We start from the raw sequence: 47,211 nt of genomic DNA, 5'->3' as shown, positions 1-47,211 counted from the left end.
ATGGACTCCTTTTCGGGCAAAGAACAGGCGTATTTTCCTGCCGCCTGTTTCTTGTCTGCTCTTTCCAGCCTTCTCCTTCCCGCGATCGTTTACGCTTTTCCTTTTCGGTTATCCGGCGCGCACTTTTCATTTCTTCCCTGCCCTTTTCCGTCCTCGCTTTCCCTTAGCAAGATTATTGACACTCCCCCTGCCGTTTAGCCCGTTACAGCATCCCGGACTGTTAGCCTCTCTTATGCCCTTTTCCGCCCCCGCCTTCCCCTTACCGTGATTATTGACACTTCCCCTGCCGTTTGCACCCTGACCCGGCTGTTAGCCTCTCTCATACGCTTTCGGCATCCTTTTTCTCCTTACCGTGATTATTTACACTTTTCCCCGCCTTTTAACGTCTTTTCGCGCCCTGACCGCATTTTTCAGCAGGCCTGATGCTGCGCTTTGAGATATCATTTGCTTAACAATGAACCCTCTGATTCATAACAATGACGCTATCGACTTCTGTGCAACCTGTTTTTGACGGCCATAACGATCTTCTGCTGCGTCTGTGGATGCAGGAAACAGGCGATCCCGTGGCGGACTGCCTGCAGGGGAGCCTGAACGGCCATTTGGATCTGCCGCGGATGCGCCAGGGGGGCTTTGCTGGCGGCCTGTTTGCGGTATTCGTCCCGCCTGCGCAGTATATAAAGCAAAGTAAAACCAACTGGCAGGAAGCGGATCACGATCCGCTGGCGATTACTGAAGCCCAGATCGCCCTGCTGCATCAGATTGCCGACCGTTCTGAAGGCAAAGCCCGTGTCTGTCGCAGCGCGAGCGACATTGAGCGCTGTATTGAGCAGGGTGTGCTGGCGCTGGTGCTGCACATTGAAGGCGCAGAGGCGCTGGATGACGAGTGCAGCCAGCTTGACCGCTGGATGGAGGCAGGCCTGCGCAGCGTCGGCCCGCTGTGGAATCTGCAAAACCGCTTCGGCACTGGCGTCACCGGCGGCTTTCCCGGCTCGCCGGACAGCGGCGACGGGTTGACGCCGGTCGGGATCAATCTGCTTCGCGTTCTTAACCAGAAAAAACTGCTGATTGACCTGTCCCATATGAATGAGAAATCTTTCTGGCAGGTGGCCGACGTCAGCAATGCGCCGCTGGTGGCTACCCACTCCAACGTTCATGCGCTCTGCCCGCAGCCGCGTAATTTAACCGACGATCAGCTGGCCGCCATCGCACAGAGCGACGGCTTTGTCGGCGTTAACTTCGGCAATGCCTTTTTGCGCGCCGACGGCAAGCGCGATAGCAACACGCCGCTGCTGCAGATCGTGCGGCATCTTGATGCGCTGCTGGAAAAATTGGGTGAAGATCGCGTCGGCTTCGGCTCTGACTTTGACGGCATCAGCGTGCCGGACGAACTGGGCGACGCGGCCGGGCTGCCGAAACTGATCGCTTTACTGGCGCAGTCGGGCTATTCATCGACACTCATTGATAAGATTTGCCGGCGTAACTGGTTACGCGTACTGAAGAAAACCTGGGGAGAATAACGCTTCCCTGTTAATCCCTGCGGCTTACAGGGTTGATATCACTCTGACACAGGTGCACCATTTGCGCCGCCCAAGGGCGATATTTGACAATAAGCTGTTTACCTGCCGAACTTAACGGGCAGATTTTTCCCTTTACACCATGAGGAGCTCCGCTATGTGGACTAAACCCACTTTTGTTGATTTACGCTTAGGTCTGGAAGTCACGCTGTACATCTCCAACCGCTAAGCCCTTATGCCCACTCAGGTGGGCATTTCCTCTCTTTTTTTCTGGTCTACACATGCAAATTAACGTTCTTGGCTCTGCGGCCGGCGGCGGCTTTCCTCAATGGAACTGCAACTGTCGAAACTGTCAGGGCGTGCGTAACGGCACGCTGAAAACCTCGGCGCGCACGCAATCCTCCATCGCCATCAGCGACGACGGCGTCGATTTTGTGCTGTGCAATGCCTCGCCAGACATTGCTCACCAGATTGCCGCCACGCCCGAGCTAAATAAAAAAGATGTCCTGCGCGGGACCGCTATCGGTTCGATTATCCTGACTGACAGTCAGATTGACCATACCACCGGTCTGCTGAGCCTGAGAGAAGGCTGTCCGCACCAGGTTTGGTGTACGCCGGAAGTGCACGACGATCTCACTACCGGTTTCCCCGTATTTACCATGCTTTCGCACTGGAACGGCGGCCTGGTGCATCACGCCATCCAGCCCGGCGAGCCTTTCTCTGTGGCAGTCTGCCCGTCGCTGAGGTTTACGGCGATCCCGCTGCTCAGCAATGCGCCACCCTATTCGCAGTATCGCGGCAGACCGCTGCCCGGCCACAATGTCGCGCTGTTTATTGAAGATACCCGCAGCGGTAAAACGCTGATGTACGCGCCTGGTCTGGGCGAGCCGGACAGCGAGCTATTGGGCTGGTTGCAAAAGGCCGACTGCCTGCTGATTGACGGCACGCTGTGGCAGGACAACGAGCTGGCGACGACCGGCGTGGGCCGCAATACCGGTAAGGATATGGGACATCTGGCGCTGGCCGAAGAACAGGGGCTGATCGCCCTGCTGGCTTCGTTGCCCGCCGAGCGCAAAATCCTTATTCATATTAATAATACCAACCCGATCCTGGATGAAGAGTCGGCTGAACGTCAGGCGTTGACGCAGCACGGCATTGAAGTCAGCTGGGATGGCATGCGTATCGACCTGTGAGAAAACCATGCAACAGACTCCCATGACGCGCGAAGCGTTCGAGCAGGCGCTGCGCGCCAAAGGCGCTTATTACCATATTCATCATCCTTACCATATCGCCATGCATAATGGACAGGCGACGCGCGAACAAATCCAGGGTTGGGTGGCTAACCGCTTTTACTACCAGACCAGTATTCCCCTGAAAGACGCGGCGATTATGGCGAACTGCCCGGATCCACAAACGCGCCGTAAGTGGGTGCAGCGCATTCTCGATCACGACGGCCATCAGGGAAGCGAAGGCGGCATTGAAGCCTGGCTGCGCCTGGGCGAAGCGGTCGGCCTGAAGCGCGAGACGCTGCTGTCGGAGGAAAGGGTGCTGCCCGGCGTGCGTTTCGCGGTAGATGCTTACGTCAACTTCGCCCGCCGCGCGCGGTGGCAGGAGGCGGCCTGTAGCTCACTGACCGAGCTGTTCGCCCCGGAAATCCATCAGTCGCGCCTGGACAGCTGGCCACAGCACTATAAGTGGATCGAAGCCGAAGGTTATGGCTACTTCCGTGGCCGCCTGAGTCAGGCTAACCGTGATGTTGAGCACGGGCTGGCGCTGGCGCTGGACTATTTCACCACCGCTGAACAGCAGCAGCGTATGTTGTCTATTTTGCAGTTCAAGCTGGATATTCTCTGGAGTATGCTGGACGCCATGACGCTGGCCTATGCGCTGCATCGTCCGCCTTACCATACCGTGACCGACCAGCCCGTCTGGCATAAAGAGAGATTGCTGTAATGACCCTTAACGACCAGCAGATACCTGCGTTTCGCCGCGGCTACCGCCTGCAGTGGGAACCGACCCAAGATTGCCACGTGATCCTCTACCCGGAAGGGATGGCGAAGCTGAACGAAAGCGCCACCGCGATTTTGCAGCTGGTGGACGGCAAACGTCCGCTCGCGGCCGTCATTGCTGAACTGAATGCCCGTTTTCCCGATGCGGGCGGCGTGGATGAAGACGTCAAAGCGTTTTTTATGCAGGCCGTTGAACAGAAGTGGATAATTTTCCGTGAACTCGCTTAAGCCTAATCCGCCGCTCTGGCTGCTGGCCGAGCTGACCTATCGCTGTCCGTTGCAGTGTCCCTACTGCTCTAACCCGCTGGATTTTGCCCGGCAGGAGCAGGAGTTGACTACGGCGCAATGGATAGAAGTGTTCAAACAGGCACGCCAGATGGGCGCCGTCCAGCTGGGTTTTTCCGGTGGCGAGCCGCTGGTGCGCAAGGATCTGCCCGAGCTGATCCGTGCCGCGCGGGATCTGGGTTTTTATACCAACCTGATCACCTCCGGCATCGGGCTGACAGAGAAAAAGATCGACGCTTTTGCCGAAGCGGGCCTCGATCATATTCAGATCAGCTTTCAGGCGAGCGACGAGACGCTGAATGCCGCGCTGGCAGGATCGCAAAAAGCCTTCCAGCAAAAGCTGGCGATGGCGAAAGCGGTTAAGGCGCACGGCTACCCGATGGTGCTGAATTTTGTGCTGCACCGCCATAATATCGATCAGATCGATCGCATCATCGAACTGGCGATCGAGCTGGAGGCCGATGACGTCGAGCTGGCGACCTGTCAGTTTTACGGCTGGGCGCAGCTGAACCGTGAAGGGCTGTTGCCCACGCGCGAGCAGATCGCCAGCGCCGAAGCCGTGGTGCAGCACTATCGCGAAAAGATGAAGGATGACAGTAATTTCGCCAACCTGCTGTTTGTGACGCCCGACTACTATGAAGAGCGGCCGAAGGGCTGTATGGGCGGCTGGGGCGCGATTTTCCTGAGCGTGACGCCGGAAGGCATGGCGCTGCCTTGCCACAGCGCGCGCCAGCTGCCGATCGCCTTTCCGTCGGTGCTGGAACATACGCTGCAGGAGATCTGGTACGACTCGTTCGGCTTTAACAAATATCGCGGCTTCGACTGGATGCCCGAACCGTGCCGCTCCTGCTCCGAAAAAGAGAAGGATTTCGGCGGCTGCCGCTGTCAGGCCTTCATGCTGACCGGCAATGCGGACAATGCCGATCCCGTCTGCGCCAAGTCCCCGCATCACGGTCAGATCCTTGAGGCACGCGAGCAGGCCAACTGCAGCAATATCCAAATCAGCCAGCTGCAGTTCCGCAACCGCACTAACTCACAGCTGATCTTTAAAACCGAAGCGTGAACGGATCCTCCTCCCGCGTAGTGAACGGCCTGCGGATCACCTTGATCCACGAGCCGTCTGCCGATCGGGCGGCGGCGCTGTTCAGGCTGTCTGCCGGCAGTCTTGACGAACCGGCGCGCTGGCCAGGCCTGGTGCATCTGCTGGAACACGTGCTGTTTGCCGGTAGCGCCGGTTTTCAGCATGAGCAGCGACTGATGGCCTGGGCACCTGCGCATGGCGCAAAACTGAATGCCAGTACCCAGGCGCATTTCACCACCTGGTTTGTGGAGATCGCCCCTGAGAGGCTGGCGCAGGCGTTATGCAGGCTGACAGATATGTTGTCGCGCCCGCTGCTGTCCGGCAAGGCGATCGCGGCAGAAGCGGCGGCGATCGAGGCGGAATATCGCATGCTGCAAAGCCACGGCCCGACACTGTGCGAGGCAGCGCTGAGCCAGGCCTTTGCCGCGCCTCATCCTGTGCATGCGTTTCACGTGGGTAGCCAGCACCATTTCGGTGACGATACGGTCGCGCTACAGCAGGCGCTGCGTAACTGGCATCACCGCTTTTTCCATACCGGCAACCTTGAGCTCTGGCTGAGCGGCCCGCAGCCGCTGGCGGAGCTGGAAGCCATGGCGGCAGAGGCAGCCGCCGTTTTTCCCCGGGCCGACACCGCGCCTGACGCACCGACGAGGTTACAGCTTAACGAACAATCCGCTTTCGCGTTGCAAAGTGCTGCTGACCAGCATTTTCAACTGAGCTTTCTTGTTAACGATCGGCCCCCTGCCAGCCTGACGCTGCTGCGCGAGCTGCTGACCGATAAAGCATCGGGTAGCCTGCTGGCAACGCTGCGTGAACAGGGATTGTGTGATGAGATCTCATTGCTGGAGCCTTACCGCAGCGCGCGGCAGTCGGTAGCGAGCGTCCGTTTTCAGCTAAGCGGGCTTCAGCTGGCGCAGTGCGTCCGTATTGAAGCGCTGTTCCGTCGCTGGCTGGCACAGCTATCCGGGCTGACGATAACGCAGCGCGCGCACTATGCCAGCCTCACGCAGCGGCATTTCAGTCAGCTTTCTCCGCTCGATCGACTCCGCGAGCTGGCCTCAGGCTTCCCCCCGGCACAAGCGACCACGCCGCTGCCGCTGCCGCACAGCTTCAGTCGCCTGTGGGTATCGCCTACAGTCAGCGCGCCGGAAGTGCAGGCACAGGGTTTTACGCTAAAGCTGGCCGCTATTGACTGGCCGAAGGCGGCACCCGACACCTCGCTGGCTATGCATTTTTATTCGCCCGCAGCCCTGCCCGAAAGCCCTAAGCTCCCTGCAGCGCAAAGCGCGTTGGCAGTAGTGGATGCACCGGGCGATCCCACGTTGTTGCTTAGCGTTCAGCCAGGCCTGTTGCTTTGTCGGCGTACTGCCGCGCTGATTGAGGCCGCGTTGCAGCCTGTCATGGGTGATGCCTTGCATGGCGGTGGCGAACTGGTCTTTTCCCGGCAGCACGGGCTGTGGCAGCTACGGCTCAGCGGCCACAACGCACTACTCGCCGCCACGCTGAATCGAGCAGGGGTGGCTCTGGCGGATCCGTCGGCCGCCACCCAAGCCTTTGCCGGACGCCTTTTTCACAAGGCGCTGCAGGCTGATGATATCGCTATCCGCTGTTTACTGGCTCGCCTGCCCGATTTATTGAGCAGCACGTCAGCGGATTCGCTGACGACGATACGCTGGCAGGCTACGCTTTACGGCGGCGCGGACGATAGCGCAGACACCGTGTCACGGCTGCTGACCAGGCTGCCGGGCGTGATTGAGCCAGGCCGGTCGTCACCGCCGGTGTTTCCCACGCAGCCGCACTATGGTTGCCCGACGCCAGGAGAGGACGCAGCGGTGCTGGTGTTCTGTCCGCTGGCCGGGCCAGGTGCCATCGGCTTAACCCGCTGGCGCCTGCTCGCCGCAGTGTTTGAACCACGCTTTTTTCAGCAGCTGCGGGTCGAGGCCAACGTTGGCTACGTGGTCAGCTGCCGTTTTCATCAGGTCGCCGGACAGGCCGGCCTGCTGTTTGCGCTGCAATCGCCTGCTTTAAGCACGGAGGCACTTTTCCGACATATCGATCGGTTTATCGTCCGCATGGCGGAAACGGTAAAGGGTTTAACAGCCGAAACGCTTAATGACAGCTGGCTTTCACTGGTGACTGCCCTGCCCACCAGCACGCCACAGCACCGTGATCACATTACCGCCCACTGGTTACATCAGCAGCTTAACCTGCCGTTCGACGTTGCACAGCCCACGCCTGAGCAGCTGCGCCTTGCTTATCAACAGCTGACCGACAGCCGCGCACGCTGGTGGCGGCTGAGTAATAGCGCCTGACAAATTTTACCACCCGCCAAATTTAATCGATTCAGCTTATCTTTTATTCATTGCCTGAGCCCCGTACGGCATAAAGTTTCTCTTCGTGACTACCGATAAGCTTTATATCTTCTCCCCTTTTTCAGAGTACGCAACATGATAAAAAATATTAAAGTTGTGACCAGCATCGTTATCATGCTGGTGATTTTCAGTGGGTTGTTGCTGGTTTCCAGCGCGCTCTCTTTTAATGCCATCAGCCAGGACAAAAACAACTTCACCCGTGCCAGCGTGCTGACACAGCAACAGGGCCAGCTCAGCGATACCTGGCAGTCGCTGCTGAAAACGCGCATCGCCATTAACCGCGCGGCTATCCGCATCCTGAAAAAACAAACTGACCCGGATACGCTGGCGGCTATCAATAAGCTGCTGACCAGCGCCACTGCCCAGCTTGAACAGGCGCAGGCGCATTTTGACCGCTATCAGCATGCCCCCGTGCAGTCCGGACAAAGCAGAGAGATTGCCGCCAACCTGGCGGCCAGCTATCAGCAGATGGCCGATACGATGAAGCAGTCGGTCCAGTTTCTCGGCGCAAATAATTACGAGGCCTACGGCAATCTGGAAGCGCAAAAAGCCCAGGACAGTTTGGATACCAGCTATAACCAGTGGCGTGCCCAGAACAAGCAGCTGCTGGCGGCCGGCATTGAGGTTAACCAACAGGGCTTTACGCATATGATCTGGACGCTGGCAGCGGTGCTCGTGCTGCTGCTGGTGGTGGTGCTGGTCATCTGGAAAGTGATCAAGGAAGTCCTGCTGCATCCGCTAAAGCAGGTAGAAGAACATATCCAGCACATCGCCGAAGGCGAGCTGACCCGCACGCTGACGGTGGAAGGCCGTAGCGAAATAGCTACGCTGGCCACGCACCTCTCTGCCATGCAGCAGTCGCTGACCACTACCGTCAGCCACGTACGGGAAAGCTCCGACGCCATCTATAGCGGCGCGAGCGAAATTTCTATGGGCAATAATGACCTGTCGGCCCGTACCGAAGAGCAGGCCGCCTCGCTGGAGCAGACTGCAGCCAGTATGGAAGAGCTGACCGCCACGGTGAAACAGAACGCCGAAAATGCGCGTCAGGCCTCGCAGCTTGCGTCGAGCGCGTCGCAGACCGCGCTTAAAGGTGGTCAGGTGGTGGATGGCGTGGTACGCACTATGAGCGATATTGCCGGCAGCTCGAAGAAAATCGCCGACATTATCACCGTGATTGACGGTATCGCCTTCCAGACCAACATCCTGGCGCTTAATGCCGCTGTGGAAGCTGCCCGCGCGGGCGAACAGGGGCGCGGCTTTGCCGTGGTCGCAGGCGAAGTACGTAACCTTGCGCAGCGCAGCGCCCAGGCGGCGAAAGAGATCAAGACGCTGATTGAAGCCTCCGTCAGCCGCGTCGACGCCGGTTCGCTCCAGGTCGCTACCGCCGGAGAAACGATGCACGATATCGTTGACGCTGTAGGGCGCGTCACCGCCATTATGGCAGAGATCGCTTCCGCTTCTGACGAACAGAGTCGCGGTATCGATCAGATTGGCCAGGCGGTCACGGAGATGGATCGGGTAACGCAGCAGAACGCCTCGCTGGTACAGGAGTCCGCCGCCGCCGCCGCCTCGCTGGAGGAACAGGCTACCCGCCTGGCTCAGGCCGTTGCCGTGTTCCGGACCGGCCATTCGCGCGCGCCAGCCTTAAAGTCGGTCGCCGCCTCAGCGGCAAAGGCTCCGAAAAAAATGCAGCCAGCGACCGGTGAAGGAAACTGGGAAACGTTTTAAACAGGCGGCGCTGAGTCTCACCGCCCGTTCTGATGATGATACTTATGTGGCCGACCCGGATGTCGATAGCGCGTCGGCCATATTTTCTCAGGCGCAATGTCCAGCGCTTCAGCAATCAGCCGCTCGCCTTTTGGCCAGGGACGGCGCAATGCATTAGCCAGCGTCGAGGACGCCAGTCCCGCCTGCCGGGAAAGTGCCGATAAATTCGTCCCTCTCTTTTTTAACGCAGCGATAATGTCTGCGGTATGCCAGTCCTTTAGCTCCATCATGCCTCCTTTCTGTGAACCCAACGTTATTGGCGGCCAGCCCGCTTATCGTCTCATCTCTCTTCTCACACCGTTACCGCGGTTGATATCCCTTTCAGGGAGAAAAACCTCAGTCGCTGCAATACGGCGCGGAAACGCCAATATTATATTCTTTACCTACAACGGCATTTATTCTTTCTCTGTTATACAGCGAAAAGGCGCGTTTTTAAATATTTATTCCTCTAAATGCAGCGATTTATATAATAAAAAAACCATGCAAATCATTAGGTAGACCAGTAATGAGGATGGCTTATTTATACCAGTAAAATGCCGCGCATCCTCTCGTGAATAGCTAACAGGAATAGTTATCAGAACCATTACAGTACATGCCGCCAGCGAAAAAGATGATAATAATTATCACTCCTCCTTTTTGTGCGCTAAAAATATAAATATCTTTTTATCCGGTTTTTATTTCCGCATTTCCCGTGCATAATGCGGCAAATAAATGACTTTGCCTGCCAATCTCTGGAGCCGCTATGCTGACTGCCGAAATGACCGCTCGCCTGAACGATCAGTTAAATCTGGAATTTTTTTCCGCTAATCTCTATTTACAGATGAGCGCCTGGTGCGCCGATAAAGGGTTTGAGGGCGCCGCCGCCTTTCTGCGCGAGCACTCCCGCGAAGAGATGCAGCATATGCAACGCCTGTTTAACTACCTGAGCGATACCGGTGCCATGCCGGTTCTGGGCAGTATTGCAGCGCCACCGGTGACCTTTGATTCACTGAACAACGTGCTGGAACAGGCTTACGAGCACGAACAGCTGATCACCGCAAAAATTAATGAACTGGCCCATGCGGCGATGACTTCTCAGGACTACTCCACCTTCAACTTCCTGCAATGGTACGTGGCCGAGCAGCACGAAGAAGAGAAGCTGTTTAAATCCGTACTGGATAAGCTGGCGCTGGTCGGCACCAGCGGTAAAGGGCTGTTCTTTGTCGATAAAGATCTCATGCAGATGAGCACCTCAGACGAGCAGGCCTGAGGTTAAGGGGCGATCGCCGTCGCCCCGCAGGTGCTCTTCTTTTCTGTTACAGCGTCAGATGATAGAACTTCGTATCCACTTTCATGACGGGAAAAGCGGCAGGTAACGCGGCTTCGGCCACTTCGCTAAAGCCGTTTTTCTCGTAAAAACGGTGCGCTGCCAGGAATTTTGCGGTGGTGCCCAGCCAGATAGCCTGAAGCTGCTGCCCGCGAGCGTGCGCAAGCAGCGTTTGCAGCAGGCTGTTGGCGACTCCCCGATCCTTGCCTCGCCAACCTTCTGCCACAAACATCTTTCGCAACGCGGCTTGCCCCTCGCCGATATCCTTCAGCGCGATACAGCCCACCACGGCATCATCAGCTGTTGCCACCCAAAACTCGCCCGCGCCCTGCTGATAAAAATTCGGGATATCGTTAAGGTCTGGCTGCTGCTCTACCGAAATCGGGATACCGAACTCATGATTCTGGATAGGCAGGATCAGATGGTTGACGCCTGCCTGGTAACGAGAATGAAAGCGCTGCACGATAAAGGAGGTATTCATGGTAAAAGACCTTTTTCAGCCCGCCTGTTGCGCGATGTTTTGCAGACAGGTCGCAAATACGCCTTCGCTAACGCTCTTCGCCACTTCCTGCTCATCATGCCCCGCATTGACCTTGAAATCCGCCCACCATTCCGCCAGCGTAGTGCCGTCGTTTTTCGGCGTCAGCTTCACCACCGCTACGTAATCCGTGACCGGCATAATGCCGTCCAGGATCGCGTAGTGCAGCTCCCAATGGGCTTTATCCAGTTTTACCAGACGCTCCCGTACTGTACCGTCGGGCAGCGTGAGTTTTCTGACCACGCCAACCTTGCTTTCCATCGCGCCATCTTCCAGTTCGCTGTGGGAGATGGCCGGATGAATGTTCGGTATCCCGTTAAAGTCGGCAATCAACGGCCAGATTTTTTCTGGCGTGGCGGTAATGATACGGCTGGCATAAGACGTGTGCGACATAACAATACTCCTGTGAATATTAAAAAATTTAACTCTAGCATGGAATACAGCATGCTTTTATCCGTTGCTGCGCGTGACGTAAAAAAAGCCGGACATTTAAAAAATGCCCGGCTTTACGCTTAGTGTTTAACGCTTAGCACGCCGTTAAATTTCCGTCCATGGACGGCCATCGCCATCGGGTGCGCCGGTGGTACTATCAAGGCCGGGTTCAATATTTGGCCCGATCCACCACCTGGCAAGATAGTTTCGCCCCTTATGGGAAACCCGTTCGCCACCGTTATAAATCCGGTTTGCTTCCCACAGTGGATAAAGCGAGGGCGTAGGTTCCGGTACTTCCGGCTCCTCTGGTACTTCCCGCTCTTCCGGCTCTTCCGGTACTTCCGGCTCTTCTGGTACTTCTGGTACTTCTGGTACTTCCGGTACTTCCGGTTCTTCCGGTTCTTCCGGCTCCTCCGGCTCCTCTGGTACTTCCGGCTCCTCCGGCTCTTCTGGTACTTCCGGCTCCTCCGGTATCTTGCTATCGAAGCGCATATCAAAGTCCGTTGCAGGCCTTCCGGCAACCAGTTGGGAAGGCAGGCGGTCAAAGTTGGTTAATCGTTTATAGCCATAGGCTTCAATAGTGGCGACAGTTTGTGCTGTCAGATTAAATTTCCAGAGCCGGAAGAACTCAACCAGGTTGGTTTGGGTTATCTTCGAAGCCATCATTGCCAGCACGTTCATCTGCTGGTCGTCCGTCGCGCCGAGAGTAAACTCCGGATCGCTTACTTGCCCAGCCAGATTAGCTCTGTAGCGCTGATGCAGGTCGAACATAAAATATTTGCCGAAAATAAAGAAAAGATGATGGAACATATTTTCCCGACTTTCCCGATCCAGACTGGCATAAGAACTGCTTCTGGCAATGGCGTTATAGGAGGTTCTGAACAGGGGATCGTAGCGCTCCACCAGCGAGGAAAGGCGGGTATTATAGGCACGGACGGCAAAGGCATAGATATTTACGCTTACCTCCATCTGGCCGCCCCAGTTTAACCCCCGTGTTTGCAAAGTATGACCAACCTCATGCCATATGCCCCAGAAGCTGCGAACCTCAGCAGGCGTAACCATACGACGAGTCAAATCGCCAAAATAATTCAGCCGGTCGTGCGTGGCCGACATATAGCCGCTGCTGAGGCGTACATAGTGATAAGGATTGTGGTCAGGTCGATGCAACGGATTGGCATGGTTCGGGCTCAGGCCCGCTGCAAAATGCGCGGCAACAATATACTCGTCGTAAATATCAGCCAGCTCCTGCATATTGACCTGGTTCTGCCGGGCCTTGAAAAATTCGCGATCTATAATCAGGATAAAAGAGTCGGAAACCATTTCATAAAAATTGGCCTCTTTATAAATGTTAATCATCTCCAGCCACTGACGCTGTGTGGTCTGCCGGGTTCTGAAGACCGGATAATAGAGCGCGTTAGTTGCCATAATGCGGAACTGCGCTTTTCTCTCCGTATCGTTAACGTCAGATGACATAGCCTGAATGTAGAAAGGGTTATCTCCACCGGCTACGTTAATCACATTCATGCCTTTTTTCAGGCGATGCGTCACCGATCCCGTCCACTGACCTTCTCTGGCGATAAGGGTGTCGCCTGGCTTTACACCATCAATCCAGATAAGCACCCGGGTAGCCTGGCGGAAAAACAGCCCGGTAACGTTACGCTCCGCACGACGGAACTGGCATCTTATACGGTTCATTTCTGCCGCAGCGGTTGGCCTCACAGAAAGAGAATAAGTTTCCTCAACCTGAGGCAAATCCGCATGGACGCCGGTATAAATGATGTGGGGTGCGTTCAGATCGTCGACAGGAACAGACCGTGAGCCGATGGGTTTCCAGCGGGTGCCATTTGAGCTGCCATAAATGCGTATATCGCTTATTCGGCCTTCGGTAACATTGGCCAGGGGCGTATAGATAATCGCGTTGACGTCTGTCGAGACTCCCAGATCGATCACACAATAGTTAGGCAGCGCGTCATTCACTTTCCAACAGGTGGTCGCCTGGCCATCAAACAGATTTTGCGCCCCCTGCATTGAGGTTGCTTCGATAACACGCAGCTGGTTTGGATTCAGTACCATGCCGGAGCTGGTGATAACGTCAATCCCGGCCATACACGTCACGTTCTGGTTGTTCGCTTCACCCATGGCGACAATCTTAATAAAATGGATAGCGTTTGCACTGCCCATCGTTTCTTCCTGCGTTTCTAACACCAGCTGAGGCTGCAGACGGCTCACCCAGGCAGAAGAAAACTCATGGTAGAGAAGAGGCTCACTGCTTTCCAGGGCCAGCGAAAATTTCCCGCTGGCGAGCAGCTCGCTAAAAGGCACGCCGCCGTCCAGCTCTATTGTCAGCCAGCCCTGATCATCCGCATCGGCGGTATTAAACGATGCCAGCCGAACGCTTTTCTTAGGGCGGTTGACCCAGTTAAAGGATGTTTGCCAAAAATCACTGTTTTCGACCAGAAAAACGTCGACATTGCCCGTTGCATTAGAACGACGATGCAAACGCAGCGTTGCCCGCCCAATCAGTCCACTGTGATTATACTTTGCCACGTCGAAGCCGAGAAAGGCGACGCGATGGGTGGCGCCGTTATTATCGTCTCGTTTCACAATCAATCGTGTTGGCTGCTGTTCTGACAGCACGCCGCTGTTGGCGACAAAAGTATTAGAGGTAACCGTCTGAATAAAGGTTTTTTTCTCGCTGCATGGTAGCGGAGAGACTTGTTTGATAACTGCTTCAGCAGAAGACATAAAAAGCACCCTATAATATAGTGCTCCGGTAATAAACGCGGAGAAAAATGGAGCCACCACCCTGCAAGAAGAAAACAGAAGAATATAATGATAAAAAATTATTTTTTATTATTAAGCCTTTTTGCGCTTCTCTTCCAAAACAATCTGAATATATCTGATAAATTAATCACTATTTTTAAATATGCATCCCATCAACGTATTTTTAAACAGAGGGTAAATTCGGCCATTCATTATTCACCAGAAAGGGGATGCCGCTATCGACTTTAATCAATAATGAATGTGCTTTTCAGATATTTTTAAGAACCGCCCTTTTATTCTTTAGCATAATAAAATCATAGATTTTTCTATTTGATAGCCGGGAGCACTCTGCTTAGTTTCATACTCTTCAAATGGCCACTTTATTGAGCTTTGTCCTGGCCAGGCTTGCCCGCCCGCTGGTTTTTGCCCCTCTTAAAGGATCGTCAGTCTGTAACATGACGGATAATTAGCCGTTACCCCTGATTTCTACCACGCTTATTCCGCTTATCTTTGTTGGCGTCCGCTGTATGTGCACCAGCGTGAGCACGTTCTTACCCTCGGCATCAGCGCGAAGGTAACCCTATCACCATAACCATATTGACCGAACTGTCCGTCTGGCCAGCCACTGTCAGTTCGCTTTCTGTGTGGCCCGGTGTGCTTTCAGGATCAGACTGGCGTGACAAATGATTATTTGCCCCGTTAAACAGCGCCTACCCTCGGTGGCGATATACCGCTTCTGGATTTTTTCCGCGTAATGATGAGGAGGCGCAGCCTGCCATCGGTTACCTGTTCATCGCGCCTGCCCGCTGCTGGCAGTGTTGTCCACTCAGAGCGCGCAGCCACTAGCGACACGCTGGCGACAACGCTAAAAAGAACCCGGCTCGATTTTGGCGCGCTGCCCGAAAGGGGTGTAAAAACCGAGGAGCCGGTAGCGGTAAAATAACGCAACACAAAAGGTCATTCGGGGCAGAAGACGCCCTTTTATAACGCGACACAGAAGGTCCTTTGGGCGCGAAGAGGCTCTTTATAACGCGATACAAAAGGTCCTTTGGCCGCGAAGACGCCCTTTATAATGCGACACAGAAGGTCCTTTGGCCGCGAAGACGCCCCTTTATAACGCGACACAGAAGGTCCTTCGGGAGCGAACGCGCCCCTTTTCTTTTATCCTTTATGGGCCGCCGCAGCGGAAAGATCCAGCCGCTGCCAGAAGTTCTGCTCCGGTGTGCTGCCGGCAAGCGGATAACCGCCGTCAATAGCGGTCGCGATCATGCGTTGACGACGCTGCTGCGCGTTCAGATGCGGCAGGGCGGCCTCTAACAGAACCTCAGCCCCTTCCGGCACGGTAACTGAATCCTTCTTCACTTTTTGCTGCGGCAGATCCCAGGTCATCGCAAAGCGAGCAAACTGCTGCATCTGCGGCGCGGCATAAGGATCGGCTGTGCCTGACGGTTTGGCGCATTCGGCGAGCGTGGTACCGCACTCTTTCTCCAGCGCGGCACGCAGCTGCTCCTTCGCTTCGGCCAATAGTGCGCGATACTTCGCATCGTTGAGATAGTGCGCCACGTTGCGCTGTGCCACCATGCGCGAACCTGTCAGATCGATGGGATAGTGCACGCCCAGCACCATGCGTGAATAGCCATAACGTGAGGCGCGATCCACCAGTGGCACAAAGCGTTCCGGTACCATTACGCCTAACAGCAGCGCATCGGTCCAGGCCGTATTAGTGTGTCCACTGGGAAAAGAGCCTTCACTCGCCTGATAGGGCTGGTTGTCTTTTACCACTGCCGTATCCGGCACTGCATGGATAGTGTTACCCGGCATCAGGAACGGGCGAGGATAATTAAAGTGCGTTTTGGCTGCGCCGGTACTGACCTCACTGGCCTTAATCAGCGCGGCCGCGCGGCCGATCTCGCCTTTATTATAGGCGTTCAGAAAGGCCTTACCCAGCCTGGGTCCCAGCGCATCTGCCAGAAAAAAGAGATAGTTTTGCCCTTCCGCATCGATAATCGCCTGACGGCGCTGGCCGTCGGTCGCGCTGAGGTTAACCTGTTCCACGCGCTGCATACTGGCATCCAGCTCGCTTTTCGGCAGCGTGGTGAAAGCGCTCAGCAGCGCGATGCCCGCCTGCTGGTTGGCTTTCTTGTCAAAGTCATAGCCACTGGCCTTAAGCCAGCCGGTATCCGCCAGCTTATCGCTCTGCGCGGTTTTCTCCAGCTGCGCACGCGTCAGTTTGGCGGCATTACCCTGCAGCGCGCTGATGAGCGATTGCTGGATCTGAGCGTCAAAAGCCGCAAAGTCAGCATCGCTGCTGGCAGGCGTGGTGGTGTCCACAATGGACTGGATTCGATCGAGATCAACGGGTGCGGTTTTGGCGTAAACGACCTGCCCAAGCAGCAGCGCACTGGCCAACAGAGAATAGCGAAAGCGCATGAAATTTCCTTAATTTATATCAGTTAGTTTTATGGCGTTCATGCTGGAAGAGGTTGATGACAGGAAGGTGACAACTTATATTTTGAAACGAATTGACGCTGGGGTTGGGCCGTTTCCCTGCGGCCCGGGCTCTTTCTTAACCGCCGACCACCGGCTTTTTGGTTTTATCCAACGCCTGCATAAAAACGTCGTCAAGATGCAAATGCTGGCGCACCAGCTGGGGCGGCGTTGAGGCCAGCCATTGATTCAACGAAATATCCGCATAGTAGCTGCTTTTAAACAGCTCCAGAAAACGCAGCGGCTTGTCACCGGTGTTTTCTACATAATGACCCATTGCGAAAGGCACATAGCCGACATCACCCGCGCGAAAATCGAAAGTGCGCGCCTGCCCCGAGGAGGCAAACACCCCCATACGGCCTTCACCTTCCAGATAGTATTGCCATTCGTCGGTATTGGGATGCCAGTGCAGCTCGCGCATCGCGCCCGGTTGGAGTTCTACCAGCGCCGCCGCGATGGTTTTTGAAACCTTAAAGACGGAGGAATCGGTAATCCGTACCGTGCCGCCCTTCAGCGTGATGGGTTGCTGCGCCAGCATTCGGTGGCTGAAAGCCGTCGTGGAGCGGGTTGCGCCCGCAATGGCATCCTGCTGCAGATCGCCCGGTGTTGTGGCAGCGAAAATATATTCATCGGCCGGCGAAGGGAGCTTGCTGAAAGTTTCTGGTGGCACGCCGAAGTTTTTCGCCAGCACCTCCGGCGGCACGTGCTTAAACCAGTCACTAAGCAGGAAAGTACTGTCTTCATCAAAGCCGCCATTGTCGAATGCCAGCAGGAACTCGCAGCCGTCCGGACCCAGCCCCTGAATCGAGTGCGGCACGCCGGGAGGAAAATACCAGAGATCGCCCACGCCTACGTCATCCACAAACCAGTGGCCGTCCACGTCCAGTGCGGTGATGCGTGCCTTGCCGTACAGCATATAGGCCCATTCACCCTCTTTGTGCCAGTGCAGCTCGCGGATACCGCCGTTGTTAAGGCGCATATTAACGCCGGCAATGCTTTTGGAAACGCCCAGCTCGCGTTCGGTAATCTGCCGCGTCCAGCCGCCGCTGCCTTTGCGCACGTGTGAATCGCTATAGGAAAAACGCAGGTTAGGCAGCGTGCCGCTGTCGGTGGAGGGCGGATTGACGATATCGGCGTTTTCTCCCTGCCGCAGCGGATCGTGTGGGCCGGGATCGCTGCCGCCCATCTGGCCGTTCCAGGGTTGTGCGGCGACGGTACGATCGTGAGCATGAACGGAGCCAGCCGCCAGCGCGACGGTTCCTCCGGCGGCAAAGGTCATAAAGCTGCGACGTGTAATAGGATTCATGTCTGCTTCCTTGTGTCGAAAAGTTAAGGTGCATCGCGCTGTACAGCGGACGCGAACTTAAGATTAACTACACAAAAATCAACAGACCCTAACTGCGGAAAAGCTTAACTTCGATGATTTGTAAAAAATAAGGCATCTAAAAATTTTATCGATACTTTAGAAAAATTTATAAAAAATGGTCTATTGAGGGGCGTAATTCTAACGTCAGAACGTGGTTAATTCTATTTGCCAGCAGCAATCTCTTCCAGGCGCCTGCGGCCATCAATTATTTTTATTAAAGGGAAGGTGCGCAGGAAACAACTGGTTACGTGGTTACGCAGGTGGAAAAATATCGTGGCGACATTATCACCCTCACGTGGCGAACCGGGGCCATGCAGCGGCCTGCAAACACTCAGCCCTTTCAGGAAGCGTAAATACCGTCAGGTTATAAAAATGAAGGGGGGCGCGTCTGGCGTAACAGACGCGTCGGGAGGAAGTAAAAGATTTAGTTCTGTAACGGGTGCCAGATTTCCGTTACCGCACCTTCACCGCCGGTAATTGGATCGAACGGTGGAACAGGCACGCGCTTGATAGCGTGTAGCGAGGCCTCCACGTCTTCCAGATCGCTGCGTCGTGTGACCGGCTCCATTTTTTGTGGGTAAGCGCCCACGGCAAAAAAATCCTCACTGGCCGCCATCTGCTGATGACCGACGCCCGCAGGGATCAGGATGGCGTCGCCCGCATGGACGGTAACTGCCCTGCCCGTTTCGCCACCGAAGAGAATTTGTGCCCAACCCGCGCCAATGCCCAACAGCTCATGGGTGTTGGGATGATAATGCGTATAAGGATAGATCGGCGCACGCCAACGCGGCGTCCAGCGATGAAGGGCAAAGGTCTCTTCAAAATAGCCCGCCACATCTTCCACCTCAGCCGGTACGACGCGGGGGTAAATAATCAGCGGCAGCGGATTGTTCGGGACGCCGCTGGCTGGCTGAAAGGTCATATACTGTGGGTTGTTTGAAGACCCTGCAGAAAAGGTCCCGGCCGCAAAAGACATCATCGCAAGCAGGTTACCAGCATGGGGTAGCATAAGATGCCTCCTGTTATTTCGGTGTTAATTAATTGTGGCATTTGGTGGCAAAGATGCAATCATTTCTATTGGTTTTTGATCACATAACTTCTTAATTTTTCACCGCTTAACCCAAATTATTGCGCAACAGGATACGCCTGAAAAAGATAAGGCTATTTCGTGCGCTTAAATAGCCTGGGCGCAGACAACAAATGGCAGTTTTTTTTCAAAACAGACCTTTTAAAAAAAGTTAAAATAAAGCCAAACGGCGGCTTCATTATGCAATCCGTATTAGAAGGCAGGGGAAAACTTACGCTTGCCCTGCCTGTCACAAGGCACTGGATCACTTACGTTTCGGCGCTGTTTGCCATTGCCTGAAACGGGCCGTTTACCGCGGCTTACAGGCTATCCTGAAAACGTTTCTTTTCGCGCGGCTCGGAGGCTGGTGGCAAAAAGGGCACAGACGCTTTCTTTATCCTGCTCAGGCGGGATCGCCGCCAGCAGCAGAAGCAGGTTCCTCACGCGCTGGCAGAGACGAGTGAAATTATTTTCCCATTCCTCTACAGGATGCCCGGGGAAAAAGTTGTGGCAGAGTTCATAAAACAAAAAATTGGTCAGGATTTTTTGCTGTGCGCTACTTGCGCGGTGCTGCTCCCACTCGGTTTGCCCTCGTGTCTCCTCCGGCCTGTCCCGCCTTTCTATCCATTTTTGCAGCCGGACATCCTGGTCAACGACTCCCTCCATCGGCAGGTTTTCCCCCTTTTGCAGCACCAACGGTGGATACCCTTTTTCACCATATTGTCGACAAAAATCCTGCTCCAGCCGCTGGCGAGCAGTGATTTTTAGCCAGTCTTGCGCCAGTGCCGCCCGCCGTGTTGGATCCAGCGGACGGCACTGATGGATAAAACCGTGCAAGACATAAAGCAGCAGGGCAGGATCGTTTCTATACGCCTCAAAAAGCTGCAAACAATGGTGGTTCATCTGCAGGCGCTCGTGGGAAACCGCAGGTAGGTGCTCTGCCAAATCATGGCTGAAGGTCAACACACAGGGCGCCGTCAGGCTCAGAATCTCCGCTGCGGCACGGTTGCAGCTGATATCTGCGCTGTGGCGCACATGGTTATTCCAGCGGAACTGCAGCAGCGGTGACGCGCCGTTGCAGCCTGGGCAGCGGCAGCAATGGATATTTTGACGCAGGCGCAGAACATAATCAGGTGTCCAGACGCTAGCCGTGGCGCTTTCTCTGAATAAAGAAGCCGTATTGTCCCTTTTACTTTGCTTTCCGTTATGGCCTCCGGCAACATTATTTTTCATCGTCTTTATGCCGCCCTGGTTTAAATTTATTAATAGAATTAACAAAAAACAAATAAATCCCTATTCTCATCATGGTATTCCTTACCTGATTTAACTTGCTATCGGTTTATTTGCAGCCTAATGATTATTTAAAGCGTGGATCAACCTGACGCCGCCTTCCTTATTAATCTAATACAAAAATATAACAAGTCGGTGGCCATAAAAAAGCGGCACGTCACGCATTTTAATTCTGACAACCTGTAATTAAAATAAACGAAAGTGTATTACCTCTTAAGCGGGACAGTTTGCGCCCGGCAGCTCTCCGCAAGGCGTCCCGCTTTCCCTTAAGGCGTTTTTTTTGGCTATTTTAGTAAGTTAAACCGATGCCGAATAAGTCATGTCCTGGCCGCCCGGTTTATTTATGCTGAAAAAAAGATCTGAAGGCGTTACGCAGATTCGACGCCTTGTAAAATGTCAGGTTTCTTATCAGCAGGCGATTGCACAAGTTTGGCATGGCCCTTTACCAGGCGGCCCGGAACGCTCTGGCGAGGGGTAAAAGAGCCAGTAATTGCCAGAGCTTTGGCAAGCAATACTCTGTCTGAACAGACTATTCTTGCCAGCAGCCAGGTGCCGGCGACCGTCAAACAGGGCATGCAGAAGCTGTTACAGCTAAAAGGAGAAGTCGGTTTTTACGCTATTTACCTGCTGAGCCAGGGCCAGCAGCGCCCCTCTGCCGTGCGATTTATCAGGGCCAGCGCTGGCCCTGAAGCATTTCCGCAATTAATCTGCCCAGCCTTGCCACCGCTCCTTCTCGCGCCTCGTTCCATTCCCAGCCCGCATTAAAGCGAAAAGAGTTGGCGTACTGTTCGCTGGTAGAAAACATTTTGCCGGGCGCGATACTGATTTTTTCCTGCAGCGCCCGGTAGTAGAGTTCGTTTGTATTGACTGCTTCCGGCAACTCGATCCATAAAAAGTAGCCGCCTTGGGTATCATTAATTTTGGCGCTGGCGGGCAGATGCCGCCGCAGCGCCTGCCGTGCCTGGCTTTTACGCTGTTCCAGCCGCTGGCGCAGCCGCCGTAAATGTACGTCATAGCTACGGCTGCTCAGGTAGTCGACCAGCGCCAGCTGCATCGGCGCGCTGGTCGACATCGTGCTCATCAACTGCAATCGCTGAATGCGCTGCGCGTGCCTGCCCGCCGCTACCCAACCCACGCGGAAACCCGCGACCAGATTTTTGGAAAAAGAAGAGCAGTGCAGCACGCTGTCCTGCTTTTCAAAGGCTTTTGCCGGCAGCGGTTTTTCACTGCCGAACCAAAGCTCGCTATAGACGTCGTCTTCGACCAGCGTGACCTGATGCGCTTCCAGCAATGCCACCAGCGCCTGCTTTTTCTCACGGCTTAACGTGTAGCCCAGCGGGTTTTGCTGATTGGGCATCATCCAACACGCTTTGACCGGCAATTTTGCCAGCGTGGCGGCCAGTTCCGTCAGATCGATACCCTGTTGCGGATGTGAGGCGATAGCGACAGCCTTAAGCTGAAGTCGCTCAATAGCCTGTAACGCGCCGTAGAAACAGGGGTTTTCCACCACCACCCAGTCGCCAGGCGAAGTGACTGCCTGAAGGCTCAGATTCAGCGCCTCCATCGCGCCGTTGGTGATCACTATCTCCTCGGGCGAAACCTGAACGCCCTGTAACGCGTAGCGTTTTGAGAGCGTTTTGCGCAGTGCCTCATTGCCTGGCGGCAGATTGTTTATGGCGTCCGCCGGTTTTAACGAGTGCGAAACGGCGGCAAGCGAGCGCATCAGCTGACGCTGCGGGAAGAGTTCAGGATCGGGAAAGGCGGAGCCGAAAGGCATCATATCCAGGTCGCGGCACGCCTGTAGCACCTCGAAAATAAAGTCGTTGATATCGACCGATTCTGTCAGCTGCACTTTTTGATGGCTGGCGGGCGGGCTGAGGGCTGCCGCCCGGGGAGCGACGTAATAGCCGGACTGAGGACGGGAGAAGATCCAGCCCTGGCTCTCCAGCACCTGATAGGCGTGCATGACCGTCATCAGGCTCATCCCGCTTTGCGCTACCTGTTCACGCAGCGAAGGAAGCTTTTCGCCCGGCAGCCAGATCTCGCGGGCTATTTGCTGCTGGATTTGGTCAATTAACTGCAGATATTTTGCCAAAACTGTAACAGGCCCGTGCTCACGAATGAGCAACTATTATAGTTATCCGGGCGCGATTAAACAGCTTTAGACATTTCGATCTTCTCCTGCACTCTTTTCAGACGATTGGACTCGTGGTCTCCCGCATAAAGTTTCAGGTGCGGTACCTGCTCGGCGGGCACCGGTTTGCCCAGCAGATAGCCCTGTAGCGAATCACAGCCCAGGCTGGTAAGAAACGCCTGCTGCTCTTCTGTTTCCACGCCTTCCGCCACCACTTTCAGCTTCAGCGTTTGTGCTAACGCTACGATGGCGGTGACGATAGTGGCATCTTCGCTCTGTGCATGCAGTTCATTAACAAAGGCGCGGTCGATTTTCAGTTCGCTGGCGGGCAGGCGTTTCAGGTAAAGCAGGCTGGAATAACCGGTGCCGAAATCATCAATCGAGGCTTTGACGCCCAGCTTAGTCAGTTCGGTTAAGATACGTACGCTTTCATCAGGATCGCGCATGGCGGTAGTTTCCGTCACTTCCAGCGTCAGCAGCTCCGGCAAAATTTGATGTTTTTGCAGCGCGTTAATCACCGTTTGCACCAGTCCGGGCTGCTCAAACTGCAACGAGGAAAGGTTGACCGCTATCGACCATTGAGTATTGCCCATCCGGTGCCAGACGCTCAGCTGGCGGCAGGCTTCGTTAATAACCCAGTTGCCAATACTGACGATGAGCCCGGTTTTTTCCGCCAGCGGCAGAAAGATGTCAGGGGAAAGCAGTCCACGCTGCGGATGCTGCCAGCGGATAAGGGCTTCAAACCCGACAATAGGGCCCTGCGGTGCGCAAAATTTTGGCTGATAGAAAAGGCGCAGCTCGTCGTGCTCTTGCGCCTGCCAGAGATCGTTAATCAGCTGCAGCTGGTTTTGCGCGATGGTATTCATCGACGGCTGGAAGAAATTGTAACCATTACGGCCGTTGTTTTTGGTGTGGTACATGGCGGCATCGGCATTAAACATCAGCTCCCGCTCGTCGTTGCCGTCGCCCGGATAGACCGCTATCCCGACGCTCAGTGAAATCATCAGCTCGTAACGCGAAATTAAGAAAGGCTCATCAATAGCCTTAACCAGCATATCGGCCATGGCCGCGGCGTCGTTCGGCTCGCTGATCTCCACCAGCAGCACAAGCTCATCACCGCCCAGCCGCGCCAGAGTGTGATGCCCTTTCAGCAGGCTTTTCATGCGTTCGGTGACCGCCACCAGCAAATTATCGCCGAGGTGATGACCAAACGCGTCGTTAACGGCTTTGAAGCCGTCCAGATCCATAAACATCAGGGCAAAAGCAGTATTTTCCCGTACGGCTTTGCTTAGTGCCTGATCCAGACGATCTTCCAACAGGATACGATTGGGTAGCCGCGTCAGATTATCGTGCAGGGCCAGCTGGGCCAGTTCGCGGTTAGCTTCCGCCAGCGAAGAAGCCAGTACCGACGTTCTGGCCTGCAGACGGGCATCCAGCGTGGAAACCACCAGCGTGATGCCCAAAATAGAGAGCGTGACCACCACCACCAGCATTGCCAGCCAGCTGCTGTTTACCCCCATCTGCGTGGCGTGGCTCCCTATCGGAAAGCTGGCCGCTGCCATGCCGCTGTAGTGCATCCCGGCGATGGCGGCGCCCATAATCAGCGCCGCACCGGCACGAAGCAGCGCCAGATGCCCTTCGCCCTGACGCAGTTTGAATGCGAGCCACAGCGCGGCCATAGAAGCGCCCAGCGCAATCGCGACCGATACCGCAATCAAGCGCCAGTCCCAGACGATACCGGGTTCAAACATCAGTGCAGCCATGCCGATATAGTGCATTGCCACCACGCCGCTGGCCATTACCAGCGCGCCCACCATCAGACGGGCAAAACCCAGTTCACCGTAGCAAACAATCCAGAGCGCAAAAATCGACGCGACGAGGGCCACAAACATAGAGATCAGCGTCAGCAACGGATCGTAACTCATCACCATCGCCAGGTTCATCGCCAACATGCCGATAAAATGCATGGACCAGATGCCGATGCCCATCGCAAAGCCGCCACCGACCAGCCAGACGCGGGCCGCTTTTCCCGTAGAGGTTGCCACCCTGCCCGCCATATCCAACGCGGTATAGGAGGCCAGGAAGGCAACAAATATGGAGACAATAACCAGCAGCTGGTCGTAGGAGCTCATAAGCATATGTAAATCTCTGAGGCAAAAGCCAGTTACTGGCACCGGATAAAGGAATAAAGCGAATAAATCGATTTCAACAATTACGATATCGGCTTAAGAGGGGGCAACTTTATCCCTGCGAGGACAAAGCGATCCCGCCCGCCGGCGATGTCGGGCTCCCCGCGTTATTTTCATATCATTCAACGGGTTTATTAACTATTTTTTTGCTTAACGACCTTAACATCCGACCTTTTTTTTGCCCAGCAAAACGCCCGGACATTGCTGATTAATATCTATCAGCTGCATGCCGGTCGCTTAAAAGCGTGGGACGCCTGCCCGCCTGTTGATAAGACAAATTTCCCTTTAGGCCTTAGCGTCTGTTTTTGGTCATTAAGCCTGCCAGGATTGACTCTGTCTGGCTCAGGGCTTGTTAAGATGCCGCGTTCCGTTATTCCTGCTGCGTGCCCGATTTTGCATCACGGCCACTTTTTCGGGTAAAAGCTGGCTAAAAAAGCCTTCCCCCTGAAATTATAGTTAAGTTATTTTTATTAAATTGATCTTTTTTGTTCCTGAGCGGGCTTGGTTTCTGAGGTGACCTTTACCTACATTATCTTCACATTATTAATACCGTGTCGGACCTGTCCCGCGCAACCTGGCGCAAAGCAGCGTTCATGGTCCGCTTCCCGCTCGACGGCCAACCCATGATTGCCGCCTGTCTGCTCCACACTCTTACCCTGCGGCACCGCTACCAACCTTGCAGGCCCCCGCCTGCGGGCAGCCAGCAGGCTGCACGAGAGTCGGTTGAACGGGCAAAAAGGGAGCTGCCAGTCACCCTGCCCTGGCACGGTGCATTGTTAACTATTTGTTACTAAAGTGTTTATACACCCTTCTTCAACAGTGAGGCATATCACATTAATGCACGCGTGACCGCGATAAAAGATAAGAAAAACTGAAAGGACACTGAAAGGACAAGGTATGAATTCTGTTTCTTCTGTCGGGAAAAAGCCGCAGGGCAGCGCCCGCACTATCTTTAATGTGACCAGCGGCAACTTTCTGGAGATGTACGATTTTATGGTGTTTGGCTACTACGCCACCGCCATCGCTAAAACCTTTTTTCCCGGTGACGATCCTTTCGCCTCGCTAATGCTAACGTTGATGACGTTCGGAGCAGGGTTCCTGATGAGGCCGCTGGGCGCGATTATTCTTGGCTCCTATATTGACCATCACGGACGGCGTAAAGGGCTGCTGCTGACGCTGGGTCTGATGGCGATAGGTACCTTAACCATCGCTGTGGTGCCGGGTTATAACACCCTGGGTGCAGCGGCACCGATTCTGATCCTGTTGGGACGGTTGCTTCAGGGGTTCTCGGCGGGCGTAGAGCTGGGCGGCGTGTCGGTCTACCTCAGTGAAATCGCCCCGAGAAATCGTAAAGGCTTCTTTGTCAGCTGGCAGTCAGGTAGTCAGCAGGTTGCGGTGATTTTCGCTGCGCTGTTGGGCCTGGGGCTGAACCATTTGCTGGCGAAAGACCAGGTAACCGATTGGGGCTGGCGCATTCCCTTTTTCGTCGGCTGCCTGATTGTGCCTTTCCTGTTCTGGGTAAGAAGAATGCTGGAAGAAACCGAAGCCTTCAGCCAGCGCAAGGTGCATCCCTCCATGCGTCAGATTGTGCGGGGCGTCGCCAGTAACTGGGCATTAGTGCTGGCCGGCATGCTGATGGTGGTCACCACCACCGTCATGTTTTATATGATCACGGCATTTACCCCGACCTTCGGTAAAACGGTGCTGATGATGAGCGATAAGCAAAGCTTTTTGGTGACGCTGTTTGTCGGCCTGTCGAATCTGATTTGGCTGCCGATTATGGGCGCCGTCTCCGACCGCTACGGTCGCCGTCCGCTCTTGATCCTGTTTACCTTACTTATGATCGCTACGGCCTGGCCGGTGCTGCACTGGCTGGTTGGCTCGCCAACCTTCTCGCATCTGCTGGAGGCGGAACTTTGGCTGTCGTTCCTCTACGCCAGCTATAACGGTGCGATGGTGGTCTATCTGGCAGAAGTGATGCCTGCAGAGGTACGCGCAACCGGATTTTCCCTGGCTTACAGTCTCGCTACCGCACTGTTTGGCGGCTTTACGCCCGCCATGTCCAGCTATCTGATCCACGTGACCGGTGATAAAGCGATGCCCGGCGTCTGGCTGACTTTCGCCGCCGTTTGCGGCCTGCTCGGCACGCTGCTGATCAAACGGCTTGTTCAGCAGTATAAGACCCGTCAGACCAGCGAGCCTGTGGCACAGCTGTAGCGCCCGTGGCGCATTATCACACCTGGCGCGGTTAGCAGGCCCGTAGCGCCATAGGTGTGCTAATGCCGCCATTAGCGTTATTAGTGTGCCCGCGGCGTCATTATTGCGGCTGACAGCCTGTTTTTAAGCAAAAAAAATCCGCAACGGCCGTTGCGGATTGCTTGTTTTCTAATGCCGTCTATTTGGCGACGGTTTCCATTCCCATCAGCCCAATCTTCAGATAGCCCGCCTGGCGCAGCTTGTCCATCACGCCCATCAGCGTTTCATAATCCACCGATTTGTCCGCCTGGAAGAAGATGGTGGTGTCTTTATTGCCCTGCGTCTGACTTTGCAGCGCTGCCAGCAGGGTTTCCTGCGTGACCTTCTCGTTACCGATAAACAGCTGTTTATCCGCTTTGATCGAGAGGTAGACCGGTTTTTCCGGACGTGGCTGAGGCGCGCTGGTCGAGGCCGGCAGGTTAACGCGAACGTCAACGGTAGCCAGCGGCGCGGCGACCATAAAGATAATCAGCAGCACCAGCATCACGTCGATAAAAGGCGTCACGTTGATTTCATGCATTTCGCCGTTGCTGTCAACATCGTCATTTAATCGCATGGCCATGGTGCTTATCCTACCCGCAGTTTCTGCGTGGCGTGCTGTGGGGCACTGGCAGCCAGGTCCAGATCGCGGCTTTGCAGCAGCATAATCTGTGCGGCGACGTCGCCCAGCGTGGCTTTATAACTGGCAATGGTCCGGGCGAAGACGTTATAGATAACGACGGCAGGGATGGCGGCAAACAGGCCGACAGCGGTCGCCAGCAGCGCTTCTGCAATGCCCGGTGCGACCACCGCAAGGTTCGTGGTTTGCGTCTGGGCAATGCCGATGAAGCTGTTCATGATGCCCCACACGGTGCCGAAAAGCCCGACAAACGGCGCGATAGCACCGATAGTAGCCAGGAAACCATTGCCGCGGCCGGCATGGCGGCTAAAGAAGGCGACACGGCGTTCCAGACGGAACGAGGTGCGTTCTTTGATCCCGTCGTTATCGGCAGAAGGTCCGGAAAGCGCCAGCTCATTTTCGGCTTCTTTCAGCAGCTGCGTGGTCAGGCTCTGGGCTTTAAACCTGGCGCTGATGTCGCTCGCCTCCTGCAAAGACCCCACGCCAGCCAGCGCCTTCTGCTCCTGCTTCAGGCGCCGTTTTGCCGAACTGAGTTCCGCGCTTTTACTGAAAAAAATAGCCCATGTAACGACCGACGCCAGCAGCAAACCGATCATGACTACCTTTACCACGATGTCCGCATGGTGATACATGCCCCAGACGGAGAGATCCGTCTGCATTAAATCATTCGTCACGCTGTCTCTCCAACGTCAGTTACCGATAGCGAAAATACAGGGTGGATCATACCAAATCGAACCCGAATTGATAGTAGTTATCATTACTATTTACCCTTAACGCCCGCCTTTTTACACTTTCCCCCCCTGTTCCCCCTGCATGTCCAGGGTTTTTCCTGAAACTTTGTCACGTAGCGGGCTGGCGAATTTCGCCGTGCCGCCAGCCGTGTTAACGTTAAGCGAGATCCTTAAACCGAGCAGACCGATGACCAGTAAACATATTGAAACGACCTTAATCAGCGCCGGCCGCCGCAAACGTTATACCCAGGGTTCCGTTAACAGCGTTATCCAGCGTGCCTCCTCGCTGGTATTTGACAGCGTCGCCGAGAAAAAACGCGCCACGGCCGGACGAGCGGAAGGCGAACTGTTTTATGGTCGTCGCGGGACGCTGACTCACTTTTCGCTTCAGGAAGCGATGACCGAGCTGGAAGGCGGCGCGGGATGCGTACTTTACCCCTGTGGCGCAGCGGCAGTAGCCAATGCCATTCTCGCTTTCGTTTCCGCCGGTGATAACGTACTGATGGCCGGCTCTGTCTACGAACCTACCCAGGATTTTTGCAGTAAAATTCTCAGCAAAATGAACGTGAGTACCACCTGGTTCAGCCACACTGCCGGAGCGGAAATCGGTGAGTGGGTGAAGCCGGAAACGCGGGTCGTTTTCCTGGAGTCACCCGCTTCCATTACCATGGAGGTACAGGACATTCCGGCTATCGTGGCAGCCATACGGGCGAAAGCGCCGGACGCGGTCATTATGATCGATAACACCTGGGCGGCGGGCATTCTGTTTCGCGCGCTGGATTTCGGCATCGATATTTCCATTCAGGCCGGAACCAAGTATCTGATTGGCCATTCCGACGCGATGATCGGCACCGCCGTTGCCAATGAACGCTGCTGGGCACAGCTGCGTGAGAACTCCTATCTGATGGGGCAAATGGTGGATGCGGACACCGCGTATATGGCCAGCCGTGGCCTGCGCACGTTGGCGGTCCGTCTGCGGCAGCACGAGGAAAGCGCGCTGCGAGTGGCGAGCTGGCTGGCCGAACGCCCCGACGTGGCCAGGGTCAACCATCCGGCACTGCCGCAGTGCAAAGGCCATGACTTTTGGCGACGTGATTTTACCGGCAGCAGCGGCCTGTTCTCCTTTGTGCTGAAAGCGCGGCTGAGCGATCGGCAGCTGGCGGATTTTCTCGATCATTTTGAACATTTCAGTATGGCCTACTCCTGGGGCGGCTTTGAATCGCTTATTTTAGCCAACCAGCCGGACGAGCTGGCCGCTATCCGACCGGCCGGCGGCGTTGACTTCAGCGGCACGCTGGTTCGGCTACATATCGGGCTGGAAAACGTGGAGGATTTGCTGGCGGATTTAGCGGCTGGTTTCGCCCGGATAGCGGAATCTTCGGAAAATTAAACAAAAAGACAATAGCTCAGGCCGGCATAACGCTGCGACGAGCCATTTACGAGTACACTAGTGCTATTGATGCAGCAAACAGGATAAAAAATGGCGGTACTCCATGAGATTGTACAGGCGCTTTGGCATCAGGATTTCGCTGCCCTGGCCAATCCCGATGTCATCTGGATCGTTTACGGAATTATGTTTCTCACGCTGCTACTGGAAAATGGTTTGCTGCCGGCCGCTTTTCTGCCCGGTGACAGCCTGCTGCTGCTCGCAGGTGCCATGATTGCCAAAGGCGTGATGGGGTTTATTCCCACCGTCGCCATCCTGACGCTGGCGGCCAGTCTGGGCTGTTGGCTGAGCTACCTGCAGGGCCGCTGGTTAGGCAATACGCGGATGGTCAAAGGCTGGCTGATGCACCTGCCCGCACAGTACCATCAGCGCGCCTGGAGCCTGTTTCACCGACACGGGCTGATGGCGCTGTTGATTGGTCGCTTTCTGGCTTTCGTGCGGACGCTGTTGCCAACGATGGCGGGCATTTCCGGCCTGACGCAAACGCGTTTCCAGTTTTTTAACTGGCTCAGCGGCCTGCTGTGGGTGGGTATTCTGGTGTCATTAGGTTATGCGATAAGCCAGGTGCCCTTTATCAAACGCCATGAGGATCAGGTCATGTCCGTGCTGATGATCCTGCCGCTGGCGCTGCTTTGCATCGGCCTGGTGGGCAGCCTTGCCCTGCTCTTTAAGCGTAAAAAAGCGTCTTAGGGCCGCGCAGCCCACGCTTATCCGCCGTCTGAGGGTCGCCTGGCGACCCTTTCACACCATCTGACGCATTCTGCCGATCTCTTCTCCCGGCGTGACGCCAAAGTAGCGCTTAAACTCGCGCGAAAATTGCGAGGCGCTTTCATACCCTACCCGCATTGCCGCCGCGCTGGCCTTCAGACCTTCATGCAGCATAAGCATCCGTGCCTGATGCAGACGATAACTTTTCAGATACTGCAAAGGCGACGTGCTGGTGACGGCTTTAAAGTTGTGGTGAAAGGCGGAAACGCTCATATTCACTTCCGCCGCCAGCCTTTCCACGCTCAGGTTGTCGGTATAGTGATGCTCGATCCGCCGTAGCGCCCGCGCAATCTGGCTGAACTGCGTGTGGCGGCTGACCAGCGCCATTAGCGCACCGCCGCATGGCCCCATCAATACGTGATAGAGGATTTCGCGCACGATTTGCGGGCCAAGCACGCGCGCATCGCGTGGATCCGCCATTGCATCCAGCAAGCGTTCCGCCGCACACAGCATGGGTTCAGTCAGCGGCGAAGAGTGAATACCCCTCGTCTGGGGCTGCGGCTGGAAACTGTCGTCATCGCCGATATCGATCAGCAGATCCTGCAGCTTGACCGGATCAACGTTAAGCAACATGCCCGCCAACGGCGCTTCCGGCGTGGCAAACGTCTCGCACTCTACCGCCAGCGGCACCGTCAGCATCAGGTATTCCGTAGCGTCGTAATGAAAAACGTGATGACCCAGATAGCCGGTTTTTCGTCCCTGAAACAGGATAACAATACCGGAAGAGTAGAGCACCGGCGTGCGGCCGCTGGGCTGGCTGGCGTGGAAAAGCCGGATATCGGGCAGCAGCGTCTGCACATCCGTTTTGGCATCGATCAGTTGCACCACCTGGTGGGCAAGCCGGGCACACAGCGTATTGCGATCCATGATGTTTACCTGAAAAAAAGCCGAGCTGGCATCATGCCGAAGCCTGCCGCAATCGTCCAGTTTCCTGGAGAAACAGGCAAGAAGAAAGCAGAAACGGGCAGTGCGCCTCAGGCCCGGCCCGGCTAACGTTTATGCGGCCGGGTGACTCAATCATCCGAATTGCGCGAAGGGTTAATAATTTCAACTAAACTAAGTCCAGTAGTCTCAACCAGACTTAGAGTTACTTCCCGACGCAGAGGCGTCGGCACAATAGCTGCAAAGGAGAGAACAATGGCAGAGCAACCCATAATCAAGCTTCACGACGGCAATATGATGCCCCAGCTCGGCCTGGGCGTCTGGCAGGCAAGCATTGACGAAGCGCGGCAGGCTGCGCTGAAAGCGCTCGAGGTGGGCTACCGCTCTATCGATACCGCTGCCATCTATAAAAATGAAGAAGGCATCGGTCAGGCGCTACAGGAAAGCCCGGTTGCGCGTGAAGATATCTTTGTGACAACCAAGTTGTGGAATGACGATCAGCTGAATGCGCCGCAGGCGCTGGAAACCAGCCTGAAGAAACTGCAGCTGGAAAGCGTCGATCTCTATCTGATGCACTGGCCATGCCCGGCGAAGGATAATTACGTTGACGCCTGGAAAGCCATGATTGAGCTGCAAAAGCAGGGGCTGACCAAAAGCATCGGCGTCTGTAATTTCCAGGAAGCGCACCTGAAGCGCCTGATGGATGAAACGGGCGTGCGTCCGGTCATCAACCAGATCGAGCTGCATCCTATGCTGCAACAGCGCACGCTACACGCCTGGAATGCTATGCATCAGATTCAGACCGAATCCTGGAGCCCGCTGGCGCAGGGCGGTAAAGGCGTGTTTGATCAGGCGGTGATTAAAACGCTGGCGAAAAAGTATGGCAAAACGCCTGCACAGGTTGTCATTCGCTGGCACCTGGACAGCGGCCTGGTGGTGATCCCGAAATCGGTCACGCCTTCCCGTATTGAAGAGAACTTCAAGGTGTTCGATTTCCGCCTGGAAAAAGCGGAGATCAGCGAAATTGCCGCGCTGGATGCCGGTAACCGTCTGGGCCCTAACCCTGACGAGCTGAACTAAGTGCCTGGCCGCCCGTCCGTCAGGAGGGGTGGCCACCTTCTTACTCCGCCTTCACAAAGGCATAAACGCGCATCACGTTTAATATGAACTTCACCTGCCACGTTCATGCTTATCTGGCCCGCCTTCCTGTTAATGTAGATATCACCCGCCTTTCGGTTAATGCGTATCTTGCCCGTCTGCGCGTTAATGTAGGCATCACTCGCCGTTCCGTTAATGCATACCATGCCCGCCTGCGCGTTAATGTAGGTATCACTCGCCTTCGGTTAATGCGTACCTTGTCCGTCTGCGCGTTAATGTAGCTATCACTCGCCTTTCGGTTAATGCGTACCTTGCCCGCCTGCGCGTTAATGTAGCTATCACTCGCCTTTCGGTTAATGCGTACCTTGCCCGCCTGCGCGTTAATGTAGATATTACTTGCCGTTCCGTTAATGCGTACTTTGCCCGTCTGCGCGTTAATGTAGATATCCCTAGCCTTGCGTTTGATGCGTACCTTACGCGTCCCTCTTAATGTATATATTTCCCGTTTTAAGGTAAACCTCCCCCCGTCTCGCGGTTAATTTATCCGTTGCCTTAATGTAAACATTACTTTGTTAGTGTGTAAGTCGCCCTGCCACTATAAACAACAGATAAACCACCTGCATAATTCCTTCTCTGCAATGTTAATAATAACAATTAATAAAGTGAATAAATAAATATTAATGATCCGTCTGAAAATGAGCAAATACAGCAGGGTAAAGTAAAATTGCTAATAAATCTTTGCACTGATTTTAAAAAATAGCGCATTCACCGTTTTCATAATAGGTTTCGCTAATCAAAACGGACTTTATCATTATTAAGAGCCGCATCACATAATAAATAAAATCAGTATACTGGCGCTGTTAATATGACTAATTAGCACTAATGGAGAAACATGATGAAAAAAATTATTTCGGCCGCCCTGCTGTTACTGATGACGGGTTCCGCTTTTGCAGCACAGATTGTGCCCCGTAACGAGCTGGGCAATTATGTCAAAAAAGAGCGCGTTTCTGTTTCTAACGTGATGGGAGGTAAATCAAAAGCGCTTGAGGCGCTACGTGCGGAAGTGGATAAAAAAGGCGGCAATTATATGTATATTACATCGCTGGGTCGCCCTGGTGACTCCAGTCACTGGCGCGGTACGGCTATCGTATTAGAAAAGAAATAAGCTCGCGTTAGTTCCTGTTCTGAGCCCTCCACAGTTTTTGTTTTGGTCGGGCACGCGCATTGTTTTCATCCTTCTGATACTTCGCTGGTTGGCCGTTTTGGTCAACCAGCGCTTTACGTTATAGTGCTGGCTGCACCTGAAGCTGTCCTGCCGTCCCGCGATCTGCCATTTCCAGCGTCTGGCTGTAGTAGACAAACGGAAAGTGGTCAGAAGAGGCCTGCGTAAACGAGACAAACAGCTCCACGCTGCCATCGACCCAGACCGTATCCTTCCAGCCGCGATCTTCCGCCATTGGCTGCGCGCCGTTAACGTTTTTAATCAAAAACATAACGCCCTGAATATGAAATGCCTGCGGCAGATCCGCGTGGATAATCCAGCGTTCAAAACTACCCTGCTGTGCCTGAACATCAATACGACCCAAATCCCATAGCGCACCGTTGATACCCGGATCAGGATCGCCGAGACGGAATTCTCGCGTACGGCTGACGCCGCCTTCGATCACCTGATCGGCCAGCAGACGCATCGGTAGCGTGTCGGTCACCAGCGGCAGTAGGCCGGTCGGACGCAGCGTCAATATCAGCGTTGAGGTCAGGATACTGGACGGTTCGAACAGCCCGCGCAGCCTGTCGACAATGCCTGCCGCCTGGCCCGCCGTGATCGACACCTCATCGCCCTGGCTCATGTCCACCAGGATTTCCCGGCGCTCGCCCGGGGCCAGCGAAAGCTGCTGTACCGCTACGGGCGCGGGCAGAAATCCCTGATCGCTGGCGATCACGTTAAAAGGCCGTTTATCGCTCATGGCAAGCTGGTATCGACGCGAGTTGGAGGCATTGAGCAACCGCAGCCGAACCCAGCCGCGCGAGACTTCCACATAGGGATTCTGCGTACCGTTCACCAGCAACGTATCGCCCACAAAGCCGCCGCTGGCAGGCGGACTGTAGTCTGGCGCGCCGAAGTTATCGATACGCTTGTCCTGAATAATCAGCGGAAAATCATCCACGCCGTAGTGGTTCGGCAACGGCAGCTTTTTACTGACCTCGTCCTCCACCAGCCACATGCCCGCCAGGCCGTTATAGACGTGTTCAGCCATATGTGCAGGCGTGTTGGCATGATACCAACAGGTCGCAGCGGCCTGACGCACCGGTATCACCGGCGCCCAGTCAACACCCGGCGACATCATGCGCGCCGCGCCGCCGGCCAGCGCGCCCGGTACCTGCAGCCCGCTAACGGTCATGGCGACCGCCTCGTTCAGCCGGTTGCTGTAGATAAGCTTGACGTCATCTCCGCTCCAGACCCTGACCGTAGGCCCCAGATAGAGGCCGTTAAAGCCCCATACCTGAGCCTTGCTGCCGCTGGTAAAAGACCAGTGACTGCGTTGCAGCGTCAAAAAGATAGGCTGTCCGCGACGGGACTCAATGAGCGGCGGCACCGGCAAAGGATTACCCGGCCCTGCGGCGTATACGCGTGCAGGCAGCGCACTGGCGCACAGCGCTATGCCCGATGCCTGAATAAACTGACGTCGACTGAAGGACATAAAAACTCCGTAACCCAAAATGCGGCCCGGCGGGCCGCTATCCATTTTTTATGATTGTTTGCCGTGTGCCGACCACGAGGCGATCGGTTTACTTTTCGCCTGCGGCTTCCCGCGCGGCAACTTCCGCGTTGAGTTGCGCCAGCTTCTCCGTCATCAGTTCGCGACAATGGGTCGCCAGCTTGCGTACGGATTGATCGGCGAAGGCCGAGGTATCGATCGGCGGCAGCATCTCAATGATAACCAGACCATTGTGCAGACGGTTCAGCTTGATTTTATCGTGCGTATTGCTGACCACGATAGGAATAATCGGTACGCCTGCAGCCATAGCCGCATGAAACGCGCCGGTTTTAAACGGCAGCAGCCCGCGACCACGGCTGCGCGTGCCTTCCGGGAACATCCAGAAAGAGATCTTCTTCTTCTTAAATTCGTCGACCAGCTGGTTAATGGTACCGTGCGCTTTGTTGCGGTTGTCACGATCGATCAGCAGGTTGCCGGTCAGCCAGTAGAGCAGGCCAAAGAAAGGCACCCAGAGCAGCGTTTTCTTGCCTACCGTGACGGTGGACGGCTGCACGATTTTTGCCGCCGTGATCATATCGTAATTGTTCTGATGGTTTGCGATGTAGATCGCATTAGGATAGTTATCCGAGCCGGCGGGCTTGCGAATCTCCACCTTCAGACCAAACAGCGGCGACAGGCGCCCGAACAGATGGCCGAAAGTCGCCACGTGGCGGGGATTACGGGGACTGAACAAACACCAGATGCAGCCGAATACGCACACCAGGATTGAATAAACGATCGTCACAACGATCCGTAAAATTGACAGCATCACATCCTCATTATTGCCGGGCCGGAGACGCCTTTTAACCGGCGCTCCGGCGTTACGCCATATCGGGCGCGCCGGGTGAAGTATATCCTGAAATCAGCAGGCTATGCTGCTTTTCACCGGGCAGCGCGTCCCGATTTACTCTTCGCTTTCGCTGGCTTCAGGCCGTACGGGCGCATCAACCTCTACCCGGTCGATACGCTGCAGGCCGCGAGGCAGCAGCGTGCCGCGTCGGCCGCGCTCGGCGCGGAATTTCTGTAAATCTTCCGGCCGCAGCGTCAGCTTGCGTTTCCCGACGTGCAGCGTGATAGCCGTTTGCGGCGTCAACAGCAGCAGCCACGCCAGTTTGTCGTCGCCAGCGGCCGCTTCTGCCGAAGGAATCGACACAATCTTGTTGCCCTTGCCTTTGGACAGCTGTGGCAGATCGGCCACCGGGAACATCAGCATTCGGCCTGCGGCGGTGATAGCCAGCAGCATATCGTCCTCGTGATAAATCGCCTGCGGCGTCATCACTTTGGCGTTCTGCGGCAGCGTCAGCAGCGCTTTACCAGCACGGTTGCGGGAGACCAGATCGCTGAAGGTGCAGACGAAGCCGTAACCGGCATCCGACGCCAGCAGCAGCTTGCGATCGTCCGCCTCCATCAGGACCTGCTCCATGATCGCACCCGGCGGCAGCGTCAGCTTGCCGGTAAGCGGCTCGCCCTGTCCTCGTGCCGAAGGCAGCGTCACCGGATCGAGCGTATAGCTGCGGCCAGTAGAGTCGATAAACGCCACCGGCTGGTTGCTCTTGCCGCGTGCTGAAGCCCGATAGCTGTCGCCCGCTTTATAGCTCAGGCCACCCGGGTCGATATCGTGCCCTTTGGCGCTGCGCACCCATCCCATCTGCGACAGCACAATGGTCACCGGTTCGGACGGCACCAGATCGTTTTCGCTGATCGCTTTGGCTTCTTCGCGCTCGCGCAGCGGCGAACGGCGATCGTCACCATAGGCTTCGCTGTCGGCCTGCAGCTCTTTTTTCAACAGCGTATTCATTTTGCGTTCAGAAGCCAGAATGCCCTGCAAACGGTCGCGCTCTTTTCCCAGTTCGTCCTGCTCGCCGCGAATTTTCATCTCTTCCAGTTTGGCAAGATGACGTAGCTTCAGTTCCAGGATGGCTTCCGCCTGGGTTTCGCTGATACCGAAGCGCGAAACCAGCACCTGCTTCGGCTCATCTTCGCTGCGGATGACGTGAATGACCTCATCGATATTGAGAAAGGCGACCAGCAAGCCTTCCAGAATATGCAGGCGCTTCAGCACCTTTTCCAGACGGAAATTCAGGCGGCGACGCACGGTGTCGCGTCGATAAACCAGCCACTCGCTGATGATTTCAAGCAGGTTTTTCACCGCCGGGCGATTATCCAGCCCGATCATATTCAGGTTGATGCGGTAGCTTTTTTCCAAATCGGTGGTGGCGAACAGATGGTTCATTACCTGTTCCATATCCACCCGGTTAGAGCGCGGCACAATCACCAGGCGCGTCGGGCTTTCGTGATCGGACTCATCGCGCAGATCTTCTACCATCGGCAGCTTTTTATTGCGCATCTGCGCGGCTATCTGTTCCAGCACGCGCGCACCAGAAACCTGATGAGGCAGCGCGGTGATGACCACGTCGCCCTCTTCTTTCTTCCATACCGCACGCATCCGTACGGAGCCACGGCCGTTCTGATAAATTTTGCGGATCTCGGCGCGCGGCGTGATGATCTCTGCTTCGGTCGGGTAGTCCGGTCCCTGCACGATGTCCAGCAGCTCATCCAGCGTGGTTTTTGGCGAATCGATCAGCTTGATGGCCGCATTGGCTACTTCGCGCAGGTTGTGCGGCGGAATATCCGTCGCCATCCCTACCGCAATCCCTGTGGTCCCGTTAAGCAGAATATTGGGCAGGCGCGCAGGCAGCATCGCCGGCTCCTGCAGGGTGCCATCAAAGTTAGGCACGTAGTCCACGGTGCCCTGGCCCAGCTCCCCTAACAGCAGCTCGGCATATTTTGACAGGCGCGACTCGGTATAACGCATTGCCGCGAAAGATTTCGGATCGTCCGGCGCCCCCCAGTTACCCTGCCCATCAACCAACGGATAGCGGTAGGAGAAAGGCTGCGCCATCAGCACCATCGCTTCGTAGCAGGCACTGTCGCCGTGCGGATGGTATTTACCCAGCACATCACCCACGGTACGGGCGGATTTTTTAAATTTGGCGCTGTTATTCAGGCCCAGTTCCGACATCGCGTAGACGATTCGGCGCTGCACCGGCTTCAGGCCATCGCCGATATACGGAAGCGCACGATCCATGATGACGTACATGGAATAGTTGAGATAGGCCTCTTCCGTAAACTTATGCAGAGCGCGACGCTCTGCCCCATCCTGAGTCAAATCGCTCATTACTTTTTGTTCCTCACATCATGGCGTCACGGGCACGCCACATCGGGGCCGTTTGGCGCGAATAGTACCTTATACGGGCCGCTTCTGTCACAGATAACCGTGAGGGTAAACCCTTTCCTGCGCCGCAGGATTATTGCTTACAGAGCAAAAGTATTGTGATCTATTACTTATTTTTAACCCCCCGGTTCGCGCGTAAACTGACCCCAGTTTTGAATACTGGAGAAGAAGATGCGCATTTTTATTATTGACGCCGGAAAAACTTTTGCCCATTCCAAAGGCGAGCTGAACCATACGCTGACCGACGTAGCCGCGACTTACCTGCGCGATGCCGGTCATCAGGTTGACGTTACCGTGGTGGATGACGGCTACGTGGTTGCCGATGAGATTCAAAAATATCTGGCTGCCGATACGGTCATTTACCAGATGCCGGGCTGGTGGATGGGCGAACCGTGGATTCTGAAAAAATATATCGATGAAGTCTTCACCGAAGGTCACGGCATGCTTTACGCCAGCGATGGCCGCACCCGTTCCGACGCCTCGCAAAAGTATGGTTCCGGCGGGCTGATTCAGGGCAAAAAATATATGCTTTCCCTGACGTGGAACGCGCCGCTGGAAGCCTTTACCGATCCGAAGCAGTTCTTTGAAGGCGTCGGGGTGGATGGCCTTTACCTGCACTTCCATAAGGCGAATCAGTTCCTTGGCATGGAGGCGCTGCCCACCTTTATCTGTAACGATGTTATTAAGCAGCCGGATGTGCCACGCGATATTGAGCGTTATCGGACACATCTGGGTCAGATCTTTGCTTAACTGTTAAGACTGCCACCCTAAAAGGAAAGACCATGATCACCGTGATTGCTGAAATTTGTGTCAGGCCTGGCCGCCGTAGTACGGTCATGCAGGCGATTGAACAGGTCATCCCAACGGTGTTAGAGGAAGAAGGCTGCGGAAGCTATCAAATGTTGGTGGACCACCAGGCGCAGGTGCCGTGGAAGCAGAACTCGCCCGATTCCGTGTTTATGGTTGAACAGTGGGATTCTCTGCGACATCTGGAGCAGCATCAGCAGGCCGTGCATATGGAACAGCATCGCGGCCGTATTAAAGATGACGTACTGGACGTGAAAATTTTCGTCCTGGAACCGGTGTAAGGCGTGGTCAGGGGCGAACCGGGTTCGCCCTTTTTTATGACTCAAAACCATCATGATAGTCACGCCACCCGGCGGCGGCTGGGCTGGCTCCAGCACTTTTCACTGGCGCATCCGGGCGGCACGCGCCTTTGCCTTTCTTTAGCCAGCCATCAGTGAGAAAAATTATTTTTGATACGGATATGGGCGTGGATGACGCTTTCGCGCTGGCCTGCGCGGCAAGGTCGCTACGGCCTTTCGACAGCGGCTCTGGTCACACAGATTGAAAAGCGGGCAGGAGAAGTCCCGAAGCGCTGCATCGGCGCTTCGGGGTTTGACGGGGAAGGATTAAACTTCGATTTCCGCCGTATGGCCTTTTTCCTGCAGCCAGTTGCGGCGATCTTCCGAGCGTTTCTTCGCCAGCAGCATATCCATCACCGCCAGCGTCTGCTCTACGTCGTCGTCATCGATGGTGAGCTGCACCAGGCGACGGGTGTTAGGATCCAGCGTGGTTTCGCGCAGCTGGAGCGGGTTCATCTCGCCCAGCCCTTTAAAGCGCTGTACGCCAGGCTTGCCTTTCTTACGCTTCAGCTGATCCAGGATACCTTCTTTTTCTGCTTCATCCAGCGCGTAGTAAACCTCTTTGCCCAAATCGATGCGGTAAAGTGGCGGCATCGCCACATAGACGTGACCGTTTCTTACCAACGTGCGGAAATGCTTAACGAAAAGCGCGCAGAGCAGCGTGGCGATATGCAGGCCGTCGGAGTCCGCATCGGCCAGGATGCAGACTTTGCCGTAACGCAGCTGGCTCATATCTTCGCTGTCCGGATCGATGCCGATAGCGACAGAAATATCGTGTACTTCCTGTGACGCCAGCACCTCGTCCGAAGAGACTTCCCAGGTGTTAAGGATCTTACCTTTCAGCGGCATGATCGCCTGAAACTCACGATCGCGCGCCTGCTTGGCCGAACCGCCTGCGGAATCCCCTTCCACCAGGAAGAGCTCCGTACGGTTTAAGTCCTGAGCGCTACAGTCTGCCAGCTTACCGGGCAGCGCCGGCCCACTGGTCAGTTTTTTGCGCACGACTTTTTTCGCCGCACGCATCCGGCGCTGGGCGCTGGAAATCGCCAGCTCGGCCAGCATTTCCGCAGCCTGAATGTTCTGGTTCAGCCACAGGCTGAAGGCATCTTTCACCACACCAGACACGAACGCCGCGCACTGGCGGGAAGAGAGACGCTCTTTGGTCTGACCGGCAAACTGCGGATCCTGCATTTTCACCGACAGCACGTAGGCACAGCGATCCCAGATATCCTCCGCCGACAGTTTTACGCCGCGCGGCAGAATATTGCGGTATTCGCAGAACTCACGCATTGCATCCAGCAGGCCCTGACGCAGCCCGTTGACGTGCGTACCGCCCTGCATGGTTGGGATCAGGTTAACGTAGCTTTCCGTCAGCAGCTCACCGCCTTCCGGCAACCACAGTAGCGCCCAATCCACCGCTTCGATATCCCCCGCGAACGAGCCGACAAAAGGGGTTTCTGGCAGCGTCGGCAGGCCGTTAACCGCTTCCGCCAGATAATCCGTCAGGCCGTCAGCGTAGCACCAGCTCTGCTCGGTGTTATTCACTTTATCTTTAAAGACGATTTCCACGCCCGGACAAAGCACCGCCTTCGCCTTCAGCAGATGGCTCAGGCGCGACACCGAAAAGCGTGGGCTGTCGAAGAACGACGCGTCCGGCCAGAAGCGCACACGCGTGCCGGTATTGCGTTTGCCCACCGTACCGGTGACGTGCAGATCCTGCACCTTGTCACCGTTTTCAAACGCCATTTCGTAGACTTCGGCGTTGCGACGTACGGTAACTTCCACCCGCGTCGATAGCGCGTTCACTACCGAGATCCCCACGCCGTGCAGGCCACCGGAAAACTGATAGTTTTTGTTAGAAAATTTGCCGCCCGCATGGAGACGACAGAAGATCAGTTCAACGGCCGGCACGCCTTCTTCGGGATGGATATCGACCGGCATACCGCGGCCGTCGTCAATCACTTCCAGCGACTGATCGGCGTGCAGGATCACTTCGACGCGTTTGGCATGGCCCGCCAGCGCTTCGTCCACGCTGTTATCGATCACTTCCTGCCCTAAATGGTTAGGACGTGACGTATCGGTATACATGCCCGGACGGCGACGAACGGGTTCAAGGCCGCTGAGTACCTCAATGGAATCAGCGTTATAGCTGGACTGAGTCATTGTATCAATCTTGATGGCTGTAAATGAGTGAGCTCCACGTCCCGCTTCAGGCAGCAAGGCCTAAAAAGTCGAGGATCGGGGAGAAATGGCGTTCGAATCCGATAAAAGCATGATTTCCGCCCTCTTCAACCGCCTGACGGCAGGCGCTGTAGTAGCCTACAGCCTGGCGGTAATCGAGCACTTCATCGCCCGTTTGCTGGAGCAACCAGAGCAAATCCGGCGACTCTAACGGGTCAATCTGCATCACTTTCAGATCGTAAATGTGGCGTGACTCTAACACATATTGCTGGCCGGTGTATGGGTTCTGATTCAGACCCAAATAGTCTGCCAGCAGCTCAAAAGGCCGCACGGCAGGATTGACCACAACCGCAGGCAGCATAAAACATTGCGAGAGCCAGGTGGCATAGTAGCCGCCCAGCGAAGACCCAACGATCCCCACCGCTTCGCCCGACAGGCCCATGATCAGGTTTTCCAACATCAGCGCCGCGTCTGCCGGAAAAGGCGGCAGCTGCGGCACGATAACCTGGATCGCCGGATGATGAACAGCCAGCCATTGCCGGAACTGTGTCGCCTTGGCCGACTGGGGCGAACTGTTAAAACCGTGCAGGTAGAGCAGCGTGGCCATCTCAGTATCCTTCAGAATCGGGATCGGGGCTGAAAGCGCGCGTCGTCAGGCGCTCAACGCGGGTTTCCACCAGGCCATCCGCATGCAGATCCAGCCAACGCCAGCCCGGCGCTTCGGAGTCGATAGTAAAATTGGTACAGTGGGGTCGAAACTGCACGCAGGTAGAAGGCGTAGCCAGCAGGCGGCGGGCGTTCCAGTCCAGATCCAGATCCTGATGAATATGCCCACAGAGCAGCGTTTTTGCCAGTGGGTATCGCTGCAGCACGGCTTCCAGCATGTGCGCATTGCGCAGACTGTGCTGATCGAGCCAGGTGCAGCCGGAAGGCAGCGGGTGATGATGCAGCAGCACCAGCGTGTGGCGTTCTGGCGCCTTCGCCAGCGCTTTCTCCAGCCACTCCAACTGATAGTCGCTCAGTTCACCGTGCGGCACGCCAAAAACCTGACTATCCAGCAGAACGATCTGCCACTGGTCGCCCAGCAGCACGTGCTTCTCGTTGGCAATTTGCGCTTCCGCCAGCGTATTGAACATCGCCGGCTGAAAATCGTGGTTGCCCGGCAGCCAGACGCACGGTGCGGGCAGACGCGCGATGCCCTCAGCAAAGTGCTGATAGGCTTCAACGCTGTGATCCTGGGCCAAATCGCCGGTCGCGACGATCAGATCAAACGGCTCTTCACAGGCGGAAATGGCCTGCAGCACCGCATCGAAGCTGGCCCAGGTATTCACGCCCAGCAGCGTTTCATGTTTACCGGCGAAAAGATGGGTGTCCGTTATCTGCAGTACCCTTGCCCGACCGTTCGCCACAGGAAGTTTTAACAGGCTATCCAATCACAATCCTTAGGGTTAATGCCGTCGCGGCAGAGACTCACCACACCGGAACGGCCATTGCGCCATGCGCTAAACAGTAGCGCAGCCAGTCTGCAAGAAACTGGTTTATCTGATGCTTTTCATCACGCTGATGCAGTTTTTTATTCGGATAATCATAGCGCGCTTTAAAGCGATAGATCTGCTGTGTTGAACACACTTCCGCCACCATTGCATCATGGTATAGCCGTACGGACATGGCGGGCAGACTCCAGTAGCTGACGGCGGGTGCGGTCTGTTTGATTTCCACCAGCGTAGTGTAACGCGTTGATTCCTGGATAGTCACCGTATAACTTGCCCCGTTGACCTGCCAGGTGACTGACTCGCCTGCCCGATCGTCTTTCGGCAGCAGCCGACGCAACTGCGCGAAATTGGTTTCGCAAAGTCGCATCATTTCAGGGAAATCAGGCACATAGCGCTTTATCATTCGGTTTTCCACTCGTCTCTTAGTTTTTCATGATGCAGCGCCAGCCATTGCAAAGCGATGACGGAAGCCGCGTTGTCTATTTTCCCCTCTTCCACCCAGCGGTAAGCCTGTTCGCGGCTGACCACATGCACAAGAATATCCTCATTCTCTTCCTCCAGACCGTGGTTTCCCTGCGCCACGCTGGCATCCACTTCACCCACCAGGATCTGCAGCCGCTCGCTGGTGCCGCCGGGGCTCGCCAGATAGCTGAGTACCGGCTTCACTCGAGCGGGGACGATCCCGGCTTCTTCTACCGCTTCGCGTCGCACCACATCTTCTGGCGTTTCGCCTGGCTCTATCATACCGGCTACCAATTCTAACAGCCAGGGCGTCGGGCTGCTGTCAAAAGCGGGAATACGAATTTGTTCAATCAGCACCACCCGATCGCTCACCGGATCGTAGGGCAGCAGGACGGCGGCATGGCCACGTTCAAAAACTTCTCTGGTGATCTCTTCGCTCATCCCACCGTTAAACAGGCGGTGACGAAAGCGGTAACGGTTGAGTGAAAAAAAACCGTTATAACACGTCTCACGTGCAATAATTTCTACATCGTTTTTCGTGAAAGTCACCGGGTATTTTTTGTCGCTGCTCACGGTTTGTGCTCCTGTGGTCGTGGTGGCGAAAGCGGGAAAAGAGTGCCGAAATCCGCTGAAAGTGTAGTGCTTAATGATTAATTTGAGTAAATTGTGGCAACATGGCACTTTCAGCCAACTTATCTTTTTCCTTTACTCTGGTAGAATCGGCGATAATTTTTTTGGCTTACGACAGCGCTACCATAGCAATATTGCTGCATAACAAGGAATGCAAATGAAGAAACTGCTCCCTTTACTTATCGGCCTGGGCCTGGGCGGCTTCAGCGTCGCCAGCCAGGCTGAAAATCTGCTGCAAATCTATCAGCAGGCCCGGTTATCTAACCCCGATCTTCGCAGTTCTGCAGCCGATCGCGATGCCGCGTTTGAGAAAATCAACGAAGCACGCAGCCCTTTACTGCCTCAGTTAGGTTTAGGCGCTGACTATACCTACAGCAACGGCTATCGTGACAGCAGCGGCCTGCACAGCAACACCACCAGCGGCACGCTGCAATTAACGCAGACCCTTTTCGATATGTCGAAATGGCGCGCGTTAACGCTGCAGGAAAAAACGGCAGGCGTACAGGACGTCACCTACCAGGTCGCGCAGCAGAATCTGATTCTTAACACCGCTACCGCTTATTTTAACGTATTGAACGCTATCGACACGCTTTCTTATACCGAAGCGCAGAAACAGTCGATTTATCGTCAGCTGGATCAAACCACGCAGCGTTTTAACGTGGGTCTGGTGGCCATTACCGATGTGCAAAACGCGCGGGCACAGTACGACAGCGTACTGGCCAACGAAGTCACGGCCCGCAACAACCTGGATAACAATCTGGAAACGCTGCGTCAGGTCACGGGCAACTACTACCTGAGCCTGGCTTCGCTGAACGTGGACAGCTTCCAGACGGAAAAACCGCAGCCGGTCAATGCGCTGCTGAAAGAAGCCGAGAGCCGTAACCTTAGCCTGCTTTCTGCTCGTCTGAATCAGGATCTGGCGCGCGAGCAGATCCGCCTGTCGGAAACCGGCCATATGCCTACGCTGGATCTGACGGCGCAAAGTGGTTTGTCGAACAGCAAATATGGCGGCAGCCGTGCCAACAGCGCGGCCTACCGGGACAGCATCAGCGGCAACAACCAGGTTGGCCTGAGCTTTACCCTGCCGCTTTATAGCGGTGGCTCGGTGACGTCGCAGGTGAAACAGTCGCAATACGCTTATGTTGCGGCCAGCGAGCAGTTGGAAAGCTCACACCGTACCGCGGTACAAACCGTGCGCTCATCCTTTAACAACGTGAATGCATCCATCAGCAGCATCAATGCTTACAAGCAGGCCGTCGTGTCGGCACAAAGCTCGCTGGATGCAATGGAAGCAGGTTATCAGGTAGGTACTCGCACCATCGTTGACGTGCTGGATGCCACCACCACGTTATATAACGCCAAACAACAGCTTTCCAACGCGCGTTACAGCTATATGATCAATGAGCTAAATATTAAATCGGCTCTGGGTACGCTGAACGAACAGGACCTGCAGATGCTGAACAGTCGTCTGGGTAAAGAGGTTCCGACTTCACCTGAAGCGGTCGCTCCGGAAAACACCCAACAGGATGCGGCGGCAAACGGTGCACAGACAGCGGCCTCGCCTGCCGTGCAGCGTGCGGCGGCTCCGGCGGCGGCGCATGCTTCCGCACCCGCTCACAGTGGCAATCCTTTCCGCCACTAAGCATTTGGGGGCAGCCAGGCTGCCCCCTTTTATTTTCAAACGTATAGCTAAGTAAAGATCCCCTTCCCATCGCCGCTCATTGCTTCATTTTCCACCGCTGTTCCCCTATCCTAAGGAGTACCTTTGGGATCAGGACAGAACGTTATGAAACGGACAAAAACAATTAATCATGCCTCCTTTCGCAAAAGCTGGAGCGCACGTCATCTCACTCCGGTAGCGCTGGCGGTTACCGCGGTCTTCATACTGGCCGGTTGTGAAAAATCGGACGAAACCGTCTCGCTTTATCAAAACGCGGACGACTGCTCCACCGCTAACCCCGGAAAAAGTGAACAGTGCACCACGGCCTACAACAACGCCAAAAAAGAGGCGGAAAAAACCGCGCCGAAATACGCCAGCCGTGAAGACTGCGTGGCGGAGTTCGGTGAAGGCCAGTGTCAACAGGCACCGAAGCAGGCTGGCGTGGGCACTACCAACGCCGAGTCTCAGCAGAGCGGCAGTTTCTGGATGCCGCTGATGGCCGGTTATATGATGGGCCGTCTGATGGGCGGCGGCGCAGGTTTTGCCCAACAGCCGCTGTTTACCTCGCGTTCACCCAACAGCCTGGCCAGAGGCCAGTTTGTTGACGCGAGCGGCAAAAGCTTTGGCGCCGCTACGCCGGGCCGCACAATGAACGTGCCGAAAACCGCGCTGGCGCCAAAACCGGCGACCACCAGCACCGTGACGCGCGGCGGCTTTGGCGAAAGCGTGGCGAAACAGTCTACTCAGCAGCGCAACAGCGCTACGTCCGGCTCCAGCCGGTCTTTCGGAGGTTAAGTGCAGCGTCTGGCTATTGCAGAACGTCCTGACTGGCGTGAAAAAGCGACCGAATATGGCTTTCGCTTCCATACCATGCACGGCGAGCCTTACTGGTGTGAGGAGGCTTATTATCAGTTCACGCTGGCGCAAATTGAGAAGCTGGAGTCGGTCACCGCCGAGCTGCATCAGATGTGCCTCCAGGTGGTGGACAAAGTGGTCAACAGCGAGGCGCTGCTGGCGAAATTCCGTATTCCAAAACATACCTGGGATTTTGTACGCACCTCCTGGAAGACCAGCCAGCCTTCGCTCTACTCCCGACTGGATCTGGCCTGGGATGGCCGAACCGACGCTAAGCTGCTGGAGAATAATGCCGATACGCCAACCTCGCTGTATGAAGCGGCTTTCTTCCAGTGGATCTGGCTGGAGGACCAGCTCCGCGCGGGCAAGCTGCCAGCCAATAGCGATCAGT

At 55.4% G+C, this 47,211-nt stretch carries 41 protein-coding genes; 20 read left to right on the top strand and 21 right to left on the bottom strand.

All coding sequences use genetic code 11. The features are described from left to right. Positions 1-476: 476 nt before the first annotated feature. From RTK32_RS00715 to RTK32_RS00680, 8 genes are all read left to right on the top strand, one after another. Complete coding sequence (locus tag RTK32_RS00715) at positions 477-1,517, top strand: dipeptidase (protein ID WP_312041630.1); 1,041 nt, start codon at positions 477-479, stop codon at positions 1,515-1,517. A gap of 154 nt (positions 1,518-1,671) precedes the next feature. Beyond that, on the top strand, positions 1,672-1,743 hold the full coding sequence (gene pqqA, locus RTK32_RS00710; protein WP_071789594.1) for a pyrroloquinoline quinone precursor peptide PqqA: 72 nt from the start codon (positions 1,672-1,674) through the stop codon (positions 1,741-1,743). 52 nt (positions 1,744-1,795) lie between these two features. Beyond that, positions 1,796-2,707 (top strand): pyrroloquinoline quinone biosynthesis protein PqqB, encoded by a 912-nt coding sequence (gene pqqB, locus RTK32_RS00705; protein WP_312041629.1) that lies wholly within the window; start codon positions 1,796-1,798, stop codon positions 2,705-2,707. A 7-nt stretch (positions 2,708-2,714) separates the two neighbouring features. After that, positions 2,715-3,467, top strand: a complete 753-nt coding sequence (gene pqqC / locus RTK32_RS00700) for a pyrroloquinoline-quinone synthase PqqC (protein WP_312041628.1) — start codon at positions 2,715-2,717, stop codon at positions 3,465-3,467. Next, entirely contained in the window at positions 3,467-3,751 is a 285-nt protein-coding gene (pqqD, locus tag RTK32_RS00695; protein ID WP_312041627.1) for a pyrroloquinoline quinone biosynthesis peptide chaperone PqqD, read from the top strand. The genes pqqC and pqqD overlap by 1 nt, the downstream gene beginning before the upstream one ends. Continuing rightward, positions 3,738-4,871 carry a pyrroloquinoline quinone biosynthesis protein PqqE gene (pqqE, locus tag RTK32_RS00690; RefSeq protein WP_312041626.1) on the top strand — a complete coding sequence of 378 codons (1,134 nt, stop codon included), beginning with the start codon at positions 3,738-3,740 and terminating at the stop codon, positions 4,869-4,871. Before pqqD ends, pqqE begins: the two co-directional genes overlap by 14 nt. Continuing rightward, positions 4,868-7,201, top strand: a complete 2,334-nt coding sequence (pqqF, locus tag RTK32_RS00685) for a pyrroloquinoline quinone biosynthesis protein PqqF (protein ID WP_312041625.1) — start codon at positions 4,868-4,870, stop codon at positions 7,199-7,201. The genes pqqE and pqqF overlap by 4 nt, the downstream gene beginning before the upstream one ends. Before the next feature lie 135 nt (positions 7,202-7,336). Further along, positions 7,337-8,992: a methyl-accepting chemotaxis protein gene (locus RTK32_RS00680; RefSeq protein ID WP_312041624.1), complete on the top strand. Its 1,656-nt coding sequence runs from the start codon at positions 7,337-7,339 to the stop codon at positions 8,990-8,992. Positions 8,993-9,009: 17 nt separating this feature from the next. Here the strand turns inward: RTK32_RS00680 and RTK32_RS00675 are convergent, their stop codons facing one another. Next, complete coding sequence (locus RTK32_RS00675) at positions 9,010-9,258, bottom strand: helix-turn-helix transcriptional regulator (protein ID WP_312041631.1); 249 nt, start codon at positions 9,256-9,258, stop codon at positions 9,010-9,012. A 515-nt stretch (positions 9,259-9,773) separates the two neighbouring features. Between RTK32_RS00675 and ftnA the strand changes: the two genes are divergently transcribed. After that, positions 9,774-10,280, top strand: coding sequence for a non-heme ferritin (gene ftnA / locus RTK32_RS00670; protein WP_312041623.1), 507 nt, complete (start codon positions 9,774-9,776; stop codon positions 10,278-10,280). A gap of 46 nt (positions 10,281-10,326) precedes the next feature. On the opposite strand, the gene RTK32_RS00665 is transcribed toward ftnA, so the two are convergent. From RTK32_RS00665 to RTK32_RS00640, 6 genes are all read right to left on the bottom strand, one after another. Then, positions 10,327-10,818: a GNAT family N-acetyltransferase gene (locus tag RTK32_RS00665; RefSeq protein ID WP_312041622.1), complete on the bottom strand. Its 492-nt coding sequence runs from the start codon at positions 10,816-10,818 to the stop codon at positions 10,327-10,329. Between the two features lie 15 nt (positions 10,819-10,833). Next, positions 10,834-11,268: an SRPBCC family protein gene (locus tag RTK32_RS00660; protein ID WP_312041621.1), complete on the bottom strand. Its 435-nt coding sequence runs from the start codon at positions 11,266-11,268 to the stop codon at positions 10,834-10,836. A 144-nt stretch (positions 11,269-11,412) separates the two neighbouring features. After that, positions 11,413-14,052 carry a M60 family metallopeptidase gene (locus tag RTK32_RS00655; RefSeq protein ID WP_312041620.1) on the bottom strand — a complete coding sequence of 880 codons (2,640 nt, stop codon included), beginning with the start codon at positions 14,050-14,052 and terminating at the stop codon, positions 11,413-11,415. A gap of 1,179 nt (positions 14,053-15,231) precedes the next feature. Beyond that, positions 15,232-16,500: a phosphatase PAP2 family protein gene (locus tag RTK32_RS00650; protein ID WP_312041619.1), complete on the bottom strand. Its 1,269-nt coding sequence runs from the start codon at positions 16,498-16,500 to the stop codon at positions 15,232-15,234. 136 nt (positions 16,501-16,636) lie between these two features. Beyond that, complete coding sequence (locus RTK32_RS00645) at positions 16,637-17,863, bottom strand: cupin domain-containing protein (RefSeq protein WP_312041618.1); 1,227 nt, start codon at positions 17,861-17,863, stop codon at positions 16,637-16,639. Between the two features lie 484 nt (positions 17,864-18,347). Further along, on the bottom strand, positions 18,348-18,932 hold the full coding sequence (locus tag RTK32_RS00640; RefSeq protein ID WP_312041617.1) for a cupin domain-containing protein: 585 nt from the start codon (positions 18,930-18,932) through the stop codon (positions 18,348-18,350). A gap of 159 nt (positions 18,933-19,091) precedes the next feature. Between RTK32_RS00640 and RTK32_RS00635 the strand changes: the two genes are divergently transcribed. After that, positions 19,092-19,289 (top strand): hypothetical protein, encoded by a 198-nt coding sequence (locus RTK32_RS00635; RefSeq protein WP_312041616.1) that lies wholly within the window; start codon positions 19,092-19,094, stop codon positions 19,287-19,289. Positions 19,290-19,316: 27 nt separating this feature from the next. On the opposite strand, the gene RTK32_RS00630 is transcribed toward RTK32_RS00635, so the two are convergent. The 3 genes from RTK32_RS00630 to RTK32_RS00620 all read right to left on the bottom strand — a co-directional run bounded on the left by RTK32_RS00630 (position 19,317) and on the right by RTK32_RS00620 (position 24,551). After that, positions 19,317-20,024 carry a hypothetical protein gene (locus tag RTK32_RS00630; protein WP_312041615.1) on the bottom strand — a complete coding sequence of 236 codons (708 nt, stop codon included), beginning with the start codon at positions 20,022-20,024 and terminating at the stop codon, positions 19,317-19,319. 922 nt (positions 20,025-20,946) lie between these two features. Next, on the bottom strand, positions 20,947-22,374 hold the full coding sequence (locus RTK32_RS00625) for a PLP-dependent aminotransferase family protein (protein WP_312041614.1): 1,428 nt from the start codon (positions 22,372-22,374) through the stop codon (positions 20,947-20,949). Positions 22,375-22,430: 56 nt separating this feature from the next. Continuing rightward, entirely contained in the window at positions 22,431-24,551 is a 2,121-nt protein-coding gene (locus RTK32_RS00620) for an EAL domain-containing protein (protein ID WP_312041613.1), read from the bottom strand. A gap of 948 nt (positions 24,552-25,499) precedes the next feature. Here RTK32_RS00620 and RTK32_RS00615 point away from each other — a divergent pair. Then, a complete protein-coding gene (locus RTK32_RS00615) occupies positions 25,500-26,819 on the top strand; it encodes an MFS transporter (protein ID WP_312041612.1) in 1,320 nt (439 codons plus the stop codon). A 178-nt stretch (positions 26,820-26,997) separates the two neighbouring features. On the opposite strand, the gene exbD is transcribed toward RTK32_RS00615, so the two are convergent. Further along, positions 26,998-27,420: a TonB system transport protein ExbD gene (exbD, locus tag RTK32_RS00610; protein ID WP_312041611.1), complete on the bottom strand. Its 423-nt coding sequence runs from the start codon at positions 27,418-27,420 to the stop codon at positions 26,998-27,000. A 5-nt stretch (positions 27,421-27,425) separates the two neighbouring features. Continuing rightward, the gene (gene exbB / locus RTK32_RS00605; protein ID WP_312041610.1) at positions 27,426-28,151 is read right to left on the bottom strand and encodes a tol-pal system-associated acyl-CoA thioesterase; all 726 of its coding nucleotides are present in this window, start codon (positions 28,149-28,151) and stop codon (positions 27,426-27,428) included. 244 nt (positions 28,152-28,395) lie between these two features. Here exbB and metC point away from each other — a divergent pair, with 244 nt between their 5' ends. Beyond that, on the top strand, positions 28,396-29,598 hold the full coding sequence (gene metC / locus RTK32_RS00600; RefSeq protein WP_312041609.1) for a cystathionine beta-lyase: 1,203 nt from the start codon (positions 28,396-28,398) through the stop codon (positions 29,596-29,598). Positions 29,599-29,688: 90 nt separating this feature from the next. Beyond that, the gene (locus tag RTK32_RS00595; protein ID WP_312041608.1) at positions 29,689-30,345 is read left to right on the top strand and encodes a DedA family protein; all 657 of its coding nucleotides are present in this window, start codon (positions 29,689-29,691) and stop codon (positions 30,343-30,345) included. 51 nt (positions 30,346-30,396) lie between these two features. On the opposite strand, the gene RTK32_RS00590 is transcribed toward RTK32_RS00595, so the two are convergent. Continuing rightward, complete coding sequence (locus RTK32_RS00590; protein ID WP_312041607.1) at positions 30,397-31,290, bottom strand: AraC family transcriptional regulator; 894 nt, start codon at positions 31,288-31,290, stop codon at positions 30,397-30,399. Between the two features lie 270 nt (positions 31,291-31,560). Here RTK32_RS00590 and dkgA point away from each other — a divergent pair, with 270 nt between their 5' ends. After that, positions 31,561-32,385: a 2,5-didehydrogluconate reductase DkgA gene (gene dkgA, locus RTK32_RS00585; protein WP_312041606.1), complete on the top strand. Its 825-nt coding sequence runs from the start codon at positions 31,561-31,563 to the stop codon at positions 32,383-32,385. 910 nt (positions 32,386-33,295) lie between these two features. Continuing rightward, positions 33,296-33,568 carry a DUF1471 domain-containing protein gene (locus tag RTK32_RS00580; protein WP_312041605.1) on the top strand — a complete coding sequence of 91 codons (273 nt, stop codon included), beginning with the start codon at positions 33,296-33,298 and terminating at the stop codon, positions 33,566-33,568. Between the two features lie 118 nt (positions 33,569-33,686). On the opposite strand, the gene ftsP is transcribed toward RTK32_RS00580, so the two are convergent. The 3 genes from ftsP to parC form a co-directional block, all read right to left on the bottom strand. Beyond that, complete coding sequence (gene ftsP, locus RTK32_RS00575; RefSeq protein WP_312041604.1) at positions 33,687-35,102, bottom strand: cell division protein FtsP; 1,416 nt, start codon at positions 35,100-35,102, stop codon at positions 33,687-33,689. Between the two features lie 88 nt (positions 35,103-35,190). After that, entirely contained in the window at positions 35,191-35,928 is a 738-nt protein-coding gene (locus tag RTK32_RS00570) for a 1-acylglycerol-3-phosphate O-acyltransferase (RefSeq protein WP_312041603.1), read from the bottom strand. 135 nt (positions 35,929-36,063) lie between these two features. Beyond that, a complete protein-coding gene (gene parC, locus RTK32_RS00565; RefSeq protein ID WP_312041602.1) occupies positions 36,064-38,337 on the bottom strand; it encodes a DNA topoisomerase IV subunit A in 2,274 nt (757 codons plus the stop codon). Between the two features lie 228 nt (positions 38,338-38,565). On the opposite strand from parC, the gene RTK32_RS00560 reads away from it, so the two are divergent. Then, on the top strand, positions 38,566-39,144 hold the full coding sequence (locus RTK32_RS00560) for an NAD(P)H-dependent oxidoreductase (RefSeq protein WP_312041601.1): 579 nt from the start codon (positions 38,566-38,568) through the stop codon (positions 39,142-39,144). Between the two features lie 32 nt (positions 39,145-39,176). Next, positions 39,177-39,482: an antibiotic biosynthesis monooxygenase gene (locus RTK32_RS00555; protein WP_312041600.1), complete on the top strand. Its 306-nt coding sequence runs from the start codon at positions 39,177-39,179 to the stop codon at positions 39,480-39,482. A 324-nt stretch (positions 39,483-39,806) separates the two neighbouring features. On the opposite strand, the gene parE is transcribed toward RTK32_RS00555, so the two are convergent. The 5 genes from parE to nudF are packed head-to-tail and all read right to left on the bottom strand — an operon-like array spanning position 39,807 to position 44,248. Then, positions 39,807-41,702, bottom strand: a complete 1,896-nt coding sequence (gene parE, locus RTK32_RS00550) for a DNA topoisomerase IV subunit B (protein WP_312041599.1) — start codon at positions 41,700-41,702, stop codon at positions 39,807-39,809. A gap of 46 nt (positions 41,703-41,748) precedes the next feature. Beyond that, on the bottom strand, positions 41,749-42,327 hold the full coding sequence (yqiA, locus tag RTK32_RS00545; RefSeq protein WP_312041598.1) for an esterase YqiA: 579 nt from the start codon (positions 42,325-42,327) through the stop codon (positions 41,749-41,751). A 1-nt stretch (position 42,328) separates the two neighbouring features. Next, complete coding sequence (cpdA, locus tag RTK32_RS00540; protein WP_312041597.1) at positions 42,329-43,153, bottom strand: 3',5'-cyclic-AMP phosphodiesterase; 825 nt, start codon at positions 43,151-43,153, stop codon at positions 42,329-42,331. A gap of 37 nt (positions 43,154-43,190) precedes the next feature. Then, positions 43,191-43,616 carry a DUF1249 family protein gene (locus RTK32_RS00535; RefSeq protein ID WP_312041596.1) on the bottom strand — a complete coding sequence of 142 codons (426 nt, stop codon included), beginning with the start codon at positions 43,614-43,616 and terminating at the stop codon, positions 43,191-43,193. After that, entirely contained in the window at positions 43,613-44,248 is a 636-nt protein-coding gene (gene nudF / locus RTK32_RS00530; RefSeq protein WP_312041595.1) for an ADP-ribose diphosphatase, read from the bottom strand. Before nudF ends, RTK32_RS00535 begins: the two co-directional genes overlap by 4 nt. A gap of 214 nt (positions 44,249-44,462) precedes the next feature. Between nudF and tolC the strand changes: the two genes are divergently transcribed. From tolC to RTK32_RS00515, 3 genes are all read left to right on the top strand, one after another. Beyond that, positions 44,463-45,947 carry an outer membrane channel protein TolC gene (gene tolC / locus RTK32_RS00525; protein ID WP_312041594.1) on the top strand — a complete coding sequence of 495 codons (1,485 nt, stop codon included), beginning with the start codon at positions 44,463-44,465 and terminating at the stop codon, positions 45,945-45,947. Between the two features lie 144 nt (positions 45,948-46,091). Then, positions 46,092-46,760, top strand: coding sequence for a DUF1190 family protein (locus tag RTK32_RS00520; protein WP_312041593.1), 669 nt, complete (start codon positions 46,092-46,094; stop codon positions 46,758-46,760). After that, positions 46,761-47,211, top strand: a 451-nt coding sequence (locus tag RTK32_RS00515) for a glutathionylspermidine synthase family protein (RefSeq protein WP_312041592.1), incomplete at its 3' end; no start/stop codon positions are given. It lies immediately after the preceding gene.

This window comes from Erwinia sp., assembly GCF_031978025.1.
Taxonomy (GTDB): Bacteria; Pseudomonadota; Gammaproteobacteria; order Enterobacterales; family Enterobacteriaceae; genus Erwinia.
The sequence above is the reverse complement of the archived record's forward strand: the minus strand, read 5'-3'. Positions and strand labels throughout refer to the sequence as shown.

Bases quoted from the DNA above. Each gene is read 5' to 3' on its own strand.
- RTK32_RS00715 (WP_312041630.1), top strand. From the start codon at position 477: ATGACGCTATCGACTTCTGTGCAACCTGTTTTTGACGGCCATAACGAT.
- pqqB (WP_312041629.1), top strand. From the start codon at position 1,796: ATGCAAATTAACGTTCTTGGCTCTGCGGCCGGCGGCGGCTTTCCTCAA.
- pqqC (WP_312041628.1), top strand. From the start codon at position 2,715: ATGCAACAGACTCCCATGACGCGCGAAGCGTTCGAGCAGGCGCTGCGC.
- pqqD (WP_312041627.1), top strand. From the start codon at position 3,467: ATGACCCTTAACGACCAGCAGATACCTGCGTTTCGCCGCGGCTACCGC.
- RTK32_RS00680 (WP_312041624.1), top strand. From the start codon at position 7,337: ATGATAAAAAATATTAAAGTTGTGACCAGCATCGTTATCATGCTGGTG.
- RTK32_RS00675 (WP_312041631.1), bottom strand. From the start codon at position 9,258: ATGGAGCTAAAGGACTGGCATACCGCAGACATTATCGCTGCGTTAAAA.
- ftnA (WP_312041623.1), top strand. From the start codon at position 9,774: ATGCTGACTGCCGAAATGACCGCTCGCCTGAACGATCAGTTAAATCTG.
- RTK32_RS00665 (WP_312041622.1), bottom strand. From the start codon at position 10,818: ATGAATACCTCCTTTATCGTGCAGCGCTTTCATTCTCGTTACCAGGCA.
- RTK32_RS00660 (WP_312041621.1), bottom strand. From the start codon at position 11,268: ATGTCGCACACGTCTTATGCCAGCCGTATCATTACCGCCACGCCAGAA.
- RTK32_RS00655 (WP_312041620.1), bottom strand. From the start codon at position 14,052: ATGTCTTCTGCTGAAGCAGTTATCAAACAAGTCTCTCCGCTACCATGC.
- RTK32_RS00650 (WP_312041619.1), bottom strand. From the start codon at position 16,500: ATGCGCTTTCGCTATTCTCTGTTGGCCAGTGCGCTGCTGCTTGGGCAG.
- RTK32_RS00645 (WP_312041618.1), bottom strand. From the start codon at position 17,863: ATGAATCCTATTACACGTCGCAGCTTTATGACCTTTGCCGCCGGAGGA.
- RTK32_RS00640 (WP_312041617.1), bottom strand. From the start codon at position 18,932: ATGCTACCCCATGCTGGTAACCTGCTTGCGATGATGTCTTTTGCGGCC.
- RTK32_RS00620 (WP_312041613.1), bottom strand. From the start codon at position 24,551: ATGCTTATGAGCTCCTACGACCAGCTGCTGGTTATTGTCTCCATATTT.
- RTK32_RS00615 (WP_312041612.1), top strand. From the start codon at position 25,500: ATGAATTCTGTTTCTTCTGTCGGGAAAAAGCCGCAGGGCAGCGCCCGC.
- exbD (WP_312041611.1), bottom strand. From the start codon at position 27,420: ATGGCCATGCGATTAAATGACGATGTTGACAGCAACGGCGAAATGCAT.
- metC (WP_312041609.1), top strand. From the start codon at position 28,396: ATGACCAGTAAACATATTGAAACGACCTTAATCAGCGCCGGCCGCCGC.
- RTK32_RS00595 (WP_312041608.1), top strand. From the start codon at position 29,689: ATGGCGGTACTCCATGAGATTGTACAGGCGCTTTGGCATCAGGATTTC.
- RTK32_RS00590 (WP_312041607.1), bottom strand. From the start codon at position 31,290: ATGGATCGCAATACGCTGTGTGCCCGGCTTGCCCACCAGGTGGTGCAA.
- dkgA (WP_312041606.1), top strand. From the start codon at position 31,561: ATGGCAGAGCAACCCATAATCAAGCTTCACGACGGCAATATGATGCCC.
- RTK32_RS00580 (WP_312041605.1), top strand. From the start codon at position 33,296: ATGATGAAAAAAATTATTTCGGCCGCCCTGCTGTTACTGATGACGGGT.
- ftsP (WP_312041604.1), bottom strand. From the start codon at position 35,102: ATGTCCTTCAGTCGACGTCAGTTTATTCAGGCATCGGGCATAGCGCTG.
- RTK32_RS00570 (WP_312041603.1), bottom strand. From the start codon at position 35,928: ATGCTGTCAATTTTACGGATCGTTGTGACGATCGTTTATTCAATCCTG.
- parC (WP_312041602.1), bottom strand. From the start codon at position 38,337: ATGAGCGATTTGACTCAGGATGGGGCAGAGCGTCGCGCTCTGCATAAG.
- RTK32_RS00560 (WP_312041601.1), top strand. From the start codon at position 38,566: ATGCGCATTTTTATTATTGACGCCGGAAAAACTTTTGCCCATTCCAAA.
- RTK32_RS00555 (WP_312041600.1), top strand. From the start codon at position 39,177: ATGATCACCGTGATTGCTGAAATTTGTGTCAGGCCTGGCCGCCGTAGT.
- parE (WP_312041599.1), bottom strand. From the start codon at position 41,702: ATGACTCAGTCCAGCTATAACGCTGATTCCATTGAGGTACTCAGCGGC.
- yqiA (WP_312041598.1), bottom strand. From the start codon at position 42,327: ATGGCCACGCTGCTCTACCTGCACGGTTTTAACAGTTCGCCCCAGTCG.
- RTK32_RS00535 (WP_312041596.1), bottom strand. From the start codon at position 43,616: ATGATAAAGCGCTATGTGCCTGATTTCCCTGAAATGATGCGACTTTGC.
- tolC (WP_312041594.1), top strand. From the start codon at position 44,463: ATGAAGAAACTGCTCCCTTTACTTATCGGCCTGGGCCTGGGCGGCTTC.
- RTK32_RS00520 (WP_312041593.1), top strand. From the start codon at position 46,092: ATGAAACGGACAAAAACAATTAATCATGCCTCCTTTCGCAAAAGCTGG.